The sequence below is a fragment of the Arthrobacter sp. JUb119 genome (assembly GCF_024807995.1).
GTDB lineage: Bacteria > Actinomycetota > Actinomycetes > Actinomycetales > Micrococcaceae > Glutamicibacter.
The window spans coordinates 514,629-572,299 of the sequence record NZ_JANUFE010000002.1 but is presented as its reverse complement, the minus strand read 5'-3'; the positions used below and the strand labels follow the sequence as shown (position 1 = coordinate 572,299).

The following is a 57,671-nucleotide window of genomic DNA, read 5'->3' as shown; positions in this document are numbered from 1 at the left end:
CGCCATTGGGGATGCGCCCCGTGGCCACAAGCAGCACTTCTGCACTGGCGGTGGAGCCGTCATCCAGGGTCAGTGCTACCCCGTCGGGCTCCTGCACGGCACTGATCACGGTCCTGCCCTTGCGAACGTCATAGCGTTCTGCGGCCATCTGGTTGAATGGCTCGCGCAGATCGGCATCCAGCTGGCGCATGAGTTCGGAGCGGGCCAGGATGGTGACCTTGGTGCCCAGTGCTTCGAAAACGTGGGCGAACTCCATGGCAATGTAGCCGCCGCCGATGATCACGATGGACTTGGGCTGGCGGGCCAAGCGCATGATGTCTTCGTTGGTGTGGAAGGCCACGCCCGAATCGATGATTTCCTGCGGAATGAAGGGGCGTGAACCGGCGGCCAGGACAATCTGGTCCGCGCTGATGGTCTTGGTTTCTGCTCCCTGCCCGGTACGCAGCGTGCGCTCGCCGACAAAACGCGCGTGCTGGTCGTAGACGTCGATATTCGGCGTCTGCCCGCCACGGCGGTAGTCCTCGCCGCCCTGGGCAATGGGATCGATGCGCTTGCCGAAGACCCGGCTGACGATGCCTGGCCAGTCCACGGAATTGACCTGCGCCTCGATTCCCAGCCGTGCCGCTTGCCTGGTTTCCAGGGCCACGTCTGCGGCGTAGACATACATCTTGGTCGGGATGCAGCCGACGTTCAGGCAGGTACCGCCGAAAGCGCCCTTCTCGATGATGGCAATGGATTTTCCATCGAATTCTGGACCGGGGATGGAGTTGCCCGAACCGGTGCCGAGGATGATCAGATCGTAGTGCTTGTCAGCCTCGAATGCGGCGGAAGACGTCATGGCAGGGATACCTTTCACGGTCAATGCTGGGGCCCGGCAGGCAGGCGCTTGGCCATTGCTTGCCTACCGGGCAGGCTATCATCCGGGCACTGAACTGCCACTATGTTGCAGTGCTGGCTCATCTGCCAGGCTGAAGACCAGTTGCACGATGCCGTTCACGAGCACCGGCTGCGCATGGATCCCGTAGACCTGCAGCAGAAGTTCAGGTTTCAGCACCTCCTGGGGCGTCCCCGAAGCGATGACCCCGCCGTTGGCCAGCATGACCAGCTTGCTGCAGTAGCGGGCGGCCAGGTTCAAATCGTGCAGCACCACCACCGTGGTGGTTCCCAGTTCCCCGACCATGCGCAGCAGCTCATGCTGGTAGCGGATATCCAGGTGGTTGGTGGGTTCATCCAGTAGCAAGTGCTCGGCCTGCTGGGCCAATGTCCGGGCAACCAGCACGCGCTGCTTTTCGCCGCCGGACAGGGTCGAGTAGCGGCGGTCGGCCAAGTGCCGGGCGCCGACCCGGGACAATGCCGAGGCAACTGCCTGGTGGTCCTCGCGGGCAAAGGCGGCCAGCGCCTTGCGGTGCGGAGCCCTGCCCAGGAGCACCATTTCGGCGACACTGACCGGCAGCTCGGTGGGCGTTTCCTGGGCCACGACGGCAATCCTGCGAGCAAGGTCGTTGCCGCGCAGCTCTGTGACGGGGCGCTCGTCCACGAGCACCAGTCCTGCCGTGGGCCGCAGCGCCGCATAGAGCGTGCGCAGCAGGGTGGATTTGCCGCTGCCGTTGGGGCCGATCAGCCCCACGACTTCCCCGGGACCCGCCTGCAGCCCTGCCGATTCAATGACCAGCTTTCCGCCATAGCCCACGGAAATATCTGTAGCAGTAATCATGGTTCTTGCCTTCTTCCAGGTCCTTGGTTCCTATTGGGCCGCATTGAGCTTGCGAACCAACGCGAACAGCAGCGGGGCGCCGAGCAATGCGGTGACGATTCCCAGGGGCAATTCCTGCGGCGCCATCGCCGTCCGGGCCAGCACATCGGCCCAGACCAGGAAGATCGCGCCGAGCAGGGCGGCTACCGGAATCAAGGTTCGGTGCGTGGAGCCGACGCACAGCCGGGCTACGTGCGGAATCACCAGCCCGACGAATCCGATGCCGCCGGAGGACGCAACCAGCGCGCCCACGCACACCGCGGTCACCACCATGACGGCCGCACGCAGCTTCGCCGGAGATATTCCCAGCGCTTGCGCGGTGCCATCGCCGATGGCCAGCGCGTCCAGCGGCCGCGACCAATAGGCCAGCAGCGTGGCGGTCCCGAGCACCACGATCCAGGTGATCATTGCCGATTGCCCGGTCGCCTGCGCCAGTGAACCCAGCGTCCAGAAAAGCACCGAACGGCCCGCATTGGGATCATCCGAAGCGAAGATCAGCAGCGAGGTGAGCGCGTGCAGCACATAGCCCACGGACACCCCGGCCAGCACCAGCCGGGTGGACGTCATCTCCGAACCGACCCGCGCCAGCAGGTAGACGAAGATCCCGGCGGCCAGCGCGCCGGCAAAGGCGCTGGTGGCCAGCGAGGCCGTGCCGATGCCGGCCGTGGCGCCGAAGAGGATCGCGGCCGCCGAGAGCGTGGAGGCCCCGGAGGTCACGCCCAGCAGGTAGGGCTCGGCCAGGATGTTGCGGGTCAGCGCCTGCAGCGCCACCCCGGCCAGGGCCAGCCCGGCCCCGACGGCGGCACCCAGCAGCACCCGCGGCACGCGCAGCAACAGGACGATGGACTGGTCCGAGGCGCTGAATGCACCAGGTGCGGGCATCCCGGAAAGGTGCGCCTTGAGGATCTGCAGCACGGTGCCCGGCTCGATGGACACCGGGCCGAGCCCTACGGCCACCGGCAAGGTGGCCACGAGTACGGCCAGCAGCCCGGCGATCCACAGCCACGTGTGCCGGGCCCGCCGGTCATGGTCCAGGTCATCGCCGGCGCAGGCCAGCGGTTCCCGGGGTTCTCGCAATGCAGGTTCCAACGGGGTCATGGTTGCCTTTCGGGGGTTTCGCCAATGGAATCGGTGCGCAGGCTCAGTGCCGCAGCCAGCGCAATCAGGGTCAATGCGCCAAGCACGGCAGCGGCGGTCAGGTAGCCGGCGGCGCCCAGCGCCGCTCCGGAGGCTGCTGTGCCCAGGAACAGGCCCAGGGACATGCCGGCCGCGTTCAGGCTCAGCGCGGTGCCGCGCACCTGCGTGCAACGGCTCACCAGCAGGCTCATCACGGCGGCCGAGACCACCGCGTGGCTGGCCGAAAGCACCGCCGTGCCGGCCACCGCCAGCGGCAGCACCGGTGAGAGGTAGACGCCGAACAGCGCCACCAGCGAAATGCCCAGGCTGAAAACCATCACCGCACGGGTGCGCCGCTGCGAATCCCCGGCGTTGAGCATCCGCCCGGCCAGCAGGTGCCCCAGGAAGAAGGCCCCGCCGCTGACCGACCAGATGAACGCGAACCAGCTGGCGGTCAGCGCGAACTTCTCCGCGTACAGCGGGGCCAGGAAGGCCAGGTGCCCCATGAAGGCGCCGGCGCGGCCGAAGGAGACCAGCAGCAGCGCCCGGGCTCCGGGCACGCCGGCCAGGGTGCGGAAGGCAGCCAGGTAGCCCAGCCGGGCTGGAGCCGGAGCCGGGTCTGCCGCGCAGTGCCCGGCGCCGCGGCGGCCGTAGCGCAGCACCGCCGGGATCAGGGCGATGCTGATGGCGGCGATGGCGACCAGGTTTCCCTGCCAGCCCCAGAACATCGCCGGCAGCACCAGCAGCGGCGCGCCGATCGTGGAGGCCAGGGTCTGGGCCGTCATCACCAAGGTGGCTGCCCGGCCCGCGGCCGGGGTGGTGCCGAAGCGGTCCGCGGCCGCGGTGGACAGCGCCGGGTAGAGCAGCGCGTTGGACACCCCGGTGGCCAGGCAGAAAACTGCCAGTGCCGCCAGGCCCGAGAAGGTCCCCGCGATGGCGGCGGCGCCCATCAGCCCCAGCGCCGCGGCGGCCACGGTGCCCGGGGCGATGCGCCCGATCAGCGGGGCCAGCGCAACCCCGGCGAGCACCGCGCCGACGCCGGCCAGCCCGCGCAGGGTGCCGGTTTCGGCATAGCCGGCCCCGGCCCAGTCGGCGATGGGCACCAGGAAGGTGCTCAGCACCGTGAAGGGCAGCAGGCCCAGCGCCGAGGCCAGCAGCGCCGGCCAGATCTCGGCGATGATGCGCCGTTCGCTGGGCAGCTGCTGCGCTGTTTCGACTTCTGGCTGGCTCATGCCGCACTCCCGATTCCGGCGCTGATCATGGCCAGGTCCTCGGCGAAATCCTGCACCGCGAAGGCCGGCGAGCAGCCCTGGCCCTCCCGGGCCGAGGCCGCTTGCATCAGGGCGTCTTCGTAGACGGCGAGCAGCGCGTCGATCATCGGGCAGGCCACGGCCAGTTCCCGGGCCAGGCCGGCGATGATCCTGGTGCGGTAGTAGTCTTCCTTGGGCATCCGCGGCACATCCCACTGGCCCTGGTCATTGCGGAAGACCGGGCGGAAGGCGATGGCCGAGAAGTCGAAGTAGCGGCCCTGCGCGTCGGGTTGCGAGAAGGGGTCGATGAGCAGCGAGGCGTAGCGCACGTAGAGCAGGTACTCCTGCTCGATGGCCGGCAGCTGCTCGAAGCTGGCCGCTTTCCCCGGGTCGATGCTCTGGGGGTGCACCGGATACCCGTCATCGAGCATGAAGGCCAGCAGGTTGACCGGCTGGCCGCCCAGTGCGGCGGTGATGGCCGACAGTTCCCGCCAGGCCTCGGCCATGGAGTGGATCAGCGCCGGGGTGACCGGGCCTTCGGGATAGAGCTTGTAGACGTACTGGACGGGCGGGGCGGGAGCGAAGACCGCGCGCAGCGCCAGCTCGTTGAAGAACAGGGCCGGATGCACGTACAGCGACATGTTCCGCGCCTCGGCTTCAACCGGCGATCCCGCCAGCTGCACTTCGGTGCCGGCCGCGGCATGCACCGCACGCAGCCGCTGCAGCGCGGGCGTGGCCCCGCCAGTGGAGCCGGCGTAGATGCGGGCCTTGGCGCCGGCGGTCAGCACCAGCGCTCCGCCGGTTCCCTCCACCTGCCGGGTGTCCCCCAGATAGCTGGAGAAGCTGATGATTTCCGGGTCGGCGCCGCTGCGGCGGGCGAATTCGCGCACCAGTGCCGCCGAGCCCAGCGTGGGCGAGAGCAGCACGATCCGCGCCAGCGATGCGAGCACCCCCGGCGGCAGTTCGCGCAGCACCGGCAGGTAGGCGTCGGCGGTGGCCGCCAGTACCAGGGTGTCCCAGCCGCCGCGCACCTGCTGGTAGCCGCGGTAGCGGTGCTCGATGCGCACCTGCCCGGCCAGTGCGGCATGGGAGGGGTTTTGCACCTGGACGCGGGCGGTGCCGGCGTTGGCCTCCAGCGCGTCGAAGAAGGCGGCGCAGCGCTGCGAGGCGCGCCCGGCAATGCCCAGTTCCCCGGGCAGCGCCCCGAGCAGCACGGCGCTTTGCACCGCAACCGGTCCGGTTCCGGCAATGAGGATATTTCCCAGTTCATCCATGGGCTAATTGCTTTCCGTTCTCGTGCGCGCCTTGGTGTACAGCGCGATGTCGAAGACCTGCCCGGGCTGGCGGATCGTTCCGTCCAGCTGCCACCGCCGGGGGTCCACTGGTTGCATCGGGTAGTTGAACAGCGACTTCAGCCCGTCGCCGAAGCGCATTGCGACCACCACGTCCTGCCGGGTGCGCGCGTGCAGCTGGTGCAGCAGCTCGTATTTCACGGCCACCGTGGAGCTGAAGACGATGTGCGTGGCCTGCGGCAGGAAGTCCAGCTGGTGGATTTGATCGCCCTGCAGGCCGATGTCCAGGCCCTGCCCCAGCTGCGCCACGACCCGGCGGCCCAGCTCCAGCGCTTCGGGATCGATGTCGATCCCCACGGCGCTGGCCCCGGTGCGCGAGGCCAGGTTCAGCAGGGTCATCGGGAAGGAACCCGAGCCGACCAGCAGCACCTTGGAGCTGGAGTCCGGGGCGACGGCGCCGAATTCCCCGGCGATGCACGATTCGATGTTGGCGAAGTAGCCCTCGGCTCCGCTGCGGCCTTCGAGCAGGCGCAGCGCCCGGTACTTCTCGATGACTGCGACGCAGCGCGCCGATTCGGTGCGCAGCGCCGCCACCAGCGCCGTGCCCTGGTCGGTGGCGGCCATCTGGGCATAGCCCGGTTCATTGGCCGGGTCGGTGACCAGCTGCGCATAGCCGGCCAGCAGCTCTTCGAGCGCCGCCGCGTGCCGCGTCGATCCGTCATAGTCTCGGGCGGCTTCGGCGAACCGTCCGAGGTAGCCGTGCAGCACGCCGGCCAGGCCGGCGGCGGCCTGAGGGGCCAGTGGTGTTTCAGTCATGGATATATGCAGTCCCTTCGGCCACGATGCTTACTTCGGTGCTGATCCGCAGCGCGGTGGCCTTGGCGCGGCTGCCATCGGCGTGCACCTGCACGGTGCCTCCGGGCTGTTTCACGCTGGCATTGACCGGAGCGCCGGCTTTCGTTGCCAGGTAGGCGCCCAGCGCGGCGCTTCCCGAGCCGCAGCTGCCCTCCCAGATGAGGCTGCCCAGCGCCGGGACGCTGACCAGCGGGGCCAGCTGCCCGCGGTCCGGATCGTAGAGCATGATGCCCACGACGGACACCGCTTCGCTGGCGCCCAGGTCCAGGGCCAGCTGCTGCGCATGCCCGCGCAGCTGGGGATCCGAGCCGTCGCATTCGGCGACCAGGTGCACCGCATCGGCGTAGCGCACCAGCCCGGCGCCGGCGACGCCCGGGAACGGGTACGGGTCGATGCGCAGCGGCCAGGGCATCTTCAGCTGGCAGCGGTAGGCGGCACCGGCCGGCTCGACCCGGCAGCCCAGCAGCTGCGCGGCGCCGGAGGCTTCGATCAGCAGCTCAAGCGGGCCGCTGCGGGCGCGGCGCGCGGCCTGCAGCGCGGCCAGCGACATCGCGGCATTGGCGCAGAATTCGCCACCGGCCATGTGCAGCCGGGCCTGGGCCCGGGGCGAGCTGGGAGGCAGGATGAACCCGACTTGCTCGGCGTGCACATGCTCGGCGCGCAGCAGCCGGTCAGCGATGCTGCGGTAGTGCGCCGCGGGGTGCCGGCTGGTCACCAGCACGGTGGTATTCGATGCCGGACTGAGCTTGACGAATTCCACGGGGGTGGCGCCCCGGACCAGGCCACGGCTGGGGCCGCGTCCGTGCCCCGGGCGGGCCGCGCGGCGCGATGAGGCCGCTTGCCGGCGCAGCGCCGCTGGCTGGCTCATCAACGGGCCAGCCGGTCGGCGATCAGCTCGACCCCGTCCACTGCCAGCGGACCGGGCGAGGAATAGTAGTAGTTCAGCGGCACGATGGCGCTGTCCTGCTCGATGGCGGGCAATCCGGCCAATTCGGGGCGGTCGCGCAGCGCCTCGATGACCTGCTGGTCGGTTTCCAAGTTCGAGGAGCCTGTCGGCAGGTACATGGCGAAGACCTTGTCGGCGCCGCTGTTCACGAGTTCTTCGGTGGAGGGCTCGAAGTAGCGCTTGGGCACGTCGTTGAAGACGTTCTGAAGGCCAAGCAGTTCCATCTGCTCGGCAACCAGCGATTCATGGCCGTAGGATCCCAAGGTGCCTGCGGTGGGCACGTACAGCGGCATCCCGCGCTGCTGGCTTTCCTGCTTGACGCTGCGCGCGGCTTGCTCGACGCGTGCTCGCATCTGCTGCACGGAGTCCTCGGCCGCCTGCTCGGTGCCGAAGAGCTGGCCGTAGGACTGGACATCCTTGTAGATCTGGTCGAAGCCGCTCAGCCCGCCGGTGGATCGGTCCTCGAATCCGGCGCAATATCCGCTGACGGTCAGCATCTTCACTCCGGCGCTTTCCAGGCGTTCAGCCAACGAGTCGAGATCGATTCCAGCAGCGATATCGGTGCCGATCACCACGTCTGCTCCGGAGTCCAGGATCATTTCGTAGGAGACATCATGCGAGTCCTCGGTAATCCGCTCCGCGTTGCGCACGGCCGCCATGGTTTCTTCGTCGAAAGGCACCTGCCAGCTGCCTGCGTAGTGCGTGAGCTTGTCTCCCGCTCCAGCGGCGGCCAGCAGGGCCGGGGCTTCCGACCCGACTGCAAGAACGCTGTCCGGCGCCTTGTCGAAGACGACCTGCCTTCCGCAACTATCCAAGGCAAGGCTCTTCGCATCGGTGCCTTGCGGTGCACCGCTGGCAGTTCCGGCCGGCGCGCTGCATCCGGTGGCCAGGACCAGGGCGGCAACCGGCACGGCCAACTTCCAGGGATTGAGTTTTTTCATCTATCAGTGCTCCAATCATGGCGGGCAGGCCTCGGCCGCCGAGTTACGGCGAGCTCCTCTGCCAACAGAGCTAAACACTAATGAGAATCATTATCAATTGTCAAAAAGAGCAAGCAACGGAATTCCCCTCAGCCAAGCCGCCGCCATTTCCGGACAAGGAAAAGCAGCCGCACTGCCCGTCATTGCGTGGGCGGTGCGGCTGCTGTGAAGCTATATTTTCGTGCTGGTTTGCCGGGCTACAGCCCCTCGGAAGTCAGCCATGCCGAAGCGATGTCGGCGGCAGACTTCTTGTCCACGGTGCTCTGCACGTTGAGGTCCACCAGAACCTGCGCTGTCAGTTTTTCGCTGACCGGGTTCAGGACTTCTGCCAATTTCCCGGATTGATCAGCGGCCACCAATGGCACCACATTCGATGCCAGGAATAGCGACTTCGGGTCCTCAAGAACTACCAAGTCCTCCGTCTGGATCCGCGGATCGGCGGTAAAGACGTTGGCGACATTCACCGTGCCGGCGGCAAGGTCTTCAACGGTCGTGTCGCCAGTTGCCGAGAATTCGGCCTTGACGCCATAGACGCTCTCCAAGCCCTGGGGTCCATAGGGGCGTTGGGCCAATTCAGGTGGGCCGCCCACGGTCAAGGGTTCGGAAATGCCGGCCAGATCCTCGATGCTCGCGACCTTATTGGCTTCAGCGAATTCCTTGGTCACCGTGTAGGAGTCCTGATCCGATGCTGGCGCGGCTTCGAGCACGGCCAATGATTCCGGCAAGGATTCCTTCAGCTCGCTGTACACCTCATCGGCGGAGCGTGCTTCGGTGTCTTCCTTGTAGAACTGCAGCAGGTTGCCGGTGTATTCAGGGAAGACATCAATGCTGCCGTCTTCCAGCTGGGGCATATAGGCATCGCGCTGCCCGATGCTGAATTTCCGTTCCACTTCCATGCCGGCTCCCTCAAGCGCCTGGGCATAGATCTCAGCAACGATTTCATTGGAATAGTAGGCCTGCGAACCGACAACGATCGATTCTCCCCCCTCCTGGGCAGCATCGCTTTCGGTGGCCAACGGATCCGCACCGGAGCATCCAGCAAGTGCGAGGCTTCCGGCCAGCACGAGAGCACTCGTGGACAAAATCTGCTTGATTTTCATGACATTTCCCTTTCGCGGGTGATTGAGTCATCGGTATCTTGGAAAGTCTTCTTCTTTGAGGGCACGCCCAGCCCGCGGGGTACTGCCGCTTTCTGGGCGATGGCAAATGCCAAATCCAGCACCAAGGCCAGCGCGGCAACCATCAAGGCGCCTCCCAGGACCATGTCGAAGCGCCGCAGGTTCAGACCGGTGATGATGGGCAATCCCAGGCCGCCGAGATTCACGTAGGCGGCAACAGTAACGGTGGCGACCACTTGTAGCACTGCGGAGCGGATCCCGCCTACGAGCAGCGCAAGTCCCAGCGGGATCTCGACTTTGACGAGGATCTGCCATTCGGTCATCCCCATGGCCCGGGCAGCATCGATGGTCTTGCGGTCAATTGCTTCGAAGCCGGTATAGGCTCCGGCCAGCAGTGATGGAATCGCCAGCACGACGAAGGTCAGCATGGCCGCTTCTGGCTTGTGCAGTACCCCCAGAAGCAGCACCAGCAGAATCAGCAGTCCGAAGGATGGCACCGCACGCGCAACGCCGGCCAGCCCGACGGCCAATTCCCTTCCTCGCCCCGTATGCCCAATGGCCCACCCCGCAGGGATGGCAATCGCGCTAGCAATCAGCACAGCAACCACCGTGAACAGCAAGTGCTGCCCCAGCAAGCTAGCCAGTCCCCCATCGCCCTGCCACTGCTCGGGAGCGAAGATCCACGCCAGCGCATCGGAAATCAGATTCATGAGGACACCTTCTGCGTGGATGGCTGCGCTGCAGTTCGTTTTTGCCTGGTGCTCGTTGCAGCCCAAGGCATCAGCCAACGGCCGGCCAGGAGCAACAACAGGTCAACGAGCAACGCGATCGCTGCCACCGCGATGATCCCCGCCAGGACTTCTTCAATGATGCGACGCTGCAGACCGTTGGTGAACAGGTAGCCCAAGTTGGTTACCCCGACCAGGATGCCGACCGTTGCCAGCGAGATGGTGCTGACCGCTGTCACTCGCAATCCAGCCAGAACTACGGGACCGGCCAAGGGAAGGTCGACAGCGAAGAAGCGGCGTGCCGATCCGTAGCCCATGGCAGTTGCGGCCGACCTGGTCGCCGGGTCCACCGAGTTCAGCCCATCGACCACGCTGCGCACCATGATCGCTATCGCGTAGATCGCCAAGGCGAGAATGAGATTGGCTTCGCTGATCGCGCTCATCCCGGTGAGTACGGGCAGGATCATCAGCAGAGCCAGCGAAGGGATCGTGTAGAGCAATCCGGTGATGCTCACGACCGGTCCGCGCACCAGTTTGTAGCGCCAGGCCACCCAACCCAGCGGAATCGACAGGATGAATCCGAGAATGATTGCTATCAGGGACTGGCGCAGGTGCTCCAGCGATAGCGAACCAATGAGTCCGAGATTTTCCAGGACCCAGTTCACTGGACTGACCCATCCTCGACGAGCTTGCCTTGAGTCCGGCCTTGCGCATCAACCAGGACGGTTCCGTGCTCGGTCTGCTTCAAGCTCAGCGCCCGTGCCCCACGCTGCGCGCCAATGAAGGAGGCGACAAAATCATTGGCCGGATTTTCAATGATCTCGCTGGGGCTGCCGACCTGGAGCTTCTGTGCGCCCGCCGCCAGAATTACCACCTGGTCCCCCAGGAGGAAGGCTTCATCAATATCGTGGGTGACAAAAACAATGGTCTTATCGAGTTCTCTTTGGAGACGAAGCAATTCTTCTTGCAGCTCGGCGCGAACGATAGGGTCCACGGCGCCGAAGGGCTCGTCCATGAGCAGGATGTTCGGATCGGCGGCCAGCCCGCGTGCCACGCCAACGCGTTGCTGCTGGCCTCCAGAGAGCTGATGCGGATACCTGTCGGCCATGGAGCCGGCCAGCCCAACCGTGCCCATCAGTTCCAAGGCACGCGCTCGTGATGCCTTGCTCGTTTCACCCATGAGCCTCGGCACGGTCGCAATGTTCTGTGCGACAGTGAAATGAGGCAGCAGGCCGGAGTTCTGCATCACGTAGCCGATGCTGCGGCGCAGGCCCACCGCCGGCTTGCTGGCGATGTCCTCGCCGTCGATACGGAGCGTACCGCTGCTCGGATCAACCATGCGGTTGATCATCCGCAGCAATGTTGTCTTGCCGCAGCCTGAGGAACCGACGAAGACAGTGGTGCGGTGGGCCGGAATTTGCAGGCTGAAATCCTTGACGGCAACGGTGCCACCCGGATAGTGCTTGGAAACTTTATCGAACTCAATCATGCACATTCCTCCACAGCGGCTTCGATCCAACCCATTGGGTGATGCCCGGGCATATTCCGTCTCCTTGAGCTGGCGTTGAGCCCAATTCTGCCTTAAAAGTGCTGTGACAGCACCAGATGTCCGGGAAATAGCCAGTTTCAGGCTGCGTGGTGGTTCCCGGTTTCCTTCGGGAACATCGGTAGAGTCAGTGAAAATCATCTTTACTGCATTGGGAGAAGACCTTGCGCATACGCACAATTGGCATCGCGACGGCAACCTTAATCGTTGGCGCCCTGGCACTCTCATCACCGGCACTCGCTGGCCAGCAAGACGTCGCCCCATCCGGTGATTGGGACAGCTCAGTGTCCATGGAAGCCCGCACCGGCGAGGTGCTGGAGCAGATCGATATGGACCAGTGGGATTCGGTCGTCGTAGTAGACGCGCAAACAGGGCAAATCCTGCTGCAAAGTCCCGCCCCGGCAATCGAGCTCGATGACTCGCCAAGTCCTGCATACCTGGGCTTCTTTGGCTGACGCTTGAGCTGTGGTGCATGCCTTGCGCTTGATTTCCCATAAAAATATTGCCTCGAACCTTAATTGGTTCGAGGCAATATTTTTGGAAGCCTAGGCTTCGAGCACTACAGGAACGATCATTGGGCGGCGACGCAGCTTGCGCGATACCCACGAGCCGATAACGCGGCGAGTGATCTGCTGCAGCTGGTGCGTGGAGTGGTTCGGGTTGTTGCCCACCGCTTCCATAATCGCAGCTGCGATCTTCGGCTTGATCTCGTTGAAGACCGAGTCCTCTTCGGCTACACCACGTGCGTGGATGTCCGGGCCGGAGATGATCGTGCCGTTCTGGCGGTTGATCACGGTGATGACCGAGATGAAGCCTTCTTCACCCAGGGTGACGCGGTCCTTCAGGTCATCATCGGTGATGGTGCCGACCTTGGAACCGTCAACGTAGACGTAGCCGCATTCGACCTGGCCAACGAGCTTTGCAACGCCGTCCTTCATGTCGATGACCGAGCCGTCGTCTGCCAGCAGCACGTTGTCCTCCGGGACACCGGCCTGCGCGGCCAGGCGGCCGTTGGCAATCAGGTGGCGGGTTTCGCCGTGCACCGGAAGCACGTTCTTCGGGCGCAGGATGTTGTAGCAGTAGAGCAATTCGCCAGCCGATGCGTGACCGGAAACGTGGACCTTGGCCATGCCCTTGTGGATGACCTCGGCGCCCAAGCGCATCAGGCCGTTGATCACGCGGAAGACCGAGTTCTCGTTGCCCGGGATCAGGCTGGAGGCCAGGATGACGGTGTCGCCCGGGTTGATCTGGACCTTGTGCTCGCCGTTGGCCATGCGGGACAGTGCAGCCATCGGCTCGCCCTGCGAACCGGTGGACATCAGCACGACCTTGTGGTCTGGCAGCGAATCGATCTGCTTCAGGTCGACCAGGACACCCTGTGGCACTTCGAGGTAGCCCAAGCGTTCGGCGATGCCCATATTGCGCACCATCGAGCGGCCGATGAAGGCCACCTTGCGGCCGTGCACCGCTGCGGCGTCCAGAACCTGCTGCACGCGGTGGACGTGCGAGGAGAACGAAGCGACGATGATGCGGCGGCGGGCGCGCGCGAACTTGGCCTCGAGTACCGGGCCGATTTCGCGTTCGGCAACGGTGAAGCCCGGAACTTCGGCGTTGGTGGAGTCCGGCAGGAACAAGTCCACGCCTTCCTCGCCCAGGCGCGCGAAGTGGCGCAGGTCGGTGATGCGGCCGTCAAGTGGCAGCTGGTCCATCTTGAAGTCGCCGGTGTGCAGCACGGTACCGGCTTCGGTGCGCAGGAATACTGCCAAGGCATCCGGGATCGAGTGGTTCACAGCTACGAACTCGCATTCGAAGTTGCCAACCTGCGCGATCTCGCCCTCCACCACGATATTGGTGTTGGCCTTGATGCGGTGTTCTGCCAGCTTTGCTTCGACGAAGGCCAGGGTCAGCTTCGACCCGTACAAAGGGATGTCTTCGCGCAGGCGCAACAGGTACGGAACAGCACCGATGTGGTCCTCGTGGCCGTGGGTCAGCACGAGGCCCACCACGTCGTCCAAGCGGTCCTTGATGTAGGAGAAGTCTGGCAGGATCAGATCCACACCAGGCTGGTGCTCCTCGGGGAAGAGCACGCCGCAGTCGATGATCAACAGTTTCCCGTTGAGTTCGAAAACGGTCATGTTTCGGCCGACCTCGCCCAAGCCGCCGAGGGGAACAATTCGCATTGTTCCCTTCTTCAGCTTCGCCGGAGTCTGCATACGCGCAGCGTCAGCCTTGCCTACTGAACTCTCAGTCATATGTGGTTAGTCCCTTTCGTTACAGATCCCATCCACCTTCACGTAGGTCCGCGCGGATGGCATCGAGCTCTGCGTCCGACGGTGCCAACAGCGGCAGTCGGACGACGGTGTTCGGCAGGACACCCTGCCAGTGAAGTCCATATTTTGCGGCCACGGCGCCCTGAATGTGGCCCATGATGCCGCGCTGGATCGCGTCCAGCTCAAAGTGTGTGGTGCGTGCAGTCGCCAGATCTCCTGCATGCATTGCATTAACAAGCGTACGGTACTTAGCGGCCGCAACGTGAGCGGTGACCGAAACCACGCCGACAGCACCTGCCGCCATCAGCGGCAAAGTCAGCCCATCGTCGCCGGAGTACACGTGCAGATCGGTTGTGGCCAGCACGGTGGTGGTGGACTGGTAATCCGCCTTGGCGTCCTTCAGCGCAATGACCTGAGGAATCCTGGACAGCTCAATGATGGTCTCGGGCGCCAGCGCGATGCCGGTGCGTCCCGGGATGTCGTAGAGCATGATGGGCAGCTCAACGGCTTCGGCGATGGCCTCGACGTGGGCGATGACGCCGGCCTGGCTTGGCTTGTTGTAGTAGGGGGTGGTCAACAGCACACCGTCTACGCCCGCTTCCTTGGCAGCCAGCGAGAGCTTGATGGAGTGACGGGTGTCGTTGGTAGTGGAACCGGCCAGCACTGCGGCACGGTCCCCCACCGCCTCGGCGACGGTACGGAACATCTCGATGTTCTCTTCATCGGTCAGGGTCGAGGTCTCGCCGGTGGTGCCGGTGACGACCAGTCCGTCGCAGCCATCATCAACCAGCTTCGTTGCCAGTTTGGCAGCCATCGCGTAATCGACTTCACCCGCTTCATCGAAGGGCGTGACCATAGCGGTCAGCACGGTACCGAACGGGTATGCCTGATTATCAATTGCACTTGTAGCCATGGCATTAAATCTACACTCGCGCATGTTGCAATGGCATCCCCCGCGCAATTCGTGGTGCGATGATTCCATGAACGATTTGGGTAGTTCCCAGCGGTTGCTGGGCGTGGACGCGGCACGGCTTGCCGCCATCCTCGGGATGTTCGCCGCGCACGTTTTCGCGCTCTATGAAACCAGCGGCGCACCCGCCTACTCCCCAACATTTACCGGGACTTTCGCCTCCGGCCGAGCATCTGTCCTGTTCATGGTGCTCGCGGGTTTATCCCTGGTTCTGCTCTCGAAATCCTTGGCTCGAAAGGGCTTTTCCCACCCTAAGGTTTACTCAGTCCTTGTGCTGAGAGCATTAATTATTGCCGTGCTCGGAATGGCAATTGGGTCAGTAAATGAAGCCATCGCGGTCATTCTTGTCCACTATGGGCTACTGTTTCTATTGCTTCCACTGGCGCTGAAGCTGTCGAGAATAACCATTTGGGTAGTCTCGGCCCTTTGGCTGCTGCTTATGCCGGTTCTTTGGCGACCGCTGGCCAGCAACTGGATTGCGGACTCGCTGGGCCATAATCCGAGCTTCGGCGACATTCTCACCCCGCAACTGCTCCTCAAGGATCTAACGGTCACCGGATACTACCCATTGATGGTCTGGTTCGGTTTCGGCCTTCTTGGAATAGCCATCGCAAGATGCAACCTGCACAGCACGAGGACTGCGAGCCTGCTTGCATTGGGCGGTTCGATTATCGCGGCGGCAACCCAATGGGTGGGCCATTCGGTGAGCATGCAAAATGCCGGGCTCATAGCCCGTGAACTGGGCCTGGAGTTATCCCTCGTTCCCACAATGATCACCACCGGGCGTTTGCCGGGCGCCAATCTGGATCCGTTCCTGGACAATCCAGCCTATCTCTGGCTGCCGACCGGTCACAGCAATTCTTCGCTCTCAACGCTGCACAACGCCGCCTGCGCTGTCGCTATCATCGGCCTGTTCCAGCTGATCATTGGTCGGCTGGGTGCGCTCGGCCGGATTCTGGCCGGCGCCGGCCGGGCCCCTCTGACCTTGTATGCAGGGCACATCATCTTGCTGCCGGCGCTGAAAGACCACTTGGACCCAATGGCCATTTGGTGGGTTCTCTGTGCAACGACGGCCGTCTTCGGAATTTGGCTTGGCTTCAGCAAGGCCTCTGGCCCTTTGGAATATGGCGTCCGGGTGTTTAGCGGAGCCGACAGCACCCCCGAAACGAAGGGCAAGTTCTAGAGCGATGACCCGGACTCTCGTGAGTCCGGGCCATCATCATGATGCTGTTTTATGCAATTACTGGCTGACCTTCTGGTCTGCTCGCCAGAATTCGATCGCAGTACGCATGGATTTGCGGGCGCGCGGCTTGTCACCGCAGGCTTCATACGCCAGTGCCAGACGGTACCAGGATTTCCATGATTCCGGGTTCTCTTCCACATCCTGCTGATGGATAGGGAAATCAGCGTCGGCGGCCGAACGGAGGAAACGTCCCGACGGCATGCGGGGAAGATCCTCTGGCAGCTCACCTGAGGCGGCCAAGGACTTGCCCATTTTCTCAGTGCGCAGCCCGAAGAGCACCTCGCGAATGAGGATCCAGACGCACAGTGCAGGAATAACCAGGATTGCAATGCCCATGACCTGCGCGACCAGTTCCCCGGTTTTCAGCAGACGGATCGCCTGGGTGAAGGTCATTCCAATGTACAGCGCGAACAGCAGCAGAATGCCGCCTACCCAAAGTTTCGTTTTCACTGGCCCAGCTCCAGGAAGCCATCAAGGCCATAGGTCAGGCCCGGGCGGGAGCCAACAGTACGCAGGCCCAGGAGGACGCCTGGCATGAACGAGGCACGGTCGAAGGAATCATGGCGCAAGGTGAACTGCTCCCCCGGGCCGCCAAAGAGCACTTCCTGGTGGGCTACGAGGCCGCGCAGGCGTACCGAATGAACGTTGATTCCATCGACGACTGCGCCACGGGCGCCATCGAGCTGGGTCTCGGTGGCGTCCGGGCTCGCGGGGACTCCAGCGGCTTCACGCGACTTCGCGATCAGTTCAGCGGTACGCACCGCGGTGCCGCTAGGCGCGTCCACCTTATTCGGGTGGTGCAGCTCAATGATCTCTACGGATTCGAAGTACTTGGCGGCCGTAGCCGCGAAAGCGCTGGCGAGCACCGAGCCCAGGGCGAAGTTGGGCGCAATCAGCACACCTGCCTGCGGATGCTTGCCCAGCAGCCCTTCCAAATTCGCGCGGCGATCATCAGCCCAGCCAGTGGTGCCAACCACTGCATGAAGCCCGTTCTCGACGGCAAAACGCACATTGGCCTCGGTGGATGCCGGCACAGAAAGGTCAACAATGTGCGTTGCTCCGGCTTCAAGGATCTGCGACAAATCGTCGCCTCTTCCCAAGCTTGCTACCAATTCCATGTCTGCAGCCTCAGTTACGGCCTTGACCGCTTCCGAGCCCATTCGTCCGGCCGCGCCGAGCACGGCCACCTTGATCTGTGCACTCATGGGCTTAAGCCTATCGCCCTGCAGGCACCTGCCTTGCCAACGATTACGTGATCTCACGCGAGTTTTGCAGCGAATACCCTGAGGCGATTTCCCAGATATTTGATTCTGCTTGTTCCCTACGGCCAGCCCAACTTGTTTTGCCTAGCAAATAGGGGAAAAATATGTGTCAGGAGTCTCCAAGTAGTAAGCAGGGCCATGGGTCAGAAAATTAAGCGCTTTGGTTTCGGCATCGGCGCAACGCTTGTCGCGACCTTTGCAATCACTTCCTGCGGTTCAGGCGATGAACCGATCACCCTGTCCGATGACGAGCGAGCAACTATTACTGATGTCGTCCAAGAACAGGGAACGGTCATCGATTCGCCGACTTGCCAGGTTGAGGTTTTCCGTATCGAGGACTCCACGACCTACGGCTGGGCTACTTGCGCACCCGATAGCCAGGACTCGGCGGACACCGCTGCCCAGGCGGATGCCTTCCCGTTCCGCATTGACGGGCAGGAACTGCGCCGTCCAGATGACGGTTCCAAATACGAGGAAGGCGTGCAGGAGCTCTTCCCGGAAGACCTTCGTTCCGCTATTACCCAGCATTCGACCGGGGCGGGCGGTTAATTCCTTTTTGCCTGTCTCGCCATTTCAGGTGAGCGTGCCGATTTTCCCTACCGATAGTGTGTGCGCACTTTTCGCACGATGAAAGGCTGGCGTGCGCCACGATTACTTTGGGCAATTGCCCGAATCCCTCAGGACCAGGCTTTCGGTTCGTGTCGCGGGCCATGGCCCTGACGTGGTGCTGATTCACGGGCTCGGAGCATCCAGCCGCTATTTCACTCCGCTGGCCAACATCTTGGCTAAGAAGTATCGAGTGATCGTTCCCGAGCTTCCAGGCCACGGCAAGAATCTGGATGATGGCCGCCCGGTGACCGTACCGCGTTTCGCGCACGAAGTAGCATTGGCGTTGCGCGAGCTGAAGGTTGAGAACGCTATCGTCCTCGGGCATTCCATGGGCGCGCAGGTTTCCATTGAGCTAGCTCGCGCGTGGCCGGATCTGGTCAAGCACCTGGTCATTGCAGCTCCTGCGGTCAACGACCGTGAAGCGACGCTGTTCAGGCAGGCCCGCCGGCTCTTTGAAGATTTCCCGCACGAGTTGAACTCGGTGAAGGCAATATTGCTCGTCGATTACTTGCGCTGCGGCATCCCGTGGTGGGCCAAAAGCTGCGCCCAGATGCTGGACTACTCCACCGTTGATTTGCTCCGTACGGTCCAGTGCCCGATTGATGTCGTGTGCGGCACCCGGGATCCGCTGTCTCCACCCGAGTTCGGTCTTCGCCTGGTCGCAAGAACACCGCAAGCCAAGCTCACCGTCATGCGTCATGGTGCGCATGGCTTCAATTTCTCTCATGCGCCCGAGCTTGCAGCGCTAGTAGATGCCGCGGCATGACCCAGAGAAAACGGCGATGCCCCTAGAATCGAAATCCTCGGATTCGATTCCAGGGGCACGGCATCCAGCTCTAGAGGCCTAAGTCGGCTTCACTTTCAAACGGTCCCACCACGGTGATCACTCGATCCTTGGAGGCCAGTTCCTGGGCCAGATCCTGAACTTCCTGGGCCGTGACGGCATTGACGCGAGACAGTGCTTCGTCGATGTCCTGGAATTCTCCGGTAATCATTTCTGCCCGGCCCAAACGGGACATGCGGCTTCCTGGATCCTCCAGTGCCAGCACCGTTCCACCAGATAGCTGGCCCTTGGCCTGCGCCAATTCAGTTTCGGTGATGCCGTCCTTGGCCAACCGATCAAGCTCGGCCCCCAGCAGCCCGATAACCTGAGCAGCCTTAGCCGGGGCGCAGCCCGCGTACATGCCAAAGTAGCCGGCATCGGTGTAGGCGGCGGAGAAGGAGTAGGTCGAGTACACCAGTCCACGCTTCTCGCGAATTTCCTGGAACAACCTTGAGCTCATGCCGCCGCCGAGAACAGCGTTCAGCACTGCGAGAACCTGACGGCGGTCATCATGTCCGGTGATGCCGGAGCATCCCATGATGATGTTGGCTTGCTCGCCCGGACGGTTGATTACTTCCAGCCCGGCCTTCGAAGTGATCTGCGCTGGTTCACCCATGCGGCGTGGTTCTGGCACAGCCATCGGGTCCAGTTCCCAGCCTGCTTCGGTCAGCGCCTTGAGAAGCAGCTCGCACAGCTTGTCGTGCTCCAGGGATCCGGCGGCAGTAACAATCAACTCGCTTGGGCGGTAGTGCGCACGATAGTGCTCCATGACTGCCTCGCGGGAGATCTCCATGATCTCTTCAGGAGTTCCTCCAATGGGACGTCCCAATGGGTGATCGCCCAAGACATTGGCAACGAACCGCTCGTGGGCGACATCCATCGCGTCATCTGCATCCATGGCCAGCTCTTCGATGATCACCCCGCGTTCCTGTTCCAATTCCTGCGGGTCGATAACTGCAGAGGTAACCATGTCGGCGATGACCTCAAGGGCCATTGGCAGCTCCGTGTCCAGGACGCGGGCGTAATAGCAGGTCGATTCCTTGGCGGTGGCTGCGTTTGATTCGCCGCCCACGGCATCGAAGGACTGGGCGATTTCCAAGGCAGTGCGCTTGGCAGTGCCCTTGAACAGCAGGTGCTCCAGGAAGTGCGTGGAGCCGAAGTGCCCTGATTCCTCGTCGCGGGAACCGACCGGTACCCAGAAGCCCACTGTGGTGGACCGCTGTCCGGGCATCGCTTCTGTCAGGACTCGTACGCCACCGGGCAGGATGCTGCGCCGGACTTCAGAGCCGCCTTCGCCTCGGTGGACCAACGTCGGGTCCGCCGGGTCAATCGGAGAAAACTGCGTGGTCTCCACCGAATGCAACGGCAATGGAATCATGGCCACGAATATACGTCCTTAAGTCGTCGAGAATAGCCATTTCAAGCTAAGTACACTGTCTTTCATTCTCCCATAGAACCGCGGTTTGAAAGCAATAGCTCAGTGGTGACGGAGCCATCACATTCTGGGAAATTACGCGATCGGACCGCGACTGCGGCAATACTCACTAGCTCGGTTGGTGGGCTAAGTTGCGTCGAGATATCCGCGTTTCTCGGCGTCAGCGCACACTGGGGTCTGCCGTCCTGGGTCACTTGAAGCGCAGGCTAGATAAACAGTGTTCGCTGCATTTTCTGTGCTCAATTCCGGATATCCCATTGATCCGGGATTATAGGAGACGGCAGTGCTCCACTCATCGAGGTTCTTGCAAGCATTGAGCGCCATTTTCTCTGCTTCGCTAATCTTAATTTGCGGCGTTTCATGATCAGACCAGGCTTCGTTCTGCTTTTGAATTGCCGACTGGCATTCCTCGCCGATATTAGATGTCCTAGCCGCATCGAAATTCTCGCATCCGCTGATAGCTAATGCCACGGCGCGCAGTGCTGCAGCTAAGAAGTGAACTCTGCGCATAGTCTCCATGCTACCGACGGGATCCTGCAAGTTGGCGAATCGGCGGCCATCATTTCCTTTCGGCGAAGGGACAACAAAGCAAGAAAATCCCGCACGTTCCAAACGGAACACACGGGATTTCCAGATCTCAAGCTATTGCTCAGGCAAGCTTGGAACGATCGAACGCATCAAGGCTGATGCCCTGCTCCAAGACGACCTTGGCCCACTCGCGAGCAGAGTGCAGGGAATGGTCGCGGTAGTTGCCACAGCTTACGGCTTCGGTTCCTGGAACATCTTCCCAGGTAACCTTCTCCGCGATATCTTCCAGCGAGCTCTTGATCGCAGCGGCGACGACCTCCGGTGTCGGCTCGCCCCACAAGATCATATGGAAGCCGGTGCGGCAGCCAAATGGGGAGAAATCGATCAGGCCATCGATGCGGGTACGCAGCAGACCAGCCATGGTGTGCTCGATGGTGTGCAAACCTGCCGTTGGAATCTCACCGTGGTTCGGCTGCACTAAACGGATGTCGTAGTTGGAGATGGCGTCTCCCTTGGGACCGTGCTCCACCCCGATTTTGCGCACATACGGCGCCTTGACCTTGGTGTGGTCCAGTGCAAAGCTTTCAACTTCAGCAAGTTCAATATCACTCATATGCAAAGTCTATCTGCTCACCGTCTGGCGAATCGAGAGCTTATCGAAGGAGGTAACCGATAGACTTCTTAGGACGTTCGGGGCAGCAATTCCCGAACTGATTTCTTTAGAGGGGAAGTTCATGTCGGACCAGAAGTCCTTGCTCGTCTTTGCGCATGCAGACGAAGCCGTAGCCTTTGCAGATGTCGAGCACCTGATTTCTGGTGTTGGCAAGGTCAACGCGTCGGTAGCCTTGGCTGGCGCGCTTGCTGAAGGCAACATCAAAAACGTCGTCGTGCTTGGCACCGCTGGAGTTGTTGGCCATGCCGGTGAAGACCGCCCGAGCTTGGACACTATTTACCAGATCACCAAACTGATCCAGCATGATTTCCCGCTGCCATCGGCAGATGTGGACCCTACCGGCGCCATCCTGCTTCCTGATTTCCAGGTCACCATGGCTACCGGCGACGTGTTCGTCTCGAATGATGAGCAGCGTATCCACATCAAGTCCTTGGGCGCTTCGTTGGTCGATATGGAAGGCTACGCCTACGCAAGCATCTGCCAACGCTTCAACGTGCCGCTGCAGATCTTCAAGATCCCTTCCGATTACGCGGATGATTCGGCGTCGATCGACGAATGGGATGATATCGCCAAGCAGAAGAGCGTCCAGCTGCGCGAGTTCTACGACAAGCACCTGGGGTAGCAGACTGCCGCCGGGACCTTCCACCGAAGGTTAGCTCTAGAATTGAAACACCAGCAGCGAACGGAGATTGTTCCATGACAGCACAGGCAAAACCACACGTCGGTGCAGCAGAGCTCTCCATGCCCCGCCACCACCAGCTGATCGTTTCGCTTTTCGGCATGCATGCCCGCCAGCACGGCGGCGCCTTGCAGGTGGCGGCAATCATATCCCTGATGCAGGACGTGGGAGTCGAGCCTGCAGGCACTCGTTCCTCGATTTCCCGATTGAAGAAGCGCGGCATCATCGAAAGCGTGCAAGTCCGCGGTCGCAACGGATACTCGTTGTCCGAATCGGTGCTGACCACCTTTGCCGAAGGCGACGAGCGGATTTTCCATCCACGCCGCGCAACGGCCGAAGACCGCTGGCTGCTGGCAACCTTCACGGTCCCCGAAACCCAGCGCAACATCCGGCACAAGATCCGTTCCTCCCTGGTGCGCATGGGTTTCGGTTCGGTGGTCCCCGGGCTCTGGATTGCACCGGAACATGCCAAGGATCCTGCCTTGGCCTACTTCGCCCGGCACGGCCTGGACAAGTACTTCGAGTTCTTCCTGGCCGAGCACATCGGCGGCGCGCAGCTGCGCGAGAACCTGGATTCCTGGTGGGATTTAGGGACCCTGGAAGCTATGTACTCCGAATTCCTGAAGGAGAACCAGGGACGGTTGGAATTCTGGAAGGAACGCGCCGGCACGCAGCACAGCCCTGAGATCGATGCCCAGGGCTTCGCGGACCATCTGGTCCTGCTTACCCAGTGGCGCCGATTCCCCTATTCCGATCCCGGGCTGCCGGCCGAGCTGCTCCCGGAGGATTGGAACGCGTTGAAGGCTGAAGCGCTGTTCAAGGACCTGCATACGCTGCTGTCGCCACTGGCTTCGCGCCATGTACAGCGGGTGATCGGCGAGCAACGCTGATCTTTGCGCCTCGACCGATAGGAACAGGGCTGCGAAACCAATTGGTTTCGCAGCCCTGTTCCGCATCCAGGGACTAGTTGCGGTCCTGGATGACAGCCACGCCCTGGATTTCAATCAAGGCTTCCTGCTGCCAAAGCCGGCTTACCCCGATCCCTGCCATCGCAGGATATTCCGAACCGGCCATCTCGCGCCAAAGGCGCCCGATTTCCCTGCCATGGGCCATGTAATCATCCACATCGGTCAAGTAAATGGTCACGCTGGTCAGGTCCCCGGGGCGGCCCCCGGCTTCAACCAAGGTGGTCAGCACGTTGGAGAATGCCTGCTTGAACTGTTCCACGATGCCGCCGGGCACGATCTTCATATCCTTGTCCAGAGCGGTTTGCCCGCCGAGGTAGACCGTATCCCCCGCCTTGACTCCATGGGCATAGCCAGAGGGCTTCGCCATGGATGCGGGGTTGATTGTCTCGTTGCGGTGCAACTTGGTTTCAGTCATTTCCTACTCCTTGTACCGGGTGCATGAAATTTGCCCCAATTGGCTCTAGCGCCATCTTTGTGATGCGTGCTACATTGAGTTTACGTGACGGCGGTAAAAAAGTCGACACATAGCTTTTCACCCAACTGACAAAGGGAATCCACACATGAAACTCGCAACGATCCACGCCGGCGGGAAGAGCCTGGCGGCAATCCAGACCGATCAGGGATATCTGCCCCTGCCAGCTGGCGATCTCAGCGAGTTCCTCAAGCACCAGGACTGGAAAGCAATCGCCTCCGAAGCCCTGGAATCCAGCACCGCAGGCGATCTTATCCCCGCGGAGCAGGCCCGGCAGCTTAATCCGCTGCCAGCGCCCGCCAAGGTGATCTGCTGCGGGCTGAACTACAGCGATCACATCCTGGAAATGGGACGAGAACTGCCTGATTACCCCACGCTGTTCGCCAAGTACGCCGATACCCTGGCTGATCCCGACGCCGAGATTTCCAGTGCTTCCTCATCCAATGTGGATTGGGAAGCCGAACTGGCAGTGGTGCTCGGATCAGATGCATCCTCGGCATCCCTGGAGGAAGCCCAGTCCGCAATTGCCGGGTACACGGTAGCCAACGACATCTCGATGCGCGACTGGCAGCGCCGGACCTTGCAGTGGTTCCAAGGCAAGGCCTTCGACGGCACCACTCCCCTGGGTCCCGTGCTGGCCACGGCAGATGAGATCGACCCGGTGGCCGGCGCGGAGGTCATCTGCCGCATCAACGGCGAGGAAGTGCAACGCGGCAACACCTCGACGCTGGTGTTCTCCGCGGCGCGGCTGGTCAGCTACATTTCCGAATTCACCACGCTGCGTGCCGGGGACATCGTGCTGACCGGGACCCCCGGCGGAGTCGGAATGGGCATGGTTCCGCCTCGCTTCCTCGCTGACGGGGACCGGCTCGAAACCGAAATCCCTGGCATCGGCATCCTCTCCAACAGGTTCCGGCTCCGAGTGAACAGCCCGGCCCTGTCCCAATGACCATCAGCAACATCCCTCTACCGAAATTGAAGGAGCACACCATGACCGAAGCACCCATAACCTACCGCACCGAAGGCGACAATTCGATCTATGCCTCGGAAAATGGCCAGGTTGTCCCCGTAGTCACCCGGGCAGGATCCGAGGACACCAACACCGCCCAGTCTGGGGACTGCATCCGCGTCTCGGGAGTCAGCATCCAGCACACCCCCGCGACCAAGATCTGGTTCGGCCAAGTCTCCAATGTCCCGGGCTACCGTTCCCTGCCCCATCACCATGGCGAAGCGGAAACCGGCGGCTACGTGCTGCGCGGCCACGGCCGGATCTACTTCGGCGAGAACTACGAGCAGTACGCCGATATGAAGGCCGGTGACTGGGTCTTCGTCCCTCCATTCATGCCCCATGTAGAGGCCAACATGTCGGTCACCGAGGAACTGGTGTGGCTCACCGCCCGGACCCCGGAGAACATCGTGGTCAACCTGCCCGATGTCGCCGACGAATCCTTGGAAGGATACCGTCGAGCATGAGCACCACAGCATTGTCCGCCCAGGTCTTCCTGGACGCCATCAACCTGGCCGAATGCGATGCCGAAGTCTTCGACCAGGCTTTCACCGCCACCCCGCAGTACGTGCCTTGGCCCAAGGCCTACGGCGGCGACATGGTCGCCCAGGGCGCCCTGTCACTGATGAAGTCGGTGGGTGCCGACCGCAGCCTGCACTCCATGCACTCCTACTTCCTGCGGCCAGTGGATATGCACCAGCCGGTCCGCTACGAGGTGGAGCACCTGCGCGATGGCCGCGGCTATTCCACCCGCCAGGTGCGCGCCTTCCAGAACGGCAAGCCGGTCTACTGCGCGCTAGGCTCCTTCCACGTTCCCGAAGACGGGGCCGAATTCGCGCTCGATGCCCCCGGCGCTTCGCTGGACCTGGATCCGCAGTCCCTGGCCAGCGCCGCCGAGGCCCTGCAAGGCGTGGAGGGCGACGCCGCCAAGTACTGGGCCGGCGGCCGCAGCTTCGACATGCGCCATGTTCCCGAAGCCATCTACCTTCCCGGCGAGCGCGAAAAGTCCGGCAGCCAAGCGGTCTGGATCCGGGCCTTCTCACCGCTGCCCGATGATGCGGTGATCCAGAAGGCAGCCTTGGCCTATGTCTGCGATTACACCATCCTGGAGCCGATCATGCGCGGCCTCGGGCTGAGCTGGGGCGATGAGGGCCTGGTGACCGCCAGCTTGGACCATTCCATGTGGTTCCATCGCGAGGGGCGCATGGACGACTGGGTGCTTTACGCCCAGGAAGCCATTTCGAGCCAGGACAACCGCGGACTGGCCATCGGGCGCTTCTATGCCCGCGATGGCAAGCTGCTGGCCACCGTAGCCCAAGAAGGAATGATCCGCCCCGGGCGGAACGCCAACTAGGACTTCCCACCGAACCTGCCAACGGAGTTGCCTTATGGAACTTTCACCTTCTGCACATGTCGATAGCTTTACCCGCGACCATCTTCCATCCCCCGAATTGTGGCCGACGCTGGAATTCACCTTGCCCGAGCTGCAGTACCCGGACCGGCTCAATGCCGCCGAAGTGCTGATCGACCAGTCCGTCGAGAAGTTCGGCGCCCAGCGCACGGCGCTGCTGGCCCCGGATGGCACCAGCCTGAGCTACGGGCAGCTGCTCAAGCGGGCCAACCAGGTAGCCCAGGTGCTGGTCGAGGACTATGGCTTGGTGCCGGGCAACCGGGTAATGCTGCGCGGTCCGAACAACGCATGGCTGGTAGCTTGCTGGCTCGGAGTGATCAAGGCCGGCGGTGTTGTGGTCACCACGATGGCTGCCCTGCGCGCTGCGGAAATCTCCAAGCTGGCCACGCTGACCGGCCCGGTGGCGCTAATCACCGACCACCGCTTCGCCGAGGACGCACTCAAGGCCAGCGGCGGCAGCTACCCTGTGATCAGCTACGGCGGCACGTCCCGCGACGACCTGGCCCAGCAGGCAGCAGGCAAATCCGGCGAATTCACCGCGGTGGCCACAGCCGCAGATGATGTGGCATTGCTGGGACCGACTTCGGGAACCACTGGCGTCCCTAAGATCACCATGCATTTCCACCGGGACATCCTGGCCAATGCGGACACCTTTGCCCGCTACATCCTGGAACCCACCAAGGACGATGTCTTCGCCGGTTCCCCGCCGCTGGCTTTCACCTTCGGACTGGGCGGGCTAGTGGTCTTCCCCTTCCGCTTCGGCGCCAGCTCGCTGCTGACCGAACGCGCCACCCCGGTTCAATTGGCCGAGCAGTCCCACGCGGCCGGGGCAACCATCCTGTTCACCGCCCCCACCGCCTACCGGGCCATCTTGAAGAACGGCAAGGCCGACCTGCTCAGGCCCCTGCGCGTGGCGGTCTCCGCCGGCGAGCACCTGCCTGCCGACACCTGGCACCAGGTCAGGGAGGCAACCGGGCTGGAACTGGTCAACGGCATCGGTTCCACCGAAATGCTGCACGTGTTCGTCTCCGCCGCCGGCAAAGACATCAAGCCGGGAACCACAGGCAAGGCCATTCCCGGTTTCCGCGCCACGGTGCTGGATGCCAAGGGCAACGAAGCCGCGGCCAACGAGCCGGGGCGCCTGGCGGTTATCGGGCCGACCGGCTGCCGCTATCTCAATGACCCGAGGCAGCGCAATTACGTCGAAAGCGGCTGGAACATCACCGGGGACATCTTCTCCCGGGACGAGGACGGCTTCTTCACCTACCAGGCGCGCAGCGACAACATGATCGTCTCTTCCGGATATAACATCGGCGGCCCGGAAGTCGAGCAAGCCCTGGACCAGCATCCCGATGTGCTGGAAAACGCGGTGGTCGCCCGCCCGGATCCGAACCGCGGATCAATCGTCTGCGCGTTCGTGGTTCTGGTCGAAGGCGCCGAAGCCGATGAGGCGAAGACCAAGGAATTGCAGGACTTCGTCAAAGCCACGATTGCCCCGTACAAGTACCCGCGGGAAATCCGCTTTGTCACCGAGCTGCCTCGAAATCCCAGCGGCAAGCTGCAGCATTTCAAGCTGCGCGAGGCCTTCAACGGCTCCCCGGTCGCATAAAACTCCCCAAGATATTTTTCGGGCCCCGGCCCAATCGCCCTCCGGGGCTGATGAAAGGACACACCATGAAGATTGCAGTTATCGGCGGCGGCCCTGGCGGCCTGTACTTCGCGGCCCTGATGAAGCAGCTGGATGCGGACCACGATGTCACCGTGTGGGAACGCAATGCCGCAACGGACACCTTCGGCTTCGGCGTGGTGTTCTCCGATGAGACCCTGGGCGGCATCGGCAATGCCGACCCGGTGGTCGCCGAATACATGTCCCGGCGCTTTGCCCGCTGGAGCGATATCGACATCCACTTCCGCGGCCAGATGCACACCGTGGGCGGCCAGGGCTTCGCGGCCATGAGCCGCAAGGAACTGCTCCAGCTGCTGCAGCGCCGCTGCATCGAGCTGGGCGTGGATGTGCGCTTCTCCACCGTTGCCCCGGATGTGGAGCAGCTGGCATCCGAGTACGACCTGGTGCTGGCGGCTGATGGGTTGAACTCCGCGGTGCGAACCAAGTATGCGGACTCTTTCAGGCCCACCCTTGATCCGCGGACCTCGAAGTACATGTGGCTGGGCACCGACCAGGTCTTCGAGGCCTTCAAGTTCTTCGTCAAGGAAACCAATGCCGGAACCATGCAGATCCACGGCTACCCGTACTCGGACGAGGGTTCGACCTTCATCGTGGAAATGCACGAGGACGTCTGGCGCGCGGCCGGCTTCGACGAAACCGAAAATGAGGTCTTCGCCCCGGGCGTGAGCGACCAGAAGTCGGTGGACAAGGTGGCCGGGATCTTCGCCGAGGAACTGGCCGGATACCAGGTGCTGACTAACAACTCCAAGTGGATCAACTTCACCACGGTGCGCAACGAGAACTGGCGCCATGGGAACATCGTCCTGCTGGGCGATGCCGCGCACACTGCCCACTTCTCCATCGGCTCGGGCACCAAGCTGGCCATGGAGGACGCTCTGGCCCTGGCTGCCTGCCTGCATGAGCATGCCGAGGTTGATTCGGCGCTGGCCGCCTACGAGACCGAGCGCCGCCCAGTGGTCGAATCCACCCAGCGCGCGGCCCAGGCCTCGCTGGAATGGTTCGAGAACATCGGGCAGTACAAGGACCAGGACCCGGTGCAGTTCTGCTTCAACTTGCTCACCCGCTCCCGGCGCATCACCTACGAGAACCTGAAGCTGCGGGATACCGGATTCGCTCAGCAGGTCGATGAGAACTTCGCCCGGCTCAACGCTTCGCCTTCCGTTGCACCGGCGATGTTCCAGCCGCATAGGCTCGGCAACACCGAGCTGGCCAACCGCGTGGTGGTTTCGTCCATGGACATGTACTCGGCCACCGACGGGGTGCCCGGGGACTTCCACCTGGTCCATCTGGGCTCCAAGGCCATGGGAGGGGCCGGGCTGGTGATGACCGAAATGGTCTGCGTTTCCGATATCGGCCGCATCACCCCGGGCTGCACTGGCCTGTACACCGATGAGCAGGCCGCTGCCTGGAAGCGCGTGACCGACTACGTGCACGGAAATTCGAACGCCAAGATCGGCGCCCAGCTCGGCCACTCGGGTCGCAAGGGTTCGACGAAGCTGATGTGGGAAGGCATCGACCAGCCGCTGCAAGAAGGCAACTGGGATGTGCTCGCTCCCAGCGCACTGCCCTATGGCGAAGGCTGCCATGTGCCGGTGGAAATGGACCGTGCGCAGATGGACGAGGTGCGCGAGCAGTTCGCCGCAGCAGCACGCCGCGCCGATGAGGCAGGATTCGACGTGCTGGAAGTGCATATGGCCCACGGCTACTTGCTCTCTTCCTTCCTTTCCCCGCTGTCCAACCAGCGCACCGACGAATACGGCGGCGGCCTGGAGAACCGGCTCCGCTACCCGCTGGAGGTCCTGGATGCGGTCCGCGACGCCTGGCCAGCAGGCAAGACCATCGGCGTGCGCATCTCGGCTACCGACTGGTCGCCAGGCGGGAACACCGAAGAAGATGCCGTCGGCATCGCCCGGGCCTTCATCGCCCACGGCGCCCAGTTCATCGACGTCTCGTCGGGGCAGATCGTGAAGGACGAGAAGCCGGCTTTCGGGCGCAGCTACCAGACGCCATTCGCCGACAGGATCCGCAACCAGGTCGCCGCCGAGGCAGGGGTCTCTGTGATCGCGGTGGGCGCGGTGTCCTCCTACGACGACGTGAACTCGATCCTGCTGGCAGGCCGCGCGGACCTGGTGGCACTGGGCCGCACCCACCTGTACAACCCGCAGTGGACCTTGCAGGCAGCCGCCGAGCAGGACTATACCGGTGACGGCGCCACCTGGCCGCTGCCTTTCAAGGCCGGACGCCGCAAGCCGCCCGCCGCCCGCACCGACGCGGTCCGCCCGCGGCTCTCGCTGGTTCGCGAAGACCAGGAGCAGGAGCAAACGCACCTGCGCTGGATTCCGGCCAGGAAATCCGAAACCTCCAATTTGGTAACCAGCGCTTAGCTGTTGCTGCCAGCCACAGGATTGGCGGCCCTGTTTGGGCTGCCGATCCTGCGGCTTTTTGCCGGGCACGGGAACCGCTTGGCGGCTCGGCTCGGATCCCAATCGGCCACCAAACCACCTTTGGATAATTCAATGAAAACTTCCCTGGATCAAATCGCACAGCGAGAAGCCGGCCTGTCGAAGGAGCTAACTTCGCGCCAGCTGAGCATGATTGCGCTTGGCGGCGCCATCGGCGGGTAGATCGCCGTGCTGCTCATGGGGGCGTTGGCCGAGATGATCCTGGCGCACCCGACGACCGGCTCCTTCGGCGCCTTCGCCGAGCACTACATCAACCCATTCACCGGGTTCCTGCTCAAATACCTGTACTGGTCCTGCCTCGTACTGGCCGTAGGCACCGAAATCACGGCGGTGGGCGGCTGCATGCGAATGTGGTTCCCGGATTTGCCCGCAGTGGTGTGGATCATCGGCCTATCGGCCTTGCTGATCGGGGTGAATATGTTCAATGTCGAAGCCTTCGGCACACTGGAATACTGGTTCTCCGCCACCAAGGAATTCGCTATTGCCGCGTTCATCCTGCTTGCTGCCTATCTGGTCTTCGGCCAGAGGGGCAATGATTTCGGATTCCAGAACTACACCGCGGAATCCGGATTCTTCATGGGCGGGGCCCAAGGTGTCTGGTTTGCCGTTGTCGTGGCGATCTTCTCCTACCTGAGCATCGAAATGATCGCCGTCGCAGCCGGTGAGGCAAAAGATCCCGAAGTCGCAGCGAAGAAGGCCTTCAAGGTGACCTTGTTCAGGCTCTTCCTCTTCTGCATCCTGACCCTGTCGCTGATCCTTGCCATCGCACCGGTCAGCGAGATCCTCGAAGGCGACAGCCCGTTCGTCACGGTGATGCAGGTGATCGGCATTCCGTTTGCCGATTCCACTCTCCATTTCGTGGTCATCATCGCCGCGCTCTCCGCCATGAACTCGCAGCTGTACATCTCCACGCGAATGATCTTCTCTCTATCCCGCGGCGGGCAGGCTCCGAGCAGCTTGGGTAAGTTGAAGAAGAACGGCGCGCCGGTCAACGCCCTGCTGCTCTCGGCTGGCGGAATCGCCGTGGCCGCCATCATCTACGCATCGAATCCAGAATCCGGTTTCACAATAATGATGGCGCTGTCGATGTTCGGCGCAATGATGGCCTGGATGCTGATCTTCATCACGCACTTGTTCTTCCGCCGTTCCCATCGGCGCAGTGCAGCACCGCTTAAATACCGCCTGCCGTACTATCCCGCTGGATCCGCGGCCGGGGCGCAGCTGATGGCCGCGTTGCTGGTCACGACCTTGTTCACCGAGCAATTCTCCATGACGTTGCTGTTCGGCATTCCCTTCGCCTTGACCGTCTCTGCCCTGTACTTCCTGATGCGCAAGCGCATGAAACTGGCACAGGCAGGTCCAGGCACCGGGAATGAGGAGACTGGCGGCTCAAGCCAGCCGCGCGAGCCTGAAAAGATCAGCGACGCCTTGAAGGTGCAAGCGAGCCCCGGCGCAGCGCACCATGCGCCGCACCGGGGCCACCCACCAGCAATCGCGGTTCCAGGGCTGGGCTAGTGCCCCTTGAAGGCCTCCGCTAGCCACCAGGCGCCGCCGTCCGAAGCGATTTTCGCGTCGATGACCAACGGCCCCGTGGGTTCTGAGCCGAGCCAGCTGGCTACCGAGTCAAGATCCTCCAGCTTGCGCACCGTGATGCCATCGGCTCCGAAACCGCGGCCGATGGCTGCGAAATCGGTGTCAGGGAAGGTCACCGAGTCCATATTCGGTGCCGTACCCGTATCGCCGAAATGATGTACCTCCGCCCCGTAGGCGGCATCGTTGTAGACGATGCACACCATTGGCAGCTTCAGCCGAACCGCGGTATCCAGTTCGGCGATGGCCATGTGGAATCCGCCGTCTCCGGTGCCGAGCACCGGCAAGCGCCCGGGCTGCGCCAAAGCCGCTCCGATGGCCGTGTAGAGCCCCAGGCCGATCGCCTGGAACGCCTGGGTAAAGCAGAAACCGTGCTCGTCTGGAACGGCGAGAAACTGGCTCGGGTATCCCATGAAGTTGCCCGAGTCCACGCTGACGATGCGCTCGGCCGGCAGCAGCTCATCCAGCGACTTGGTCAGAGTTCGCGGATCGATGCGGTCGTCTGTGGACAGGTCCCGGTAGGCTACCTGACTCCAGTTGGCCCCCTCGGCGATCTGCTGGCTCACCGCGGAGGTGCGGTAGCCTTCGCGCGCCGGCATCTTCTGCGCTTCCAGATATTCCAGCGCATCGCGTGCGCTTTGCGCCGAGTCGCCGATCACGCCCAAGTCGATGCGCCGGTTCGCCCCCAGGGCGGATTCTTCCAGGTCCACCTGCACTACCTTGGTGCCCTCGGAAATGAGCCGACCGTGGCGCATGGTCCACATGTTCAGCGCGCAGCCAAAGCCCACAATCAGATCTGCTCCAGCAATCAATTCGGCGGCCAGCGGCGACGAGAACCCGCCGGAGATCCCGAGACTGAATTCCTCGTCGTTGAACAGGCCCTTGGCCACCGCCGAGGTCGCCACCAGCGCCCCGCTGTGCCGGGCCAGCGCCAGGATTTCGGCCTTGGCCCCGCGTCCGCCGCGCCCTGCGACGAACACCGGGCGCCGGGCATTTTCGATGAGTACCGCCAGCGCTCGCACCGCGGCACGCGAGGGGCGGACCGGCTCCGCCGGAACCACCTCGGCTGCCACCGGGGATTCCGGAGCTTCGAGCCCTTGGATGTTCAATGGCAGGTTCAGTACAACCGTCCGCCGGTCGTTCACTGCTCTGCGGTAGGCGCGAACTGTATCGGCCACTGCCGTGCGGGCGCTGTGGATTCGTTCGGAGACGGCGTAGACGGAGGTTGAGAAGGAGCCCTGGTCCATGGCGAAGTTCGAATACACGGCGCTCGGGGCGGCTTCGGCGGCCAGCACGATCATCGGGGTGCGTGACTTGGCGGCTTCTCCAATGCCGGTGGCCGCGTTGGTCAGGCCGCACCCCTGGTGCACCGAGACCACGCCGATCTGGCCGCTGGTCCGTGAGTAGGCATCGGCCATCGTTGCTGCGCCGCCCTCATGCCGCGCTGCGGTATATGGCACCCCGTTGGCAATCAGTGCATTCGTGACATCGAAGTTCCCGCTTCCCACCACGCCGAAAGCGTGCCCTACGCCCAAGTTTGCCAGCGTCTTGCCGACCAGTTCAGCAACGTTCACGATTGTGCCTCCATTTTCTTGGTGTTTTGGGGCGCTAATGCCAGCACCCGGGTCGGTGCGCCGGTACCGCCAACTATGGGCAGAGGGGCAACCACTAGCATCGCTCCGAACACGGGCAGCTTGTCCAAGTTCTTCAGCGAGGTGATCCCGTATTTGTCTGCACCGAGCAGGAAGTAATGCATGGGGAATGGCGGCTCCAGTGCTCCGGCATTGCCGGAATCGATCCCCACCGTTTCCACGCCGATGCCGGAAATGTCCAGCTTCTCGGCGATGTATCTGGCGCACTCCGCAGTAAACCCGGGAGTATGCGATCCGGTGGCATCGACATTCAGGAAAGCTGTCTTGTCATCACCGTATTGCTCCCATCCGGTGCGGAAAAGCAGCCACGCGTTGGAAGGAAACCGCCCATATTCCGATTGCCACGTTTCCAAATGGTGCACATCGATGAGAACATCCGGATCATCTGCTGCTAAGGATCTGAAGTCCAACACGACGGCCGGACCTACCAGGCGTTGCGGATCAATCTGCGACACGTCCTTGCCCCCTCGTCCCGAAATCCAGTGGATCGGCGCATCTATATGCGTTCCGATGTGCTCACCAGTATGGATATTGTGGTGCTTCCAGTATGGTCCGGGCTCGTTGTAGGCCGAGACCTCTTCGAGACTGAAATCAATGAGGTTCGAGAACGGATCGGGCAGTACTAAGGTTGGAGTCCTGTCCGACAGCGGGGCAGTCAGGTCATGGACTTGGACAGTCCCGGAGGCCAGAGCGGACAATATCGCGCTCGTGCAAGTTTCTTCGGCAGCAGGCATTGTTTCTCCTTGGGCAGAGACGGTCCAGGACACATTCCGACGATAGAGAGATCCTGACGGTCGTCACATTCGCGGAATTAGCTTCAATCTACCAGCACCACCTCTGCTAGCCAACAGGCCACCCGAAGGAGAACCAGGGGCGAAGACCTAGTTCCGCAAATCTGGCTCGCGCATATATCCACCAGCTCGCACGGGGCGCGGTGCCGCGCTCAGGAACCAGCATCAATGCCAGCGAGGATTTCACGGGGCCAGGGGGCAGATGACTCACCGCCAACTGGAACGCACACTGTCACGAAACAGCCTTCAGCGGCCAGCGCGAACCCGCGCCCTTGGTGCGCATGCCCCCAGACCTTGAATCCGAACGACATCGAACTGGCCCCGACCTTCTCCACGCGAATCGCGGTGGTCACCGCTTGGCCGAAATACAGCTTGGCCCGATAGTCGACCTCATGGCGGACTCGTGGCGAGATGGAGAAGTAGGACTCCGCGCCAGCCTCGCGAAACAGTTTGGCTTCGGCCGCCTCGACGAAGCGCAAGATGGCTGAATTATGATGATGCCCCGCAGCATCGGTATCAACCCATTCAATGGTTCGCTCCAACGCCGTTCCTGCGATTCCCGACGCGATGAAGTCTGCGGCGAGCTGCTGCAACAACTGCCCGGATTCGTCCATTCCCGCGAATGCAGGCATCAAGATCCCCCTAATTAAAAAGTGTATAGCTATTGTAACGCACGTCACTTTAACGTGATAATCCTATTGGTGTTCCAAGAACTCCGCCCTACCCACACAAGGAGATTGAACAAATGCCGAAATCCCCCGCAGCCGCGGATTGGAAAATCCCCAAACGAACCACTTCAATGGTGCTCTTCGCCTGCTGGCTGGCCATCCTGGCCGAAGGCTACGACGTCGGCGTGCTCGGTGCAGTGCTCCCGGCATTGGCCGAATACAAGGAATGGTCGCTGAGTCCCATGGAGCTCGGCGGCCTCGGAGCCTACGCGTTGGTGGGCATGCTCTTCGGCGCACTGTTCATCGGCACGCTCAGCGACATCATCGGCCGTAAGCGCATGCTCCTGCTGGCCATGCTAGTCTTCACAATCACCCAAGCCGGTGCCGCGCTAGCTCCTACTCCCGAGATATTCGGCCTCTTCAGGCTGATCGGCGGACTGGGTATGGGCGGCATCATCCCGGTGGCCGCCGCGCTGACCATCGAGTATTCGCCACCCAAGAAACGCTCACTTAACTACGGCATCATGTACTCAGGCTATTCCCTGGGAATCGTCGCCGCTGCCTTGGTCGCTATGTCGCTTCTGCCCGCGATAGGTTGGCGCGGGGTTATCGCGGTGGGCGCATTACCTGTAGTTCTACTTCCCTTAGTTGCCTGGATGCTTCCCGAATCCCTTGAATATCTGGTATCCAAGGGCCGGATCAGCGAAGCCAAAGCACTGGCCGCCCGGCACAGCATCCCCGATTACGAGCCCGTGGCGCCACCGGTTCGCACCGGCAAGGCCCCCTGGCGCCAGGTCATGGCTTCCATGTTCTCCGCAACGTACTTGCGATCAACCATCTTCTTCTGGATCTCGCTATTCTGCGGCATGGTCCTGGTCTACGGCTTGAATACCTGGCTGCCGCAGATCATGCGCAGCGCAGGGTACAACCTCGGTTCCTCGCTAACATTCCTGCTGGTCTTCTCCCTCGCCTCAGCCGCCGGCGGACTGGCCCTGGGCTTCCTCGCCGACAAGTACGGGCAGAAGACCATTCTGGTGATTTTCTACCTGCTCGGTGCGGGAGGCATCCTCCTGCTGATGTTCCCCAATACTATGCTGGTCAATCTGTTCTTCGTGGCCTTCGCCGGCATCGGCTCGATTTCCACGTCGCTGGTTCTCACCGGATACATTGCCGATTACTACCCGGCCGCGCAGCGCGGCACGGCCACGGGCTGGGCATTGTCCTTCGCCCGCATCGGCGCCATCTCCGGCCCCATCATCGGCGGCTGGATCGCGGCTTCGGGCATCAGCTTCGAGTTCAATTTCGTATTCTTCGCCATCGTCGGCGTAGTCGCCGCCATTTCCGTGGCGATGATTCCACCACGCATCAAACCAGATGCTGCCCGATCTGCCAAGGCCAAGCAGGCCTTCGCGTCCGATTAGCCCTGGCTCTGCGCACCTTCCAGCACGAACGTCCTGAACCGTGGCACACCGCGCACAGCGGTGTGCCACGGTTTTATCCTTTTCCAGCACCCCCAGGCCTGCCAAGGGTCCGCTTGCCGGCAAGATCGCACTTGCGAAATGCAAGTGCGCTGGCACCGGGGAAACGATGGCCGGGTGGAATGCAAAGGGATTTTCCAAAAGGCGAAACAGCCATGCAGGCATTGCAGCGCATTCCATGAATGCCTGCCCTGAGTGCGGCCATGCTTCCTGCGCCATCACTCCCACCGGCATCCATAGGAGCTAGGCCGCGGATCGCCATGTGCAGCAGAATCCCATCGGCCGTTGCGACTTGGCCGATGGGATCCTGCAGCTCGATCCGGGGCGATCTTGGCTAGCCGGTGAACGTGAAGCTGGTCTGCAGCTTGCGCGCTGTCCGGTCCGGATTGAGCATCAAGACGCAGAAGATGCCAACAACAACCAGGTAGATTCCGATCATCCCGAATGAGGCATTCATGCCCTGAGCCAGCAACTCGGCCATCTCCGCCGAGTCAGCCACGCCCTTAGGGCTGGGAATATAGCCCGCGCTGTCCATCAGGCCACCGACCATTGCGGGAGCGACCACGCCGCCCACCGAAGCCAGTCCAGTGAGCGTGGCCATGAGGGCCGCGCGCTGCCTGGAGCAGACGCTGAAGGCGATTGCCGTGGGAGCCAAGGGATAGATCATTGCCGTACCGGCACCGAGAGTCAGCATCGCCACGGCGGCGTAGCCGGAGAGGAAGGGCAGGATCGAGAAGCAGACCCCGGAAATCAGCAACGTTGCGCCGAACAGGGCGCCCATGGCCCAGCGAACCGTCACGCCGCGCTTCATCAAGTAGCGGGAGCCGAAGCCCAAAACCAGCAGCGCGATAGCGCCGATCACCCAGGGGAAGGTGGAGACCAAACCGATCATTTCCGGTGTCAGGGCAACGACGGATGCCAGATATTTCGGGGACCACGTGGTCAAGAATCCCTGCGCCCAGAAGCAGCCGGCACCTGCGAGCACCGCCGCCGCGAACATCCACGAGCCCAGGACTCGTCGAATCGGCACGATTTTCAGCAGATCGGAGGAATCCGCAATGCTCCCCTTGCCCTGCAGGTCGAATTCGGCGACCGGTTCCGGTTTCTGCCCAGCCTGCTGCTGGTCCTCCGCCAATGAGATGGCACCGGCTTTCGCCTGTGCCTTGCCCGCCGTGGAATGGCTGTACGGGCCGTCGCGGCCCAGAAGCAGCCACGCTACGCTCCAGAGCAGCCCGAAGATCCCCAGGAAACCGAAGGCCCAGCGCCAGCCCAGGGCCGGGTTGGCGATGATCCATGCAAGGGCAGGAGCCGCGAGGATCGGCCCCAGGGTTGAACCGGCAGCGATGACGCTGCTGGGCAGCCCACGTTCCTTCGCATTGAACCAGCCGTGGGCATGCTGCAGCGAAATGGGGGTCGCCGGCCCCTCGGCTCCACCCAGCAGGATGCGTGTGACCAGCAGGATTGCCGCGCCTCCGCCGAAGAGCATCGGGAACTGCAGGACCGCCCAGGCAATGCCCATGGTCAGCAGGATCCAGCGGGTGGATACCTTTCCGGCCAGGAAGCCGACAATAACTCCGACAATGGCGAAGAGGAAGAAGAAGGCGCTGCCGATGAAGCCGAACTGACCGGCAGTCAACCCGAGTTCGCGCATGGCGGGATCAGCCACGAGCCCCAGGACCGCCTTGTCGGCGAAGTTCACGATCTGGAAGAGTACCAGCATGCCGGTCACCATCCAGGCGCGCCGGTTCATCTTGCCGTTGGCAATGGCCGCACGCAAGGTGTGGTCCGCGAGATTCTGTGTCGTACTCATACCAAGCTCCCCTTGGAATCGGCCGCGGAGAGTCCCAGCGCCGCCGGGCCGATGCTGAAGACGTCATTGTCCTCGGCGATGGATACATTCCCCGCGAAATCACCGCGTGCGGTCTCCAGCATAGCTTCCAGATCAGCGGCACCGGGGGTGTTGGGAACGATGTGATGCAGCACCAGCGCGCCGACTTCGGCTTTCGCGGCGACCTTGCCCACCTCGCTGTACGGCGTGTGCGATTCACGCAAATGCACTTCGATGCCATCGCGCGTCGGGCCGTCCGGGAATGTCGCCAGGATGCCAGGCAGATCGATGACCTCATGCAGCAGCAAGTCAGCTCCGCGGGCGAGCCTGATGCAGTTCTCGGAGTAGGCGGTGTCTCCGGAGACCACGACGGAACCGTAGCGCGAGTCGATCCGGAAGGCGAATGCCGGGAAGCACAAGCGGTGGTCGACCAGAATCGCGGAGATCGCCACCAGCTCATCTCGGTAGATCTCAAAGGGCTCCATTTCCGGGTGGCGGTTTTCAACTGCGCAGGCCCCGGATGCCTCGGGGATCTGGATGTTCTGCGACTGGATCCATTCGTGGGGTTCGTCGCGGCCTTCATCGGCCATGCGGATCAACACGTCGGAGGAGAAGACCTTGTCCAGCAGCGCATCGACGATTTCTTCGGTGCTGGTCATTTCCCGCTCGGCGACGCGCGAAGCGATCTGCTGCTCGTGCTCCGGGCCAAGGGCGGGGATGCGATTGGGACGTCCAGGGCCGAAAACTTGGATAGGCCGGGCGAAAGACTCCCCCGGGACCTGCCACCCGGTCACCAGATAGGCGCCGAGATCGTAGATGTGGTCCGAGTGGTGATGGGTCAGCAGCACCGCGCGCAATTCGCCCCATTCGGCATGCGACCGGTAATTGCGGATGCTTCCCATGCCGCAGTCAATCACGTAGGTTGCCCCATCGACCCTAATCGCCGTGCTGGTGCCAGCACGGGAACTGGAAACGATCGGGCCGCCTCCGGTGCCAAGCGTGTAGACGCTCATTCCTTTTACCTGAGTGGTATTCACATTGGTGCCTTACTCGTAGAGTGCAGCAACGGGTCCCTTGGACCGCGATGCGTGAATTGCGAGGGTAGTGAAGAGTCCGGCAGCATAGGCCGAAGTGATAGAAATCATATACACCGAATTTTGCGATCGCAAGACCTATTGCATATCTAATGTGATTCATGCCATGCTGGACGCACCAGCCATCTACCCGTTAAGGAGTCATCATGGAACAGCAGCAAGGCCAAGAAATCATTCTGGGCGATCTGCCCAAGGGCATAACTTTGGCCAGTGAATCAATGGGCAACAAGACGTGGAATGTCCTCGGCCACACCTATCTCTCCAAGGTCGAGAGTTCCAGCAGCTTTGCATGGCTTTCCCTTGATCCCACTGGAACCGGTGTGCCTCCGCACGTGCACCCTAAGCAAGATGAGCACATTTACATAATGGAAGGCACTTACACCCTGTACCTGGACGGCGAATGGTTCAAGGCCGGGCCTGGCGATACCGTCCGCATGCCCATGGGACTTCCTCACGCCTACTACGTCAAGGATGGCGCACCGGGCAAATCGCTCTTTTGGGTAAGCCCTTCGGGACAACTGTCCACGCTCTTCGATGAGCTTCACAACTTGTCTGACCCGGAGGAAGTTGTCCGCCTCTCAGCACTGCGTGACGTGGACTTCCTGCCACCGGGATCCGTACCCGGCGCAGACTAGCATTGGCAGAAATTACTACGTGGCCGGCAGGGTTACTCCTGCCGGCCGCCGCAGGATGGAAGGAAAAAGCGCAGTGCCGCAAAATACGCGAGAGTCCGAGTTGCTCAAGTACGGGGATCATCCCGACCAGCATTTCATCCTGGCGCACCCGTTCAAACAGCCTTCCCTGGGCACTGCGGTCCTGGTCCACGGCGGCTACTGGCGCCAGCGGATCACCGCCAGCGTGATGCAACCGATGGCTGACGATTTGCTGCGCTCTGGCTGGAGCGTGGCCAACGTGGAATACCGGCGCGGTCCGGACCACCCGTGGCCCACCCCATCTTTCGATGTGGCCGCGGCAATCCAGCTCGTGCGCAGCACGTTGCGATACCAGGGCCAATCCGAGGCAGCTATTCTTATCGGACATTCGGTCGGCGGTCAATTGGCGCTGCTGAACTCCAATTTCGCCGATGCCGTGGTAGGCCTCGCTCCAGTCACCGATGCTTCCAAGGTGCATGCAGAATCCCTCGGCGATGGTGCAGCAATGGAATATTTCGGCGATTCTCCGGCCGGGATTCCGGTAATCTACCACGATGCTTCGCCAATCCAGGCCCCACCGCCTTCGGTGCCAACGCTCTTGGTCCACGGGTTCAACGACGACCGGGTACCGCTGGAGCACACGCGGGAATACCTGGATTCCCTGGCCGGACACGTTCTGCCGGAACAAATGATCCACCGGTCGCTGGACCACTTTGAAATCATCGACCCGCAGCAGCATCATTGGCAGGCCGTGCAGACCTGGATGCGGCAGGTACTAGTCGACGCGCGAGCCGAGTAGCCGACTCGCGTATAGCTCCGCATGCGGGGACAACAGCGCGTGCAACGCCAGGAAGGTCTTCTTGGCCTGCGGAGCTTTCCACCCATCAGGCAGGTATTCGAAGGGCAAATTCGGATCCCGATAAGGGAAACGCCGCCAGCGCGTAAGCATCGGAATATAGAAGGCGAAAGCCGCCCGCTCCAGTTCCGAGCGCTGCTCGGCTGACTCGACGGGATCAGCTAGCCGTTGCTGCCACGTTCCTAAGCGTCCGACATACAACTGGAGGAAGTCGGTGTACTGCTGGTCCAGTGCTTCAAGATCCCACCATTGGGCAACCTTGTCCCGGATATCGGCAGGGGACATGTAGTCAGCCTTGAAGAACTCGACGTACTTGGACAATCCTCGCGCATCCAAGCGGACCTTAGCCTGCTCGAATGCCAGATGCGGCCCCACAGCCACTCCTCCGGAGACCATCCCGAACCCTAAGCTAGCCAGCTCGGTGCGCAGTTCGTACCGGCGATTCCGCTCGCTCTCGGGTACGGAAAAAATAGCCAGCACCAAGGAGTCCCCGGAGGTTGAACGCGAAGGAGCAAAGATCCGTTGGTCGTCCTTCCGGAAGCTGTCCATAACCTCGGCGGAGAGCTGGTACTGGGATTCGTTCCCTGCGCGTTCGTTAATGAGCACGCCGCGGCTTTTCAACCGTGAAATGGTGGAGCGGATTGCTTGCGACTTGATTCCCAAGGCATCGAACATCTCGACGATGATAGAAACAGGGAAAGAGCCATTGGCCGGTTCGCCATACAGGCCGTACAGCGTCACCAGCAGATTCTGGTGCTGCAGTTTCGTTCCCCCGATATCCACTGGTTCAACGTCCTTCATTTGCGCTACGGCTACTTTTTCTATTCCTCGTTCCTATCCTAGGTGGCCAGCGATCGAATCAGGGGTATCAGCGCCTTCCCGCCTGCGGCTCTGCGCCTGAGCGAACCGGGACGAGTACACTCTGGACACTAGGACCGCTGGTTCAACTCTCCGCAGTCCATCTGACCCAGATGGTTTTATCTGGTTAAGGTCAGTGCTTGCCTCCGCCCAAAGCCAACGTGGCTGGAAAGCGGCAATGGGGTACAGCACGTGTTGTCCGGCGCTAGCTGCGGCCCGCAAGGTACTGGGCATCAGGCTGGCAGCTAGCGCCTGAGAAACTCCACTGAGGTCGTCCGAAAGGGCAGCGCGGCGCAGTGGAAATGCCTTGCGCACAATTTCTCGCGAGGCACTGCAGATGCTTCTTGAATTGGAAGCGTGAGCCCCCGCGATAGGTTCTCTCCGCCAAGCGGCACCCGCTTTGGAACTTGGAGAAGATCTATGAGAGTTCAATTGGCTGCGTCATCAGGTCATGCCTCCAACCAGGACCGCCAAAGACTTTGGCAGGAACCTGCTCCCGGGCAAGAATAAGCAAAAACCCCGATTCGCCAAGCGAATCGGGGTTTTCAGCAAGAATCTAAAGACTACTCAGCAGCAACTGCTTCTTCAGCTTCTTCCTCGACGACTGGAGCCAGCGACAGCTTGCCGCGGTCATCAATCTTGGTGATCTCCACCTGCAGCTTCTGGCCAACGCCGACGACGTCTTCGACGTCCTCGACACGCTTGCCATCGTTGATCTTGCGCAGCTCGGAGATGTGCAGCAGGCCGTCCTTGCCCGGGGTCAGCGAAACGAACGCACCGAAGGTGGTCAGCTTCACGACGGTACCCAGGTAACGCTCGCCGACCTCAGGAACCTGAGGGTTGGCAATAGCGTTGATGGCCGAGCGGGCAGCTTCAGCGGACTCGCCGTTGGTTGCGCCGATCAGCACGGTGCCGTCATCTTCGATCGAGATGTCAGCGCCGGTGTCTTCCTGGATCTGGTTGATCATCTTGCCCTTAGGGCCGATGACCTCGCCGATCTTGTCCACTGGAATCTTCACGGAGATGATTCGTGGAGCGTTGACGTTCAGTTCATCCGGAGCGTCGATAGCCTGGTTCAGAACGTTCAGGATGTGCAGGCGTGCTTCGCGAGCCTGGGTCAGCGCGGCGGCCAGAACCGATGCCGGAATACCATCCAGCTTGGTGTCCAGCTGGATCGCGGTAACGAACTCGGAGGTACCTGCAACCTTGAAGTCCATGTCGCCCATGGCATCTTCGGCACCGAGGATATCGGTCAGGGCAGCGTAACGGGTTTCGCCGTCTACGGTGTCCGAAACCAGGCCCATGGCGATGCCTGCAACGGCAGCCTTCAGTGGCACGCCAGCGTTCAGCAGCGACAGGGTCGATGCGCAAACCGAGCCCATGGAGGTCGAGCCGTTGGAGCCCAATGCCTCGGAGACCTGGCGGATTGCGTATGGGAATTCCTCGCGGCTAGGCAGCACTGGAACCAGTGCGCGCTCAGCCAGTGCGCCATGGCCGATTTCGCGGCGCTTAGGCGAACCAACACGGCCGGTTTCACCGGTCGAGTATGGAGGGAAGTTGTAGTTGTGCATGTAGCGCTTGGTCTTCACCGGCGACAGCGAGTCGATCTGCTGTTCCATCTTCAGCATGTTCAAGGTGGTGACGCCCATGATCTGGGTTTCGCCACGCTCGAAGATTGCCGAACCGTGAACGCGAGGCAGAACCTCGACCTCGGCGGAGAGCTGGCGGATGTCAGCAAGGCCGCGGCCGTCGATGCGGATCTGGTCGGTCAGGATGCGCTGGCGCACGATGTGCTTGGTAACAGCGCCGAATGCCTTGGAGATTTCACCCTCGCGGCCTGCGAAAGCGTTGCCTTCGCCAGCCAGCGATGCAACGATCTCTTCCTTGTATGCGCTGGCAGCGTTGTCGCGCTCCTGCTTGTCAGCGATGGTGTAGATCTCCGTCAAGCGGATCGAAGCAGCAGCCTCGACAGCGGCGAAGGCATCTTCTTCGTAATCGCGGAAGACCGGGAATTCAACGGTTTCCTTGGCAGCGCGAGCAGCCAGGTCGGCCTGGGCCTCGCACAGGACCTTGATGAATGGCTTCGCAGCCTCAAGGCCCTCAGCGACAACCTCTTCGGTTGGAGCCTGGACGCCGCGTTCCTTGATCAGTTCCCAAGCGTTGTCGGTAGCTTCAGCTTCCACCATCATGATGGCAACGTCGTCGCCAGCGATACGGCCGGCAACAACCATGTTGAAGACAGCGTTCTTCAGCTCGGAGTGGCGTGGGAAGGCAACCCACTGTGCGCCGTTTCCGTCATCAACCAGTGCAACGCGAACGCCGCCGATTGGGCCGGAGAATGGCAGACCCGAAAGCTGGGTGGACATCGACGAAGCGTTGATCGCTACGACGTCGTACAGCTCATCTGGCTCGATGGACAGCACGGTGACGACAACCTGGACCTCGTTGCGCAGGCCCTTGACGAAGGCTGGGCGCAGTGGGCGGTCCATCAGGCGGCAAGCCAGGATGGCTTCGGTCGATGGGCGGCCTTCGCGGCGGAAGAAGCTGCCTGGGATGCGGCCGGCTGCGTACATGCGCTCTTCAACGTCCACGGTCAGTGGGAAGAAGTCGAAGCCTTCGCGTGGGTGCTTGCCAGCGGTAGTTGCCGAGAGCAGTGCGGTCTCGTCATCGATGTAGACCATTGCCGAACCTGCAGCCTGCTTGGCAATGCGGCCGGTTTCGAAGCGAATGGTGCGGGTGCCGTAGCGACCGTTGTCGATCTGTGCTTCGGCGAATTGGATTTCTGGACCCTCCATTAAGGGGGTGCTCCTTTCGATCGCTCCCACGTGGTGGATGAGCGAACCGTGTGGCCCTACCCAGATCTGGTCTTCGATCGAGACCCGCGCTGGGGCGCATATTTGCCCTAGCGAAAGTCACTACCGAGGACCGCGAAACTGGCGGTCGGGACCAACGGTCAGTCAGCCCTGGGAGTTATTTTCTTTTGGGGCCCGCATAGAACATGCAGACCCAGGTACTAGCCTACCGGGAATTGGCAAAAGACGCAGTTCTTGGGCGATAGGCGCGTGCCAGCCACTTGCGTCGCTGCCATTCATCGTTTGAGAGCGGCCTTGCAGCCTGGGCAACCAGCGAAGATCATGCGGCGCTGCTGCCCTGGCGATCCCCGGGCGCAACCAGCACGGTGCGCGTTGATCCTCATTTAGGCAGGGAAACCTGCAGAAGGAAAATTTCTCCAGCCGGGATTATTCATAGCCTGTCGATTGTTGTTCTCCATGGGCTTTGCCCTGACGGACCGCGGCAATCGCCGCAGTCCAGAACATTTCCAGTCGCAACCCGCAAGACAAAGGAAAAACCTGATGGCAACTATGGTCAATGCATACGCAGCGCACTCTGCGACTGATGGACTCATTCCGACGCAGATTGAACGTCGTGCAGTAGGTCCGCACGATGTCTTGATTGATATCAAGTTCTCCGGCATCTGCCACTCCGACATCCACACGGTGCGCGGAGAATGGGGAAACCAGACCTACCCGCTAGTGCCGGGCCACGAAATTGCCGGCATCGTTGCCGAAGTCGGGCCAGAGGTAACCAAGCACAAGGTGGGCGACCGCGTTGGCGTGGGCTGCATGGTCAATTCCTGCATGGAATGCGAGAACTGCCTTGCCGGAGACCAGCAATTCTGCGAGCAGAGTGTTGGTACCTACGGTGCTCTTGACCGTGATGGCAGCATGACCCAAGGTGGCTACGCCACGCATGTCGTGGTTACCGAGAACTTCGCCCTGAACATTCCTGAAGGCATCGATCTGGATGTTGCTGCGCCCCTGCTTTGCGCCGGCATCACCACCTTCTCCCCGCTGAGGCACTGGGGTGCAGGGCCGGGCAAGAAGATTGCCGTCGTGGGACTCGGCGGCCTGGGCCACATGGCGGTCAAGATCGCCAGTGCCATGGGCGCTGAGGTCACCGTTCTGTCGCAGTCGCTGAAGAAGAAGGATGATGGACTGAAGCTGGGCGCAACCGACTACCGGGCCACCAGCGATGAGAACACCTTCAAGGATCTGCAGAAGAAGTTCGACCTGATCATCAACACCGTCAGCGCTTCCATCGACGTCAGTGCCTACCTCGGACTGCTGCGCGTGAACGGCACCATGGTCAACGTTGGTGCTCCGGCAGAACCGTTGCCTGTCAATGCCTTCGCACTGATCGGGGGACGCCGTTCCTTCGCAGGTTCGCAGATCGGCGGCATCGAGGAAACCCAGGAGATGCTGGATTTCTGTGCCCAGCATGGCATTGGCGCAGAGATCGAGGTCATCGGTGCCACGCAGATCAATGAGGCTTACGAGCGCGTGCTGGCATCCGATGTCCGCTACCGCTTCGTAATCGATACCGCGACGTTGGCCTAGTTACCCCAGCTCACTCGGGTCGCAGAGAACGGCGCCGGTCTTGTCCAGCAGTGCAGGACAGATCCGGCGCCGTTTCGCGTCTGGCTAATTAACGTTCATTCGCCCCGGCGCGATCTACGAGTGCCTGCGTTCTCCCGTTGGCTGCCCTGTTCTGGAGCCTCGGCCGCAGTGCCCTGCTCAGACAAATTCCCCTTGATCGCGGCAAGCTCGGATTGGAGTTGCGCCACGGCACCACTGAGGTTCTTCAGTTCCTGCCTGCGGCGGCTGGCAGCCCTGAAAGTCTTGATCATCATGGCGATGATCAGCGGAATGGCCGCGAGCAGGGCCCAGCCGCTGCGTTCAAAGAAGTCGAGGGCCACCGGCAGGGCCTGATTGAATTCCCAGAAGGAATTCACTCCCCCGGCAATCGATTCCAATGCAGATTCCACGGGAGCCAGTTGCTTGCCCACAACTGGTATTCCGGAAAGATCAGGGGCATTCACCGGAGGCTCGCCCATGGTCCATCGCGGATCACCTGGCCGCTTCAGGATATAGATCCCGGCACCGGCGCTGGCAGCGGCGAATAAGAGCACCGAGGCCAGGGCGACCGCCACTAGCTGGTGCCTCCGCCATAGCCCCGCCGCCACGGCAAAACCAATCACCAGAATCCAAATCCACATTCGCAGTTGTTCCAGGCCAATGCCCGTCAGTAAATCCATGAACTTTGCCTCATTGCTCTGGGCCGCCATGACCCAAGTTGTGCGTTACTTCATCCCACTTAGGTACGCTATCGCGAGCAGCGGATTAATTGCCGCCTAGCACGTCAATCCGGTTGAGATCGAATCGTTCGAGTCGTCATATTGCTTCCTTGCCCCGGTATCCGGGACCCAATAGCCGATGGCTTCCGGCTCGTCCAATGCAGCGATCGGCTCATGCCACCTGCCGGCAGCTCGAATGGTAATTGCCACTAGCCCTCTTGCGATCGCGGATCTGGCATCGGTTGAGGTGGCAACGCGACGCACCCCAAAGACCAGAAGACCCCGTTCTCCAGACTCCTGCAGCTTTGCCGTTGCAAATGCCCGAACCGGTACAGTGCTCTTGCCTTGGGTGCGTTGGCGACACTGGCCTGAATTTGAGTTAATGGGTCTGGATCCGCTGCTCGGCGGATCACCTGGGATCGAGGAGGCTGGCATTGGCGGAGCCTAATTTTGCTGAACATTATTGGGATTTCATTGAGCGGGGAAGCATCTTGGTAGTGACTCTCAGTGGACCGGCTCATCTGCGGTTGATGGATCCGGAAAATTTCGCGGCATTCCAAGACGGAGAAGAATTCGAAGCATACGGTGGACTGGCACGCCGTGCTCCATACCGAATCAAGGTGCCCCATTCCGGACCCTGGTTTCTAGCGATTGATCTGACTGGCCTCGGTGCGCGTGGGGTGCGCCACGAAGTCAGCATCGTGCTGCCACAGAAGCTGGAAGCTCGACGACCAGCCCGGGACTAGAAGCAAGATCCCGCAGGAGAACTTAGCCCGCGAGCTCACTCGAAATATCGACAAGCTGTTGCATCCTCATTCCGGGCCAACCGTGGACCATATCCACCCACTGCGCCGGAACACTCGAGAACCCTGAAGCTGCGCCAATGAGCGATCCGGCGATGGCTGCCACGGTGTCGGTATCCACGCCTCCGCGAACAGCCGCTTCCAGCACCGGAACCAAGCGAGCGTTCCCGTCTTCCGGTTCGGCGGTGGCGATCGCGCTCCAAGCACCTTGGAATGCTTCAACGACCCAACCGTTATTTGTGAAGTCCCGAGGTCGATGGTTTTCGGCCTGGTGGATGCGCTGCTCCCATGCTTGTGCGCGTTCTGGTTCAAGCATCGCAAGACCACTGCGAATATCTAGTTCGCCGGTGAGCACAGCGTGGTGAATGGCTACTGTCCAAAGCCCGCAGGCCTCAGCGGCTTCATCATCAAAATGGGTCAGCTTGCTGATAGCTGCCGCAGCTTCGAATGCGGCAGCAGGCGGTTCAGACAGATAAGCCAGCGCCACGGGCGCTGTGCGCATGAGACTGCCGTTCCCGCCGGAGCGGCCAGTTCTCCGGTGAATCTGTTCAGAACCAGCTAGCGCATCATCAGCGGTCGGCTCGGCTCTTCCGTCAGCAGACGCAACATGCTGGGCGTGGGCAAGGACAGCCCGCGTCTGGTTGCCGACGTCCGGTGCGTTCGTGGCCCATTTGGCCCATTCCCGAACCATGTAGTTGCTCGCGTCACCATCAAGCTTGCCGTTGGAATCCAGCAGGCCCTGGGCAATGACTATGGCCATTGAGGTGTCGTCGGTCCACTCCCCGGGCGCAAAATCGCCCAACCCGCCACCAATCATCGAGATTTTGGCGGATTCGGGCAACGGTGCGTTGAATTCGTAGCCCGCGCCCAGGGCATCTCCGGCAGCCATCCCGGTCAGGACTCCACGAATTCGATCTTTCACCTGTACTGAATGTGCCATTTGCGCCTTTCACAGGGTGGTCGCCAATGCAGAGTAATACTGCTTGGATCCACTGTACCGATGCGCGGCGACAGTAGAGCTACCTGAGCGGCCCCGATAGCGTTCCCACGGTTGATTTGCGTCCTTGCGTCGTCGACCGGAATAGCGAACGAGGACATTGATGCGGTCACGATAACCGTTCCGCTTCTACCTGCGATCCCGACTTCGGTAAATAGCTCACCCGGTTGGCTTCGTCGCTGTCCCGGCTTGCTGCAAGCGCTCACGGGCATCGCCGAGCGGAGGCAGATCTCCTTGATCTCGATAGGCGTTTGACCCAACTTCTTGCAGTTATGGCCAATGCCCTGCAGGAACCAGGTTCCTGCAGGGCATTGGATGTCGCCAGCCTCGGTCGTTGCGCCTAGGCGAATGCAGGCGGTGGCGGAGTCGTGGGGTCAGTTGGGTGCCCCGGCGCCGGCTCAGTGGGATCCTGCGGGCCCGGGGGCGGGATCGGCCCATCCGGATGCGAAGGGCTTGGTGGTACGTCCGGCTGCGCCGGGCTTGGCGGAGCATCTGGTGTCGGCGGTTGCGCTGGCGGTTCTGGCTGGTCGGGAATACTCGGATCACCCTGCATCGGAGCACCTGATTCGTGTAAGTGATTCATTGGAACCTGCTTTCCGTCGTATCGGTTCGACCATTCAACGACGGATCGTCTCCGCCTTGCAACGGCATTCAGGAATCGCAAAGCTGCAACAGTGCCGCGACATGGCGTGGTCGCGTCGAATCGGAAAGCATCACTCGGTTCAACCCATTGGTTTCGCAAGCTGCCGTGCGCCAGCGCAGCCGACCTATAGCAGCATGCGCACGATTGGTGTCGCGATGAGGATGGTCAGGACAACGCGCACGAACCAGATAGCTACCATCTGCGGGATGTTCAGCGGAATCTGCGTCGCCAGGACGCATGGCACCAATGCTGAAAAGAAGATGATTGCAGAGACGCAAACGATGGCGATCACCATGCGCAGCTCGATGGATTCGTGTCCCGCAATGAGGGTTGCTGGAAGGAACATTTCAGCAATGCCGGTAGCCGAAGCCTTGCCAGCCAGCAACGGGTCATCCAGCCCGACGATCCAGGCAAATGGGACAAACAGGTATCCTAGCCAGTCGAAAACTGGAGTGAAGCGGGCAACCACCAGTCCGAGCAATCCGACAGAGAGAATGGACGGCAAAATTGCCATGGCCATTTTCAGCCCATCCCATACGTTGGCGCCGACATTCTTGAGCAGCGATGGCGCTCGCCGCGAGGCTCCCATGGCTTCGCTCCAGGCAACGCGTGCACAATTGCCCGTGACCAGTTTTTCCTTGTCATGTTCCATGCCCAGGTACGTCGTGTCTGGAATCCGGCTCAAAGGCGGAATGCGCACCGAAATGGCGGTCACCGCAAAGGTGACTACCAGCGACAGCCAGAAGTACAGGCTCCAGTGGTCCATCAGGTCCAGCGCCTTGGCAACAATAACCATGAAGCTGGCTGACACCGTGGAAAAACCGGTAGCGATGATGGCAGCTTCGCGACCCGTGTAGCGGCCGCCACGGTACATGCGGTCGGTGATCAGCAGACCCAGCGAGTAGCTTCCCACGAAGGAAGCCACGGCATCCACGGCCGAACGTCCCGGGGTGCGCCAAATTGGACGCATGACCGGTTGGCAGAAGACACCAAGGAACTCCATCAGCCCGTAGCCAACTAGCAAGGCCAAGAAGATGGCACCTACTGGAACGATCAAGCCAACGGGAATGACCAATTTGTCCAGCAGAAAAGGACCCATGTCCGGATCGCTGAGCCACGCCGGGGCAAAGTTGAAGAGCAGCGAACAGCCGACAGCCAGCCCGAAGATGTTCAGGAATGCGAATATGCCACGTACCTTGGATGCCTTCCATCCTCCGGTGACGAAGGGAATAACTGTCCCGCAGACGAGCATCAGCAAGATAATGTACGGAACGACCGGTGCCGCGGCAGTTTGAATCCACGTCACCAAGTGATCCAACGGGATGGTGCTCTTGCCGTTGATGGTGATGGGGAGGAAGAAGAACAAAATACCGATAAGGCTATAGATCACGAATCGCAGAACGACCGGAAGAGTGCTTTGTGCTTCAACGCTTGAAGTTGTCATAGGATACCGCCTTGTCGATGAGGGCGAGGGCATTAGCGTGATTTGATGCGATATCCATACAACGCGACTCTGGCCCAGCAATGTGACGGGGATCGCTTTTATTGTCCGGAGTTTCAGACTTCGCGCAGATGAGCGCTTCTGCGCGCTTCCTGTGGCTGCGCAGATGGAAGCAGGCCCACAGAACGATCGCCCCCACTTGCCATGATTCTCATAGGACTAGTCTGTAGGATCGATATAGTCTGCATAGGCACTGATTCCAGCTTTCGGCTGAAAAAATGCGCTCAAATAGGTCTTGGCGTCATGCAGGGAATAACCTAGGGAGAACACATACGCAACCGATGGCGCACACCCATCGGCCACGACGTTTCAATGCAGCACGCAGCACATAGATTGTCCAGCAGAAACGAAGGCACCATTTTGAACGGCAATGCCACCTTTAAGCACCACAACGTTGCGCTTTTATCAGTGAACAGCGTCCTCGCACCCGAGGTGGTGAGCTCTGCAGAATTCGACGAGCGACTTGCTCCTAGCCTGAAACGCCTTCGCCTGTCCAAGAAGCTTCTGGAACGAGTTTCCGGGGTCAAGGAACGCCGCTGGTGGTCCGATGGCGTTGAATTCGACGACGCTGCAATTCTTGCCGGCAAGAAGGCGCTGGCCCAGGCCGGTGTCGATGCCAGCGAAATCGGCCTGCTGATCAACACTTCGGTCACCCGCCGCAACTTGGAGCCGTCGGTGGCTTCCAAGGTGCACAACGGCTTGGGCTTGCCATCCTCCGCCATGAATTTCGACGTGGCCAACGCCTGCCTCGGCTTCGTCAACGGCATGAGCCTGGCAGCGAACATGATCGACTCCGGCCAGATCAAGTACGCCCTGATTGTTGCCGGCGAAGATGCCAAGCCAACCCAGGAAACCACTTTCCAGCGGCTGAACGCCGAAACTTCCACGCGCGATGACTACATGCGTGAATTCGCCACGCTGACCTTGGGTTCCGGCGCCGCCGCTGCGGTCATTGGCCCAGCGGATGCGCACCCGGAAGCGCACCGCATCGTCGGCGGCGTATCGCGTGCCGGCACCGAGCACCACGAGCTGTGTGTCGGCGGACCCTCGGGCATGTACACGGACACGAAGGGCTTGCTGGATAACGGCCTCGAACTGGTCGTGGATGCCTGGGATGAAGCCCATCAATCCGGTTGGAATTGGAAGTCCATGGACCGCTACGTGACCCATCAGGTTTCCAAGTCCTACACCAATGCCATTATCAAGGCCGTCGGCCTGGTCAAGGACCGCGTGCCAATCACTTTCTCCAAGTGGGGCAATGTCGGACCGGCTTCCCTGCCCATGACCCTGTCCCAAGAAGCCGACTCGCTGAAGAAGGGCGACCGGGTGCTGTGCATGGGCGTCGGTTCCGGCCTGAACACCGCGATGATGGAGATTGCCTGGTGACCGAGCTTTTCCCCGGTGTAGATGCCATTTATTCGAAGTATCTGGAAGTACCGTCCACGTCGCAGGTGGACTCCCCGGGCACTAGGCACCGGTGGCACGTCCTGGATAACAACGAAGAACTGAAGCAACGCGGAATTGAGCCGGCCGGCACCTTGCTCTGCGTGCACGGCAACCCCACCTGGTCCTACCTCTGGCGCAGCCTGCTGAACCATGTGTCCGAGCACGGGCTGCTGTGGCGAGTGGTGGCAGTGGACCAGCTGGACATGGGCTTCTCCGAGCGCAGCGGCAAGTTCCGCCGCCTGGCCGACCGCGTCAACGATCTCGGCGATCTGACTGGCGCACTGGGGCTAACCGGCAAAATCACCACCGTAGGCCATGACTGGGGCGGCATCATCTCCCTGGGCTGGGCCGTCTCCCACCCGGACCAGCTGGAGAACGTGGTGTTGACCAACACCGCAATCCACCCTGCAGGCTTCGAGCTTCCCTCCGCGCTGAAACTCGCGTCCCACCCCGCGGTGCACGGTTGGGGCACCAAGACTTCCCCTGCCTTCTTGCAGGTAACCCACGCGCTGGCGCAGCCGGCCTTGGCCCCGGATATCCGCAAGGCCTTCATGGCCCCGTACACCAACGCTGAAAAGCGCGAGGGCGTAGCCAACTTTGTCGCCGATATCCCGTTCTCCCAGGATCACCCAAGCCGTCCGGCCTTGGACGAGATCTCGGAAGCAGTGCGCTCCTTGAAGGTCCCGGCCCTGATGCTCTGGGGACCCAAGGACCCGGTCTTCTCCGACCGCTACCTGCGCGATCTGATGTCGCGACTGCCCCACGCCCAGGTACACCGCTTTGAAGGCTCCAGCCATTTGGTGGGCGAAGACAACGATATTGCCACCCCGATCTTCCAGTGGCTTGCCGGCGAGAAGAGTTCCAAGAACACCTCGCGTGCCCAATCCCTGGGCGAATACCGTCCGATGCTTGCCGAACTCGATTCGCGCACCGAGGACCAATCGGCCGCGGTCGTGGACATCAATCCTGCGCGATCGCTGTCCTGGGCCGAACTGGGGCAGCGCGTGAATGCCCTGGCCGCAGGATTGCGGCAGATCGGAGTGGAGGCCGGCGACCGGGTGAACCTGCTGGTTCCACCGGGAATTGAACTGACCACCCTGATCTACGCCTGCCTGCGCCTGGGTGCGGTCATTGTGGTGGCCGATGCCGGCCTTGGCACCAAGGGCATGGGACGAGCCATCAAGGGTGCTGGCCCGAGCTACCTGATTGGCATCGACCGTGCGCTCACCGGTGCGCGGCTGTTCGGCTGGCCGGGAACCAGGATTGCCGCTGGAGACCTGCCTGCTGCGAAGCGCAAGCTGCTGGGGGTAGCCCATACCCTGCCCGAGCTCTATGAAGCCGGCAGCCAGGCCGCTTCCGGGTCCCGGGTTTTCGAGCCATCCGATCCGGATGCCGATGCGGCGGTCCTGTTCACCTCCGGCTCCACCGGTCCGGCCAAGGGAGTGGTGTACACGCATCGCGAACTGGCCGCCATGCGCGATACCCTGCGTGAAACCTACAACCTCAAGGCCGGCTCTGCGCTGGTGGCAGGCTTCGCGCCGTTCGCGCTGCTGGGCCCTGCTTTGGGTGCCACCTCGGTCACCCCGGACATGGACGTCACCGCACCGCGGACCTTGACTGCCGCTGCGTTGGCAGACGCCGCCCTCGCGGTGGATGCAACCACCGTCTTTGCCTCCCCCGCCGCGCTGGCTAATGTCCTGGAAACCCAGGATGCGCTGAACCAGGCTCAGCGGGAAACCTTGGAAGGCGTCTCGCTGATGCTGTCCGCCGGCGCCCCGATTCCCGAGCATCTGCTGGCCAAGGTGCAGGATCTGGTTCCCAATGCCCGGGTCCACACCCCGTACGGCATGACCGAGGCCTTGCCAGTCACCGATATCGACTTGGCCGGCATCCGCGCTGCCGGAGCGGGCAATGGCGTGTGCGTGGGCACCGCAGTCGCCGGAGCCACCGTTGCCATCGCGCCGATTGACGCCCTGGGCGTGGCCGGAGACAAGCCGGAATACACCCCGAATGCCACCGGCGAAATCCTGGTCCGCGCCCCGCACGTCAAGGACCGCTACGACCGGCTGTGGATCACCGAACAGCTCAGCGTCTCCATCCCCGGCTGGCATCGCACCGGCGATGTCGGGCATCTGGATGAGGCCGGACGCCTGTGGGTCGAAGGACGCCTTGGCCACGTGCTGCGCACCGCCAAGGGCGCTATTACCCCGGTAGCCGCCGAGCACGCTGTCGAGTCGGTTGCTGGCGCTGGCCGTGCCGCGCTGGTCGGCGTGGGACCTGACGGAACCCAGGCCGCGGTGGTCGTCATGGAAACGGTGCCCGCGGCCCGCAAATCCGGTCCGGCCGCCAGCGATCTGGCCCGCCAGGTTCGCGCCGCGGTCGCGGCCACTGGCACCGAGGTGGCAGCGGTCCTGGTAGTCCCAAGCCTGCCCACCGATATCCGGCACAACTCCAAGATTGACCGGGCCGCGCTCGCCCACTGGGCTGCCGCGGCCCTCGCAGGTGGAAGGATCCGCAATCCGTGAGCCCATCGAAAAATGAAGACGCTGCCCGTCGCGTTCTGGTCACCGGAGCCAGTGGCATGCTGGGTGGCGCTGTAGCCCAGCTATTGCGCGACAAGGGCCACCATGTGCGCACCTTCCAGCGCGGCAGCTCGGCATCAGCCATCGATGAAGTCCGCGGCTCGCTCACGGATCCGCAGGCTGTCGCCGCGGCCGTGGAGTCCATGGACGCGGTCATCCACCTGGCAGCCAAGGTCTCCTTCACCGGTGCATGGGAAGACTTCGCCGCCACCAATATCGCGGGAACCAGCAATCTGCTCGAAGCGTCCAAGCGCGCAGGAATCAGGGATTTCGTGTTCGTCTCTTCCCCTTCCGTGGCGCACTTCGGCGATTCGCTGGCGGGCGCCGGTGCGGGTGAGGCCGATCCGGCCAAGGCGCATGGATTCTATGCACGCTCCAAGGCAGCGGCCGAGCTCAATGCCCTGGGCGCCGATTCGCCAGCACTTCGCGTCACCGCCATCCGCCCGCACGTTGTGTGGGGACCCGGCGATACCCAGCTGGTGGAACGCGTCATCCAGCGGGCCAAGGCCGGACGGCTGCCCCTGCTGGACCAGGGCGCAGCACTGATCGACACCACCTATATCGACAATGCCGCTGCGGCGATTGTCCGCGGTCTGGAACGCATGGACCACGCCCACGGGCGAGCCCTGGTGGTCACCAATGGCGAACCTCGGCCGGTGGGCGAGCTGATCGCCGGCATCTGCAAGGCTGGCGGCGCCCCGGCTCCGAAGCTCAACGTTCCGGGCTGGCTGGCCCGTGCGGCCGGTTCGGTGATCGAGAAGTTGTGGTTGGCAGCCGGTTCGCGCAACTTGGTTCATGATGAGCCGCCGATGACCCGTTTCCTGGCCGAGCAGCTGTCTACCGCGCATTGGTTCGACCAGCGCGAAACCCATGAAGTCCTGGACTGGAAACCTGCGGTAAGCATTGACGAGGGCCTGGAGAAGCTGGCGGATCACTACCAGAACTAGTTGGCCGGGAAGGCAGCCGCCGTTTTTGGAGCGCGCGCAGTTGCCTTGGCAGCAGTCCGTGCGTCTTGGCGTCATCTGCTTTCGTGGATTCCTGCCCAGCCATTGCGCTGGGATATCTTGATTCAATGAGCAAGAAGATTTCATACCAGGGCGAAGCCGGCTCCAACTCGAATATGGCCTGCATGCAACGTTTCCCGGACATGGAAGCCGTGCCTTGTGCCAGCTTCGAGGACGCGTTCGCCATGGTGGAAAACGGTGAAGCGGAGCTGGCGATGATTCCGATAGAGAACTCCATTGCCGGTCGCGTTGCCGATATCCATGTCCTGCTCCCCGAGTCGGAACTGCACATTGTCGGCGAGCACTACCTGCGGATCCGCTTCGACCTTCTCGGACTGCCTGGCAGCACCATCGCGGATGCGGCCGAGGTGCACAGCCACATCCATGCGCTGGGCCAGTGCCGCAAGGTCATACGCCAGCACGGCCTGACCCCGGTGATTGCCGGTGATACTGCAGGTTCGGCCCGCGAAGTGCGCGAATGGAACGATCCTGCCAAGCTCTCGCTCGCTCCGCCCATGGCGGCCGAACTCTACGGCTTGGAGGTGCTGGCTTCCGGTGTCGAGGACGACCAGACGAACACGACCCGCTTCGTAGTGCTCGCCCGCAGGCACGAACTGCCGCACCGTTCCCAGCTCCCCGACTCGGTGATTACCACTTTGGTGTTCCAGGCGCGCAACGTGCCTAGCGCGCTATACAAGGCATTAGGCGGATTTGCCACGAACGGCGTGAATCTCACCCGCATGGAAAGCTACATGGTCGGTTCGTCCTTCGCCGCTACCACCTTCATGGTCGACATCGAGGGCCACCCCGAAGACCTTCCTGTGCGCTTGGCGTTGGAAGAACTGGAATTCTTCACCTGGGAAATCAAGATCCTCGGCACGTACGCGGCCAGCGAGCATCGCCAACGGGGTTCGGCAGCTTTCGTCTAGGCCTGCCCCGGCTTTCTGCGTCCGGGGGCGGCTGGACGATCCGCTGCCACTACCCCCTCCATGAGTAGCGGCGTTCGGGCCTGCCGACTCCCCCGTAGCGCAGGTTCACCTGAGCCAGGTTTTCCTCTGCCAGGTATTCCAGATACCGGCGAGCGCTCACCCGGGACGTGCCCAGCTTCTGCGCGGTTTCGGTGGCCGATATGGGTTCGGCAGCTTCCTTGACGATGCTCTCAACCAGTTCCATGGTTTCGGCGCTGCAGCCTTTGGGAAGAGGCCGGCGCTTTTGTCCGCCGAGCCCGAAGAGCATGTTCACATCGGCCTGCTGCAATTCCTGGTCCGCTGCTTCGCCCAGCGGCTGGTAGGCCTTCGCGTAGTGCTCCAGCCGTTCGCGCAGGTCATCCCGCGAGAAGGGCTTCATCAGATAGTGGACGATGCCGCCACGAAGCGCGCGGCGCACGGTATCCATTTCCCGCGCCGCGCTGATCACCAGGACATCGAGCTCCGGCTGGACTTCGCGCAGGCGCTGCAAGAGGTCCAGGCCGTTCATGTCCGGCAAATGGATATCGAGCAAGATGAGATCCGGCGAGAGCGCGCCGGCGGCCTTGATCGCGTCACCGGCGGAGTGCGCCACGCCGACCACGGTGAACCCCGGTTCGCTGTTGACGAATCCAGCGTGCACCTTGGCGACCATGAAGTCATCGTCGATCACCAGTACTTTGATCACTTCTTGCTTCCTACTTCCTGAGCGTGGCGGTAAACCGGGCACCTTGTGCATTGGCCGCGGCCAGCTCTCCACCGCGGCGGCGGCAAACCAGGCGGCTGATGGCAAGGCCGAAGCCCCTGCCGCCGGAAACCGCGCTGTCCTTGGTGGAGAAACCTTGGGTGAAGATCTCGTCCATGGCATCTTCCGCGATGCCTTCTCCATTGTCCCTCACGGTGATTCGCACCAGCTCGCTGGTTTCCTCGATCCCGACCTGGATTTCCGGATTGGCAGCCGCAGCAGCCGCGTCCATCGCGTTATCGACGAGATTGCCAATCACGGTGGTCAGATCCCGCGCCAGCTGGTCCTCGCACCTGCCCAA

At 62.0% G+C, this 57,671-nt stretch carries 53 protein-coding genes (2 of these 53 cut by a window edge); 21 read left to right on the top strand and 32 right to left on the bottom strand.

The genetic code is table 11. The features are described from left to right. The 12 genes from mtr to M2368_RS08635 all read right to left on the bottom strand — a co-directional run. On the bottom strand, positions 1-838 hold the 5' portion of the coding sequence (gene mtr, locus M2368_RS08690) for a mycothione reductase (RefSeq protein ID WP_498724348.1). It extends 566 nt beyond the left edge of the window; 838 of the gene's 1,404 nt are visible here — the first part of the coding sequence; it begins with the start codon at positions 836-838; the stop codon falls past the left edge of the window. A gap of 78 nt (positions 839-916) precedes the next feature. Further along, positions 917-1,714 carry an ABC transporter ATP-binding protein gene (locus M2368_RS08685; RefSeq protein WP_402735586.1) on the bottom strand — a complete coding sequence of 266 codons (798 nt, stop codon included), beginning with the start codon at positions 1,712-1,714 and terminating at the stop codon, positions 917-919. 30 nt (positions 1,715-1,744) lie between these two features. Beyond that, entirely contained in the window at positions 1,745-2,851 is a 1,107-nt protein-coding gene (locus M2368_RS08680) for a FecCD family ABC transporter permease (protein ID WP_498724347.1), read from the bottom strand. Then, positions 2,848-4,101, bottom strand: a complete 1,254-nt coding sequence (locus tag M2368_RS08675) for an MFS transporter (protein WP_133832964.1) — start codon at positions 4,099-4,101, stop codon at positions 2,848-2,850. Before M2368_RS08675 ends, M2368_RS08680 begins: the two co-directional genes overlap by 4 nt. After that, on the bottom strand, positions 4,098-5,393 hold the full coding sequence (locus M2368_RS08670) for an opine metallophore biosynthesis dehydrogenase (protein ID WP_133832965.1): 1,296 nt from the start codon (positions 5,391-5,393) through the stop codon (positions 4,098-4,100). The genes M2368_RS08675 and M2368_RS08670 overlap by 4 nt, the downstream gene beginning before the upstream one ends. Positions 5,394-5,396: 3 nt before the next feature. Continuing rightward, positions 5,397-6,227, bottom strand: a complete 831-nt coding sequence (locus tag M2368_RS08665; RefSeq protein ID WP_133832966.1) for a class I SAM-dependent methyltransferase — start codon at positions 6,225-6,227, stop codon at positions 5,397-5,399. After that, positions 6,220-7,134, bottom strand: a complete 915-nt coding sequence (locus M2368_RS08660) for a histidine racemase CntK family protein (RefSeq protein ID WP_498724346.1) — start codon at positions 7,132-7,134, stop codon at positions 6,220-6,222. The genes M2368_RS08665 and M2368_RS08660 overlap by 8 nt, the downstream gene beginning before the upstream one ends. Next, on the bottom strand, positions 7,134-8,153 hold the full coding sequence (locus tag M2368_RS08655; protein ID WP_332731419.1) for an ABC transporter substrate-binding protein: 1,020 nt from the start codon (positions 8,151-8,153) through the stop codon (positions 7,134-7,136). Before M2368_RS08655 ends, M2368_RS08660 begins: the two co-directional genes overlap by 1 nt. Before the next feature lie 236 nt (positions 8,154-8,389). Beyond that, positions 8,390-9,292, bottom strand: a complete 903-nt coding sequence (locus M2368_RS08650; RefSeq protein WP_105658182.1) for an ABC transporter substrate-binding protein — start codon at positions 9,290-9,292, stop codon at positions 8,390-8,392. Next, a complete protein-coding gene (locus M2368_RS08645) occupies positions 9,289-10,020 on the bottom strand; it encodes an ABC transporter permease (RefSeq protein WP_105658183.1) in 732 nt (243 codons plus the stop codon). Before M2368_RS08645 ends, M2368_RS08650 begins: the two co-directional genes overlap by 4 nt. Then, positions 10,017-10,703, bottom strand: a complete 687-nt coding sequence (locus M2368_RS08640) for an ABC transporter permease (protein ID WP_332731422.1) — start codon at positions 10,701-10,703, stop codon at positions 10,017-10,019. Before M2368_RS08640 ends, M2368_RS08645 begins: the two co-directional genes overlap by 4 nt. After that, a complete protein-coding gene (locus M2368_RS08635) occupies positions 10,700-11,527 on the bottom strand; it encodes an ABC transporter ATP-binding protein (RefSeq protein ID WP_498724345.1) in 828 nt (275 codons plus the stop codon). The genes M2368_RS08640 and M2368_RS08635 overlap by 4 nt, the downstream gene beginning before the upstream one ends. A 221-nt stretch (positions 11,528-11,748) precedes the next feature. Here M2368_RS08635 and M2368_RS08630 point away from each other — a divergent pair, with 221 nt between their 5' ends. Beyond that, positions 11,749-12,039 (top strand): hypothetical protein, encoded by a 291-nt coding sequence (locus tag M2368_RS08630; protein WP_426735031.1) that lies wholly within the window; start codon positions 11,749-11,751, stop codon positions 12,037-12,039. A 90-nt stretch (positions 12,040-12,129) separates the two neighbouring features. On the opposite strand, the gene M2368_RS08625 is transcribed toward M2368_RS08630, so the two are convergent. After that, complete coding sequence (locus tag M2368_RS08625) at positions 12,130-13,836, bottom strand: ribonuclease J (protein ID WP_105658187.1); 1,707 nt, start codon at positions 13,834-13,836, stop codon at positions 12,130-12,132. 19 nt (positions 13,837-13,855) lie between these two features. Next, positions 13,856-14,767: a 4-hydroxy-tetrahydrodipicolinate synthase gene (dapA, locus tag M2368_RS08620; RefSeq protein ID WP_105658188.1), complete on the bottom strand. Its 912-nt coding sequence runs from the start codon at positions 14,765-14,767 to the stop codon at positions 13,856-13,858. Positions 14,768-14,834: 67 nt separating this feature from the next. On the opposite strand from dapA, the gene M2368_RS08615 reads away from it, so the two are divergent. Next, positions 14,835-16,007 (top strand): heparan-alpha-glucosaminide N-acetyltransferase domain-containing protein, encoded by a 1,173-nt coding sequence (locus tag M2368_RS08615; protein ID WP_434691445.1) that lies wholly within the window; start codon positions 14,835-14,837, stop codon positions 16,005-16,007. 57 nt (positions 16,008-16,064) lie between these two features. On the opposite strand, the gene M2368_RS08610 is transcribed toward M2368_RS08615, so the two are convergent. Together M2368_RS08610 and dapB are read right to left on the bottom strand one after the other, a co-directional pair. Beyond that, complete coding sequence (locus tag M2368_RS08610) at positions 16,065-16,517, bottom strand: tetratricopeptide repeat protein (protein ID WP_133832973.1); 453 nt, start codon at positions 16,515-16,517, stop codon at positions 16,065-16,067. Then, positions 16,514-17,272 (bottom strand): 4-hydroxy-tetrahydrodipicolinate reductase, encoded by a 759-nt coding sequence (gene dapB, locus M2368_RS08605; protein WP_498724344.1) that lies wholly within the window; start codon positions 17,270-17,272, stop codon positions 16,514-16,516. Before dapB ends, M2368_RS08610 begins: the two co-directional genes overlap by 4 nt. A gap of 195 nt (positions 17,273-17,467) precedes the next feature. Between dapB and M2368_RS08600 the strand changes: the two genes are divergently transcribed. Beyond that, positions 17,468-17,878, top strand: a complete 411-nt coding sequence (locus M2368_RS08600; RefSeq protein WP_105658192.1) for a hypothetical protein — start codon at positions 17,468-17,470, stop codon at positions 17,876-17,878. A 115-nt stretch (positions 17,879-17,993) separates the two neighbouring features. After that, a complete protein-coding gene (locus tag M2368_RS08595; protein WP_181148897.1) occupies positions 17,994-18,704 on the top strand; it encodes an alpha/beta fold hydrolase in 711 nt (236 codons plus the stop codon). 70 nt (positions 18,705-18,774) lie between these two features. On the opposite strand, the gene M2368_RS08590 is transcribed toward M2368_RS08595, so the two are convergent. From M2368_RS08590 to M2368_RS08580, 3 genes are all read right to left on the bottom strand, one after another. Continuing rightward, entirely contained in the window at positions 18,775-20,145 is a 1,371-nt protein-coding gene (locus M2368_RS08590; protein ID WP_332487865.1) for a M16 family metallopeptidase, read from the bottom strand. Positions 20,146-20,322: 177 nt separating this feature from the next. After that, a complete protein-coding gene (locus M2368_RS08585; protein WP_146112930.1) occupies positions 20,323-20,817 on the bottom strand; it encodes a hypothetical protein in 495 nt (164 codons plus the stop codon). 28 nt (positions 20,818-20,845) lie between these two features. Beyond that, entirely contained in the window at positions 20,846-21,337 is a 492-nt protein-coding gene (locus M2368_RS08580) for an S-ribosylhomocysteine lyase (protein ID WP_105661860.1), read from the bottom strand. A 121-nt stretch (positions 21,338-21,458) separates the two neighbouring features. On the opposite strand from M2368_RS08580, the gene M2368_RS08575 reads away from it, so the two are divergent. Beyond that, the gene (locus M2368_RS08575) at positions 21,459-22,019 is read left to right on the top strand and encodes a phosphorylase family protein (protein WP_332499029.1); all 561 of its coding nucleotides are present in this window, start codon (positions 21,459-21,461) and stop codon (positions 22,017-22,019) included. A 74-nt stretch (positions 22,020-22,093) separates the two neighbouring features. Further along, a complete protein-coding gene (locus M2368_RS08570; RefSeq protein ID WP_434691455.1) occupies positions 22,094-22,966 on the top strand; it encodes a PaaX family transcriptional regulator in 873 nt (290 codons plus the stop codon). Positions 22,967-23,039: 73 nt separating this feature from the next. Here M2368_RS08570 and M2368_RS08565 read toward each other — a convergent pair whose 3' ends face one another. Then, a complete protein-coding gene (locus M2368_RS08565; RefSeq protein WP_498724343.1) occupies positions 23,040-23,459 on the bottom strand; it encodes a RidA family protein in 420 nt (139 codons plus the stop codon). Between the two features lie 145 nt (positions 23,460-23,604). Here M2368_RS08565 and M2368_RS08560 point away from each other — a divergent pair, with 145 nt between their 5' ends. The 6 genes from M2368_RS08560 (at position 23,605) to M2368_RS08535 (ending at position 31,597) form a co-directional block, all read left to right on the top strand. Continuing rightward, positions 23,605-24,465 carry a fumarylacetoacetate hydrolase family protein gene (locus M2368_RS08560; protein WP_498724342.1) on the top strand — a complete coding sequence of 287 codons (861 nt, stop codon included), beginning with the start codon at positions 23,605-23,607 and terminating at the stop codon, positions 24,463-24,465. A gap of 41 nt (positions 24,466-24,506) precedes the next feature. Next, positions 24,507-24,989: a cupin domain-containing protein gene (locus M2368_RS08555; RefSeq protein WP_105658199.1), complete on the top strand. Its 483-nt coding sequence runs from the start codon at positions 24,507-24,509 to the stop codon at positions 24,987-24,989. Next, positions 24,986-25,876: an acyl-CoA thioesterase gene (locus tag M2368_RS08550; protein WP_498724341.1), complete on the top strand. Its 891-nt coding sequence runs from the start codon at positions 24,986-24,988 to the stop codon at positions 25,874-25,876. Before M2368_RS08555 ends, M2368_RS08550 begins: the two co-directional genes overlap by 4 nt. Positions 25,877-25,910: 34 nt before the next feature. After that, positions 25,911-27,542 (top strand): AMP-binding protein, encoded by a 1,632-nt coding sequence (locus tag M2368_RS08545; protein WP_498724340.1) that lies wholly within the window; start codon positions 25,911-25,913, stop codon positions 27,540-27,542. A 65-nt stretch (positions 27,543-27,607) separates the two neighbouring features. After that, on the top strand, positions 27,608-30,004 hold the full coding sequence (locus tag M2368_RS08540) for a bifunctional salicylyl-CoA 5-hydroxylase/oxidoreductase (RefSeq protein WP_498724339.1): 2,397 nt from the start codon (positions 27,608-27,610) through the stop codon (positions 30,002-30,004). A gap of 255 nt (positions 30,005-30,259) precedes the next feature. Then, the gene (locus M2368_RS08535) at positions 30,260-31,597 is read left to right on the top strand and encodes an amino acid permease (protein ID WP_498724371.1); all 1,338 of its coding nucleotides are present in this window, start codon (positions 30,260-30,262) and stop codon (positions 31,595-31,597) included. On the opposite strand, the gene M2368_RS08530 is transcribed toward M2368_RS08535, so the two are convergent. The 3 genes from M2368_RS08530 to M2368_RS08520 form a co-directional block, all read right to left on the bottom strand. Beyond that, on the bottom strand, positions 31,594-33,246 hold the full coding sequence (locus tag M2368_RS08530; RefSeq protein ID WP_332489232.1) for a thiamine pyrophosphate-binding protein: 1,653 nt from the start codon (positions 33,244-33,246) through the stop codon (positions 31,594-31,596). The genes M2368_RS08535 and M2368_RS08530 overlap by 4 nt on opposite strands. Beyond that, on the bottom strand, positions 33,243-34,058 hold the full coding sequence (locus M2368_RS08525) for a cyclase family protein (RefSeq protein WP_105658204.1): 816 nt from the start codon (positions 34,056-34,058) through the stop codon (positions 33,243-33,245). Before M2368_RS08525 ends, M2368_RS08530 begins: the two co-directional genes overlap by 4 nt. A 209-nt stretch (positions 34,059-34,267) precedes the next feature. Further along, entirely contained in the window at positions 34,268-34,747 is a 480-nt protein-coding gene (locus M2368_RS08520) for an acyl-CoA thioesterase (RefSeq protein WP_498724338.1), read from the bottom strand. A 113-nt stretch (positions 34,748-34,860) separates the two neighbouring features. Here M2368_RS08520 and M2368_RS08515 point away from each other — a divergent pair, with 113 nt between their 5' ends. Continuing rightward, on the top strand, positions 34,861-36,204 hold the full coding sequence (locus M2368_RS08515) for an MFS transporter (RefSeq protein WP_332489234.1): 1,344 nt from the start codon (positions 34,861-34,863) through the stop codon (positions 36,202-36,204). Between the two features lie 391 nt (positions 36,205-36,595). Here M2368_RS08515 and M2368_RS08510 read toward each other — a convergent pair whose 3' ends face one another. Together M2368_RS08510 and M2368_RS08505 are read right to left on the bottom strand one after the other, a co-directional pair. After that, a complete protein-coding gene (locus tag M2368_RS08510) occupies positions 36,596-38,071 on the bottom strand; it encodes an MFS transporter (protein WP_332499018.1) in 1,476 nt (491 codons plus the stop codon). Next, positions 38,068-39,102: an MBL fold metallo-hydrolase gene (locus M2368_RS08505; protein ID WP_332502878.1), complete on the bottom strand. Its 1,035-nt coding sequence runs from the start codon at positions 39,100-39,102 to the stop codon at positions 38,068-38,070. Before M2368_RS08505 ends, M2368_RS08510 begins: the two co-directional genes overlap by 4 nt. Positions 39,103-39,329: 227 nt before the next feature. On the opposite strand from M2368_RS08505, the gene M2368_RS08500 reads away from it, so the two are divergent. Together M2368_RS08500 and M2368_RS08495 are read left to right on the top strand one after the other, a co-directional pair. Beyond that, a complete protein-coding gene (locus M2368_RS08500) occupies positions 39,330-39,818 on the top strand; it encodes a cupin domain-containing protein (RefSeq protein ID WP_105658208.1) in 489 nt (162 codons plus the stop codon). A 73-nt stretch (positions 39,819-39,891) separates the two neighbouring features. Then, positions 39,892-40,635 (top strand): alpha/beta hydrolase, encoded by a 744-nt coding sequence (locus M2368_RS08495; RefSeq protein WP_332595228.1) that lies wholly within the window; start codon positions 39,892-39,894, stop codon positions 40,633-40,635. On the opposite strand, the gene M2368_RS08490 is transcribed toward M2368_RS08495, so the two are convergent. Beyond that, positions 40,612-41,493, bottom strand: coding sequence for a PaaX family transcriptional regulator (locus M2368_RS08490; protein WP_332502873.1), 882 nt, complete (start codon positions 41,491-41,493; stop codon positions 40,612-40,614). The genes M2368_RS08495 and M2368_RS08490 overlap by 24 nt on opposite strands. Positions 41,494-42,113: 620 nt before the next feature. Continuing rightward, a complete protein-coding gene (locus M2368_RS08485) occupies positions 42,114-44,345 on the bottom strand; it encodes a polyribonucleotide nucleotidyltransferase (protein WP_105658211.1) in 2,232 nt (743 codons plus the stop codon). Between the two features lie 558 nt (positions 44,346-44,903). Between M2368_RS08485 and M2368_RS08480 the strand changes: the two genes are divergently transcribed. Next, positions 44,904-45,947 (top strand): NAD(P)-dependent alcohol dehydrogenase, encoded by a 1,044-nt coding sequence (locus M2368_RS08480; protein ID WP_332486506.1) that lies wholly within the window; start codon positions 44,904-44,906, stop codon positions 45,945-45,947. 95 nt (positions 45,948-46,042) lie between these two features. Here M2368_RS08480 and M2368_RS08475 read toward each other — a convergent pair whose 3' ends face one another. Continuing rightward, on the bottom strand, positions 46,043-46,645 hold the full coding sequence (locus M2368_RS08475; RefSeq protein ID WP_133832980.1) for a hypothetical protein: 603 nt from the start codon (positions 46,643-46,645) through the stop codon (positions 46,043-46,045). Positions 46,646-47,118: 473 nt separating this feature from the next. Here M2368_RS08475 and M2368_RS08470 point away from each other — a divergent pair, with 473 nt between their 5' ends. After that, the gene (locus M2368_RS08470; RefSeq protein ID WP_166650648.1) at positions 47,119-47,430 is read left to right on the top strand and encodes a DUF1883 domain-containing protein; all 312 of its coding nucleotides are present in this window, start codon (positions 47,119-47,121) and stop codon (positions 47,428-47,430) included. A gap of 22 nt (positions 47,431-47,452) precedes the next feature. Here M2368_RS08470 and M2368_RS08465 read toward each other — a convergent pair whose 3' ends face one another. Together M2368_RS08465 and M2368_RS08460 are read right to left on the bottom strand one after the other, a co-directional pair. Next, positions 47,453-48,427 (bottom strand): ADP-ribosylglycohydrolase family protein, encoded by a 975-nt coding sequence (locus M2368_RS08465; protein ID WP_332486511.1) that lies wholly within the window; start codon positions 48,425-48,427, stop codon positions 47,453-47,455. A gap of 824 nt (positions 48,428-49,251) precedes the next feature. Continuing rightward, positions 49,252-50,571, bottom strand: a complete 1,320-nt coding sequence (locus tag M2368_RS08460) for a YjiH family protein (protein ID WP_498724337.1) — start codon at positions 50,569-50,571, stop codon at positions 49,252-49,254. 417 nt (positions 50,572-50,988) lie between these two features. Between M2368_RS08460 and M2368_RS08455 the strand changes: the two genes are divergently transcribed. The 4 genes from M2368_RS08455 (at position 50,989) to M2368_RS08440 (ending at position 56,589) form a co-directional block, all read left to right on the top strand. Continuing rightward, a complete protein-coding gene (locus tag M2368_RS08455; RefSeq protein WP_013348415.1) occupies positions 50,989-52,014 on the top strand; it encodes a 3-oxoacyl-ACP synthase III in 1,026 nt (341 codons plus the stop codon). Then, entirely contained in the window at positions 52,008-54,599 is a 2,592-nt protein-coding gene (locus M2368_RS08450; protein WP_498724370.1) for an alpha/beta fold hydrolase, read from the top strand. The genes M2368_RS08455 and M2368_RS08450 overlap by 7 nt, the downstream gene beginning before the upstream one ends. Beyond that, positions 54,596-55,603 (top strand): NAD-dependent epimerase/dehydratase family protein, encoded by a 1,008-nt coding sequence (locus M2368_RS08445; RefSeq protein WP_133832984.1) that lies wholly within the window; start codon positions 54,596-54,598, stop codon positions 55,601-55,603. The genes M2368_RS08450 and M2368_RS08445 overlap by 4 nt, the downstream gene beginning before the upstream one ends. A 125-nt stretch (positions 55,604-55,728) precedes the next feature. Beyond that, a complete protein-coding gene (locus M2368_RS08440) occupies positions 55,729-56,589 on the top strand; it encodes a prephenate dehydratase (protein ID WP_105661923.1) in 861 nt (286 codons plus the stop codon). A gap of 49 nt (positions 56,590-56,638) precedes the next feature. Here M2368_RS08440 and M2368_RS08435 read toward each other — a convergent pair whose 3' ends face one another. Further along, on the bottom strand, positions 56,639-57,313 hold the full coding sequence (locus M2368_RS08435; RefSeq protein WP_102598037.1) for a response regulator: 675 nt from the start codon (positions 57,311-57,313) through the stop codon (positions 56,639-56,641). Between the two features lie 10 nt (positions 57,314-57,323). Next, positions 57,324-57,671 carry the final stretch of a sensor histidine kinase gene (locus M2368_RS08430; RefSeq protein WP_105661847.1) on the bottom strand. The gene runs 1,263 nt beyond the window's last position, so only the last 348 of its 1,611 coding nucleotides appear in the window; its start codon lies off the right edge, out of view; it ends in the stop codon at positions 57,324-57,326.

Bases quoted from the DNA above. Each gene is read 5' to 3' on its own strand.
- M2368_RS08685 (WP_402735586.1), bottom strand. From the start codon at position 1,714: ATGATTACTGCTACAGATATTTCCGTGGGCTATGGCGGAAAGCTGGTC.
- M2368_RS08680 (WP_498724347.1), bottom strand. From the start codon at position 2,851: ATGACCCCGTTGGAACCTGCATTGCGAGAACCCCGGGAACCGCTGGCC.
- M2368_RS08675 (WP_133832964.1), bottom strand. From the start codon at position 4,101: ATGAGCCAGCCAGAAGTCGAAACAGCGCAGCAGCTGCCCAGCGAACGG.
- M2368_RS08670 (WP_133832965.1), bottom strand. From the start codon at position 5,393: ATGGATGAACTGGGAAATATCCTCATTGCCGGAACCGGACCGGTTGCG.
- M2368_RS08665 (WP_133832966.1), bottom strand. From the start codon at position 6,227: ATGACTGAAACACCACTGGCCCCTCAGGCCGCCGCCGGCCTGGCCGGC.
- M2368_RS08660 (WP_498724346.1), bottom strand. From the start codon at position 7,134: ATGAGCCAGCCAGCGGCGCTGCGCCGGCAAGCGGCCTCATCGCGCCGC.
- M2368_RS08655 (WP_332731419.1), bottom strand. From the start codon at position 8,153: ATGAAAAAACTCAATCCCTGGAAGTTGGCCGTGCCGGTTGCCGCCCTG.
- M2368_RS08650 (WP_105658182.1), bottom strand. From the start codon at position 9,292: ATGAAAATCAAGCAGATTTTGTCCACGAGTGCTCTCGTGCTGGCCGGA.
- M2368_RS08645 (WP_105658183.1), bottom strand. From the start codon at position 10,020: ATGAATCTGATTTCCGATGCGCTGGCGTGGATCTTCGCTCCCGAGCAG.
- M2368_RS08635 (WP_498724345.1), bottom strand. From the start codon at position 11,527: ATGATTGAGTTCGATAAAGTTTCCAAGCACTATCCGGGTGGCACCGTT.
- M2368_RS08625 (WP_105658187.1), bottom strand. From the start codon at position 13,836: ATGACTGAGAGTTCAGTAGGCAAGGCTGACGCTGCGCGTATGCAGACT.
- dapA (WP_105658188.1), bottom strand. From the start codon at position 14,767: ATGGCTACAAGTGCAATTGATAATCAGGCATACCCGTTCGGTACCGTG.
- M2368_RS08615 (WP_434691445.1), top strand. From the start codon at position 14,835: ATGAACGATTTGGGTAGTTCCCAGCGGTTGCTGGGCGTGGACGCGGCA.
- dapB (WP_498724344.1), bottom strand. From the start codon at position 17,272: ATGAGTGCACAGATCAAGGTGGCCGTGCTCGGCGCGGCCGGACGAATG.
- M2368_RS08600 (WP_105658192.1), top strand. From the start codon at position 17,468: ATGGGTCAGAAAATTAAGCGCTTTGGTTTCGGCATCGGCGCAACGCTT.
- M2368_RS08580 (WP_105661860.1), bottom strand. From the start codon at position 21,337: ATGAGTGATATTGAACTTGCTGAAGTTGAAAGCTTTGCACTGGACCAC.
- M2368_RS08575 (WP_332499029.1), top strand. From the start codon at position 21,459: ATGTCGGACCAGAAGTCCTTGCTCGTCTTTGCGCATGCAGACGAAGCC.
- M2368_RS08570 (WP_434691455.1), top strand. From the start codon at position 22,094: ATGACAGCACAGGCAAAACCACACGTCGGTGCAGCAGAGCTCTCCATG.
- M2368_RS08565 (WP_498724343.1), bottom strand. From the start codon at position 23,459: ATGACTGAAACCAAGTTGCACCGCAACGAGACAATCAACCCCGCATCC.
- M2368_RS08560 (WP_498724342.1), top strand. From the start codon at position 23,605: ATGAAACTCGCAACGATCCACGCCGGCGGGAAGAGCCTGGCGGCAATC.
- M2368_RS08555 (WP_105658199.1), top strand. From the start codon at position 24,507: ATGACCGAAGCACCCATAACCTACCGCACCGAAGGCGACAATTCGATC.
- M2368_RS08550 (WP_498724341.1), top strand. From the start codon at position 24,986: ATGAGCACCACAGCATTGTCCGCCCAGGTCTTCCTGGACGCCATCAAC.
- M2368_RS08545 (WP_498724340.1), top strand. From the start codon at position 25,911: ATGGAACTTTCACCTTCTGCACATGTCGATAGCTTTACCCGCGACCAT.
- M2368_RS08540 (WP_498724339.1), top strand. From the start codon at position 27,608: ATGAAGATTGCAGTTATCGGCGGCGGCCCTGGCGGCCTGTACTTCGCG.
- M2368_RS08535 (WP_498724371.1), top strand. From the start codon at position 30,260: ATGGGGGCGTTGGCCGAGATGATCCTGGCGCACCCGACGACCGGCTCC.
- M2368_RS08525 (WP_105658204.1), bottom strand. From the start codon at position 34,058: ATGCCTGCTGCCGAAGAAACTTGCACGAGCGCGATATTGTCCGCTCTG.
- M2368_RS08520 (WP_498724338.1), bottom strand. From the start codon at position 34,747: ATGCCTGCATTCGCGGGAATGGACGAATCCGGGCAGTTGTTGCAGCAG.
- M2368_RS08515 (WP_332489234.1), top strand. From the start codon at position 34,861: ATGCCGAAATCCCCCGCAGCCGCGGATTGGAAAATCCCCAAACGAACC.
- M2368_RS08510 (WP_332499018.1), bottom strand. From the start codon at position 38,071: ATGAGTACGACACAGAATCTCGCGGACCACACCTTGCGTGCGGCCATT.
- M2368_RS08505 (WP_332502878.1), bottom strand. From the start codon at position 39,102: ATGAGCGTCTACACGCTTGGCACCGGAGGCGGCCCGATCGTTTCCAGT.
- M2368_RS08500 (WP_105658208.1), top strand. From the start codon at position 39,330: ATGGAACAGCAGCAAGGCCAAGAAATCATTCTGGGCGATCTGCCCAAG.
- M2368_RS08490 (WP_332502873.1), bottom strand. From the start codon at position 41,493: ATGAAGGACGTTGAACCAGTGGATATCGGGGGAACGAAACTGCAGCAC.
- M2368_RS08485 (WP_105658211.1), bottom strand. From the start codon at position 44,345: ATGGAGGGTCCAGAAATCCAATTCGCCGAAGCACAGATCGACAACGGT.
- M2368_RS08480 (WP_332486506.1), top strand. From the start codon at position 44,904: ATGGCAACTATGGTCAATGCATACGCAGCGCACTCTGCGACTGATGGA.
- M2368_RS08475 (WP_133832980.1), bottom strand. From the start codon at position 46,645: ATGGATTTACTGACGGGCATTGGCCTGGAACAACTGCGAATGTGGATT.
- M2368_RS08465 (WP_332486511.1), bottom strand. From the start codon at position 48,427: ATGGCACATTCAGTACAGGTGAAAGATCGAATTCGTGGAGTCCTGACC.
- M2368_RS08460 (WP_498724337.1), bottom strand. From the start codon at position 50,571: ATGACAACTTCAAGCGTTGAAGCACAAAGCACTCTTCCGGTCGTTCTG.
- M2368_RS08440 (WP_105661923.1), top strand. From the start codon at position 55,729: ATGAGCAAGAAGATTTCATACCAGGGCGAAGCCGGCTCCAACTCGAAT.